We start from the raw sequence: 57275 nt of genomic DNA on the forward strand, positions 1-57275 counted from the left end.
CCGACGAACACGCCGCCAAAATCCTGCGCATGCGGGCCGATGCGGCCCGCTCGGCGTAACCGCTCACCGCTTTCGAACGAGAGAATCGCCATGCCTCCCCTGCCCCTGCTCGGCGCGCTGCTCGACACCGCCGGCATCGCACTCAAGGCCGTCCGCGGCGCGGGTTCGTCCGCCGGCGACGATGCCGCAAACAGCCCGGCCGCCGTGCCGTTCGCGCAGACGCTGAAGCGAAGCGTCGTCACGCGGCACGACACGGCGAACGCCGGCAAGCCGGACGCCACGACGAAACACGCGTCGTCGACGCCGGCCGCCGGCACGAAACCCGCCGACCGCGACGACGAGAAGTCGGCCGACGACGCGAACGCGACGTCCGGTCCCGACGCCGCCGCGCTCGCCGCGGCGGCGGCCGTGCAGGCACAGCTGCAGGCGCGCGAGAACGGCGCGGCGCCGGCCGATGCCACCGCCGCGCAAACGACCGCCGTGTCCGGCCAGCCTGACGCCACGGCGGCGCTGGCGAATCATGCAGGCAAGGATGCGGCCGCCGTGCCGGCATCGGGCCGCGACGCACTGCAGGGCGCGCTGGCGAGACTGACCGGCGGTGCGGGGGCGATCGCGATGCCCGGGACGGGCACGGCAGCGGCCGATGCACCGCTGACGCCGAAAGTCCCGACCTTCGACCACACGCTCGCCGACGCGAAAGGCACGCTCGCGACGCAGCAGACGCCCACGCAAGCCACCGCCCTGGCGCTGCAGGCCGGCGCGACCGGCCAGTCCGCGGCACACGCACTCGCGGCCGCCGGGGAAACCGCCAGCCCGGCCGCCGACGCATCGGTCGCGGCAGCCACAGCGGCGGCGGCGGCCGCCCAGGCGAACGTCGCGACGGCGCCCGCCGCAAGCTCGATCGCCGCGGCCAACGCGCACGTGCTGGCCCCGCATGTCGGCACGGCCGACTGGACCGATGCGCTGAGCCAGAAGGTCGTGTTCCTGTCCAATGCGCACCAGCAGAGCGCCGAGCTGACGCTGAACCCGCCGGACCTCGGCCCGCTGCAGGTCGTGCTGCGCGTGGCGGACAACCACGCGCATGCGCTGTTCGTGTCGCAGCACGCACAAGTGCGCGACGCGGTGGAAGCCGCGCTGCCGAAGCTGCGCGAAGCGATGGAGGCGGGTGGGCTCGGCCTGGGCAGCGCGACCGTCAGCGACGGCGGCTTCGCGTCGCAACAGAACCCGCAACAGAACTTCGCCGGCGGCCGGTCGTCGCCGCGCGCACGCGCCGGAACGTCAGCCGTCGACGCACCGCTCGACGCTGCGCAATCCGCAGCGGCCGGCGCGACCGTGAGCCGCGCGGGCCTCGTCGATACGTTCGCCTGAGCATCGCGTCGGCCGCGAGCCGGTGCGCGCCGCTCAGCGGCCGTGCGCCGCCGCGGCCGCCTCGCCGCGCGGCACGCCGCCCCGACGCGCCGAGACGATGAAGTCCGCCGCGCGTTCGCCGATCATCACGGACGGCGCATTCGTGTTGCCGCCGATCAGCGTCGGCATCACCGACGCATCCACCACCCGCAGCCCCTCGACGCCACGCACGCGCAGTTGCGGATCCACGACCGCCCGCGCATCCGAACCCATCCGGCAGGTGCCGACCGGGTGATAGATCGTGTCGGCATGCGCGACGATCGTCGCGCGCAGTTCCGCTTCGCTCTGGTCCGCGCGCGTGTACAACTCGCGCCCGCCCTGCGACGCGAGCGGCGCCTGCGACAGGATGCGGCGCATCGCCTGCGCGCCGCGCACGAGCAGATCGAGATCGCGCGTATCACTGAAGAAGCGGGGATCGATCAGCGGCGCGTCGCGCGCATCGCCACTCGCAAGCGCGACCGTGCCGCGGCTGAACGGCCGTAGCGCACATACGTGCAGCGAATACCCGAAGCCCCAGTGCATCTTGCGGTTGTGATCGTCGACGAGCGCCGTGCAGAAATGCAGCTGCAGGTCCGGACGATCGAGCGACGGATCGCTCTTGATGAAGCCGCCCGCCTCCGCGACGTTGCTCGTCATCATCCCGGTGCGGCTCGAGAAATAGCGCGCGAGCGCCGGCGTCATCTTCGCGATCCCGCGCAGGCAGACGCCGACCAGCTCCGACGAATTCACGCGCGTGTTGATGATGAAGTCGATATGGTCGATCAGGTTGGCGCCGACGTCCGGCGCGTCCTGCACGACCGCGATCCCGTGCCGACGCAGCTGTTCCGCCGGACCGATCCCCGAGCACATCAGCAGTTGCGGCGAATTGAACGCGCCGGCCGACAGGATCACCTCCGCGCGCGCGCCGAGCGTCTCGATGCGTCCGTCGCGCGACACCACGACGCCGACCGCGCGCTTGCCGTCGAAGCCCACGCGCAGCACCGTCGCGTCGGTGATCACGCGCAGGTTCGGCCGGTTGCGGCCGTAGATGTACGCACGCGCGACGCTGCAGCGCGAGCCGTCGCGATGCGTGACCTGATAGAAGCCGACGCCTTCCTGTGTCGCGCCGTTGAAATCGTCGTTGAGCGGATAGCCGGCCGCGTGCGCGGCCTGGATGAATCGTTCGGAGAACAGATTACGAAAGCGCAGATCGGAAACCGTCAACGGGCCGTCCGCGCCATGCCACATATCGGCGCCGCGCGCGTTGCCTTCCGCACGGCGGAAATACGGCAGCACGTCCTGCCAGCCCCAGCCCGTGGCGCCGAGTTGTGCCCACTCGTCGTAGTCGCCCGGGTGGCCGCGCGTGTAGATCATCGCGTTGATCGCGCTCGAGCCGCCCATCCCGCGCCCGCGCGGCTGGTAGCCGCGGCGGCCGCCGAGGCCCGGCTGCGGCACTGTCTCGTAACCGTAGTTCGTGCCCAGCTTGAACGGCACGAGCGCCGCGATCCCCACCGGCATGTTGACGAGCAGGTTGCGCTCCGTATGCGAACCGGCCTCGATCAGCGCGATCGTCGCGTCGGGGCATGCATCGGCGAGGCGGCTGGCAAGGCTCGACCCGCCCGACCCTCCGCCGACGATGATGTAGTCGTATTGCATGTCACGTCTCCTTCGTGTCATGAACGGCGCCCGGCGCGGACCGGCTCCCGCTTGTAATGTTCGGGCATTGTAGGAATGGCCGTCGCGCGCGCGGCGCGCCGATTCAAGAGCGATTCCTCTAAACGCCCGCGTGAACTAAATTTAAGATGTATCGATCGATGCGACGCGCTGCACCGGCCGCCAGAAGCCGCGCCGTCGCGAAACTGGGGAGACGACGATGCAGCGCGACGTTCTGCAGGCCGCGTGCCGACCGGGTGATCCGGACGCACCGCGCGCGGCCCGCATTTCATTTCAAACGGATGCCCGGTCGGTGACGTGCGACACCGTGCGCGTGCCCGGTCGAAATCGAACGACGCCACGTGTCGCCGACCGTTTGGATGGCACATCGCACGAGCGGCACGACGAGCCAGTGCGTATGTCGCCGCGCGCCGCGTGCCGCCCCGCTTCGGTGCGCCGGCAAGCGCTCTCAGCGCGCGATCGTGCCCCCATCGGAAATCACATCGGGCCGTCCACACGAGCCGTGCAATCCCGTTTTCGGACGCGAACACCGTCGCGCGGATGCGACGGTTGCCGCACGCTGCCCCCTGTATTCGCCCGTGCGTCGCATCCGGCCCCGCGCCGCGCGACGCACGCCAATCCCGCCCCGCCACGCTCGCCGAGCGGGTACGTGCGACCTGACTGCTGGCCGACGTGCCACGCTCAACTGGAGGAGACGACATGAAGAACGATCTGCCCGAACTGGCCCCGCAAGCGCTGCCGTCGGTCGATGTGCTGACGACGCTGCTGCACGACCAGCGCGCGGCCTACCTGCGCACGCCGTATCCGGAGTGGGACACCCGCGCGCAGCACCTGCGCGCGCTGCGCACGATGCTGATCGATCACGCGGATGCGCTTGCCGATGCGATCAGCGCCGACTTCGGGCATCGCGCGAAGCAGGAAGTGCTGCTGTCGGAAATCTGGATGGCGAAGGAAGAGATCGACGACGCGCTCAAGCACGGCAAGCGCTGGATGAAGCCGATCCGCAAGCCGATGAACAAGTGGCTGCGGCCGGCGCGCGCGAAGGTGCTGCCGCAACCGCTCGGCGTGATCGGCATCGTCGTGCCGTGGAACTATCCGATCCTGCTCGCGGCCGGGCCGCTGATTTGCGCGCTCGCGGCCGGCAACCGCGCGATCATCAAGATGTCCGAACTGACGCCGCGCACGTCGGCGCTGTTCGAGCAACTGATCGCGAAGACCTTCTCGCGCGATCACGTCGCGGTCGTGAACGGCGATGCCGAGATCGGCGCCGCATTCAGCGCGCTGCCGTTCGATCACCTGCTGTTCACCGGCTCGACACATGTCGGCCGCCACGTGATGCGCGCGGCCGCCGACAACCTCACGCCCGTCACGCTCGAGCTCGGCGGCAAGTCGCCGGCGATCGTCGGCCCGAATGCGCGCTTCGATGCGGCCGTCGACGCGATCATCGGCGGCAAGACGCTGAACGCGGGCCAGACCTGCATCGCGCCCGACTACGTGCTGCTGCCGCGCGGGATGGAAGGCGCGTTCATCGAGCGCGCGCGCGCACGCTTCGCGAAGCTGTATCCGGACCTGTCGACCAACGGCGACTACACGACGATCGTATCGCCGCGTCATTACGCGCGGCTGCAACAGCTTGCGACCGACGCGCAGGCGGCCGGCGCGCAACTGCATCCGCTGTCGGACGCGCAGTCCGATCCCGCGTCGCGCCGCTTCGTGCCGTGCGCGGTCACGCACGCGCCAGCCGCGTCACAGCTGATGCAGGAGGAAATCTTCGGGCCCCTGCTGCCGCTCGTGCCGTACGAGCGGCTCGACGAAGCAATCGCCTATGTGAACGCGCGTCCGCGGCCGCTCGCGCTATACCTGTTCGACGAGGATGGCGGCACGATCGACCGCGTGATGCGCGAAACGATCTCGGGCGGCGTGACGGTCAACGACGCGCTGATGCACATCGCGTGCGGCAGCTTGCCGTTCGGCGGTGTCGGCGCGAGCGGAATGGGTGCGTATCACGGCTACGACGGCTTCGTGACGTTCTCGAAGATGAAGCCCGTGCTCACGCAGGCGCGCCTAAACACCCGCGGGCTGATCGCGCCGCCTTACGGCAAACGCTTCGCCGCGGTGATCAGGATGATGCTGAAGTTCTGAGCGATGCGGGCCGCGCACAACGCGCGGCCGCCCACTTCGCAAATGCCGCGCGGCGACGCTGCCGCGCGCGCCGTCACACGTGCCAGAGCGGCCCTTCCTGCATCGCGCCGATCTGCTCGCGCAGCTCGAGTACGCGTGCTTCCCAGTAGCGGTGCGTGTTGAACCACGGGAACGCGGCCGGAAACGCCGGATCGTCCCAGCGGCGGGCAAGCCAGGCCGCGTAATGAATCAACCGCAGCGTGCGCAGTGCCTCGACCAGATGCAGCTCGCGCGGCTCGAATTCGCAGAAGTCCTCATAACCGGCGAGCAGGTCCGCGAGCGCGCGCGACGCGCCTTCACGATCGCCCGGCAGCAGCAGCCACAGGTCCTGCACCGCGGGCGCCATCCGGCTGTCGTCGAAGTCAACGAAATGCGGGCCCGCGTCGGTCCACAGCACGTTGCTCGGATGGCAGTCGCCGTGCGTGCGCAGCAGGCGGATGTCGCCTGCGCGCTCGAACGCAGCCTCGACGCCTTCCAGCGCGAGCGCGACCGCCGTCTCGTAGGCGGGCCGAACATCGTCGGGAAGAAAGTCGTGCGCGAGCAGGTAATCGCGCGGCTCGTAGCCGAAGGTGCCGATGTCGAGCACCGGACGCGCGACGTACGGCTGCGTCGCGCCGACCGCGTGGATTCGACCGATGAAACGGCCGAGCCATTCGAGCGTGTCGCTGCGGTCGAGATCGGGCGCGCGGCCGCCGCGCCGCTCGAAGATCGAGAAGCGGAAGCCGTCGAACGCGTGGAGCGTGCGGCCGTCGAACACGCGCGCGGGCACCGCCGGAATCTCGCGCGCGGCGAGTTCGGCGACGAACGCGTGTTCTTCCAGGATCGCGTCGTCCGTCCAGCGCGCGGGCCGGTAGAACTTCGCGACGACGGGCGGGCCGTCTTCGATGCCGACCTGGTAGACGCGGTTTTCGTAGCTGTTCAGGGCGAGCAGGCGCCCGTCGGTGCGTAACCCGGCCGGCATCAGCACGCTGTCGAGCGCGTCGAGCACGCACTCGGGCGTGAGGCCGGCGAACGGCGGGCCGGCGGGAGCAGCAGGGGCGGAAGTGACGTCTTTCATGCCCCGCATTGTGCCGTCAGCCGCGCCGAAACACGAGCGTCCGGTGCGGCACGCATGCTCAGTGGAGCGCGGCGCCGGCCGGCAGCACGGATTCGCCGGTGTCGATCAGGTCCTCGAGAAAGAACGGCTCGGTGTTGAGTTCCTTCGACTCGCCCGGCACGCCCGCGTACCAGGTCACCATGGCCATGTCGCCCAGAACGCGCTGGACGATGCCGCGCGCGCCCTTCGGCACCGCGATATGGGTAGTACAGACAATCGACCCGACATGCATGATGGTTCCCCACTCTTGAAACTTTGAAACCCGGCCCGCTGGCGAGCCGGCAAATGCACGATCCGCGCCGCCCTCGCCGGGGTGTTGCGCGTGATCCCATTGTTCACGGTTTATCGAAGCGCGAAAAGAAGAAGAAGCGGGTGAAGTGCCGCGAATTCGTCGAATGTCTCCAATCAACCACTGCGTCGCGCGTGCGCTTGCACGGGCGGACACCCCCATCATACCCTGTCGAATGTGACTGTCTCCCGAATCCGGCCGGCCATGCGATGCGCACGCGAATTGCGCATTGCGCGTATCGTCTGGCCTTTGCCCCGGCCGTCAGGAGATCTCGCGTGACCGCCTCCAACGGAACCACGCCCGCGGCCGCGCGCCGCGACGCCTCCCCGCCCTATCTCGAACGCGGCTCGCGCAGCTACTGGCGCGCGAGCGTCGCGCTGCTGTTCGCCGGTTACGCGACCTTCTCGCTGCTCTACTACGTGCAACCGCTGCTGCCGGAATTCTCGGGCACGTTCGGCGTCAGCCCCGCGCAGAGCAGCCTCGCGCTGTCGTTCTCGACGGCCGCACTCGCCGTCGCCGTGTTCGTCGCGGGCTTCGTCTCGGAAGGCGTGAGCCGCCACCGGCTGATGACGGTGTCGCTGCTGCTGTCGTCGCTGCTCACGCTCGTCGCCGCATTCGCGCCGCACTGGCACCAGATGCTCGTGCTGCGCATGCTCACCGGGCTGGCGCTCGGCGGCGTGCCCGCGGTCGGCATGGCGTATCTCGCCGAGGAAGTCCGCCCGGACGGCCTCGGGCTCGCGATGGGGCTCTATGTCGGCGGCAACGCGATCGGCGGAATGGCCGGACGCGTGATCGCGGGTGTGCTGGCCGACCTGTTCACGTGGCGCATCGCGATCGGTGCAATCGGTGTGCTCGGACTCGCGTCCACGCTCGCGTTTCGCGCGCTGCTGCCGCCGTCGCGCCATTTCGCACCACGCCGCGGGCTCGGCTTCGCGCAGCATCGCGCCGCGCTCGGCCGGCATCTCGCCGGCCGCCGCGAGCTGCCCGTGCTGTTCGCGCTGGCCTTCATCCTGATGGGCGGCTTCGTCACGCTGTACAACTACGTCGGCTACCGGCTGCTCGCGCCGCCGTATTCGATGAACCAGGCAACGATCGGTGCGATTTTCGTCGTCTATCTCGTCGGCGTCGTTGCGTCGCCGCTTTCAGGGCGCATGGCCGACTCGCTCGGCCGCGGCCGCGTGCTGATCGCCAGCGTCGTCATCATGCTGGCCGGCGTCGCGCTGACGCTGCTGCAGCCGGTCGCGGCGATCGCGTTCGGCATCGCATGCGTGACGTTCGGCTTCTTCGCCGGGCATTCGACCGCAAGCGGCTGGGTCGGCCGCCTCGCGACGCGGGGCAAGGGCCAGGCCGCCGCGCTGTACCTGCTGTCCTACTATCTCGGCTCGAGCATCGTCGGCTCGCTCGGCGGACGCTTCTGGAGCGCGTATGGCTGGCCGGGCGTCGCAGCACTGGTCGCCACGCTGCTCGCGAACGGGCTCGCCGCTGCCGCGTGGCTGCGCATGCGCGAACGCCGCGGCGCCGCGTGACCTTGTTCGGTCGTTCGCGCGACGGCGGTGGCGTCATGCCGCCAGTGCGGCAGTTGCGCTGGCAGTTGCGCTGAATGGCCGCCTTGCGGTACCGTTGACGCTCATTCGCGTTCAAGCGCCTTTCGACACGATGCATCCGCTCACGTCCGCTCTCGCAAAATCCCGGCCGCAGTTCGACTCGCGGCCGCAGGCGTGCGCGCATCCGTCGGTCCTTCCTCCTCCTGTCGCACCGCCGCTCGTCGGCGCCGCGCCGCCCCCGCCGGCGGCACGCGTCGGCTGACCAGCCGGCTTTCCTTTCCGTTTTCCATTCGCCCGTTTGCGGCCGTTCGTGCGTGATCACGCACGGCGCGTTGCCGCGCGCGACATGGAACGTTTCGATCCGTTCGACAGGTGGATTCACATGGTTTCGTTCAAACGCGCGCTCGCCGCGCATGGCGTGACGTCGCTCTTCGTGCTGCTGTGGAGCAGCGGCGCGATCTTCGCTGAACTCGGTCTGCGTCACGCATCCGCGTTCGTCTTTCTCACCGCACGTTTCGCGCTCGCGTCACTCGTGCTGCTCGTGCCGGCCGTCGTGCGCGGCCGCTGGCTGCCGCCACGCGGCGAGCGGCGCATGGCCGCGCTGACCGGCCTGCTGATGATGGGCGGCTATTCGATCTTCTATCTGCTCGCGCTCGAGCGCGGGATCGCGCCGGGCGTGCTCGCGACGATCCTCGGCGTGCAGCCGATCCTCACGCTCGCGATCGTCGAGCGGCGCTGGCAGCCGATGCGCATCGCCGGGCTCGGGCTGTCGTTGGGCGGCCTCGCGCTCGTCGTGTGCCGCGGCGTGGGCGGCGCCGGCCTGCCGATCATCGGCGTCGCGTGCGCGCTCACGGCACTCGTCGCGCTGACCGTCGGCTCGCTGCTGCAAAAACGCGCGCGGGCGGCGCCCGCCGACGTGCTGCCGCTCCAGAACGCGATCGGCCTCGCGCTGTGCGCGGCGGTCCTGCCGTTCCGGCCGATCTCGGTCGAAGTCGGCTGGGCGCTCGTCGTGCCGCTGCTGTGGCTCGGCATCGTGATCTCGGTGATCGCGCAGTTGCTGTTCTACCGATTGATGCAGCGCGGCGATCTCGTCAACGTGACGAGCCTGTTCTATCTCGTGCCCGTCGTCACCACGCTGATGGACGCGGTCTGGCTCGGCAACCGGCCTGAACCGCTCGCGCTCGCCGGCATGGGGGCGATCGTCGCGGGGCTCGCGCTCGTGTTCCGCACGCCGGCCGTTCGCGCGCAACCCGACCGCGCGTAAGCGGACGGAGCGCCGTACCCGCGGGTGCGGCGCTCCGGATCGAACACGTACGACGTATCTGCACAAAACGAAAGGAACGGGAAAGACTTGCGCAAGGCGTTCGTCTTGTTCGCGGGAAAAATGCGGAATTCCCCGGGTTTTCCGCATACTTTTAATGGTTCGGATAGCGAAAAACGCCGCGAGGTTGCCTATACTCGAACTGTCGCCCCGCTCGCAATCGGGTCGGCACAACATGAGAAATGCCCGGCATCGGGGCGGGAACAGGCGCGTGCCTGCGCCGGCCGACTATGGAGACACGCATGACGACCTATTTCACGATCGGCGACTTCATCCTGTTGATTCCGATGGCGCTGGCCGGAGCGCTATTTCTCGGCGCGGTGCCGTGCGCAACCGAATTCCGCCACAACCTGCTGCGCGTGCTCGGCGTCATCCTCGGCGTCGGCGTTGCGGTATTGCTCGTCGAAGGCCTGCCTGCGCTGATCTAGCGACGCATTTGCGCGCCGGTCACATCGCTGTATCGCAGCGACGCGAGGGCGTTCGTGTGCGTGTTGCGATACGGCATGCGATCGTTCGCATCCCGTATCGACTGTCGTTGCTGCCGGTCAGATCGCCTGATCGGTGGACGGCTTTTCCCACAGATTGATGCCGCCTTCGGTCGCGTAGCGATCGATCTCCGCAAGTTCGTCGGCCGAGAATTCGAGGTTCTTCAGCGCGCCGACGTTTTCACGCACCTGCTCCGCGCGGCTCGCGCCGATCAGCGCGGACGTCACGCGGCCATTGCGCAGCACCCACGCAAGCGCCATCTGCGCGAGACTTTGCCCGCGCCGCTCCGCGATGCCGTTGAGCTTGCGCACGTGCTCGAGGTTGTCCGCGCTCAGGTGATCCTGTTTCAGCGACCCGCCGCCCGGCTTGTTCACCCGCGCATCGACCGGCACGCCGTTCAGGTACTTCGACGTCAGCAGCCCCTGCGCGAGCGGCGTGAACGCGATGCTGCCCGTGCCGATCTCGTCGAGCGTGCCGAGCAGATCCTGCTCGATCCAGCGGTTCAGCATGTTGTACGACGGCTGATGGATCAGCAGCGGCACCTTGTATTGCGCGAGCAACTCGGCCATCTCGCGCGTCTTCGCGGCCGAGTAGGACGAGATGCCGATGTACAGCGCCTTGCCCTGCTGCACGGCCGATGCGAGCGCGCCGGCCGTTTCCTCGAGCGGCGTGTGCGCGTCGAAGCGATGCGAATAGAAGATGTCGACGTAGTCGAGGCCCATCCGCTGCAGGCTCTGGTCGAGGCTCGCGAGCACGTACTTGCGCGACCCGCCGCCGCTGCCGTACGGCCCCGGCCACATATCCCAGCCGGCCTTCGTCGAGATCAGCAGCTCGTCGCGGTACGGCCGGAAATCTTCCTTCAGCAGCCGGCCGAAGTTGGTTTCGGCACTGCCGTACGGCGGCCCGTAGTTGTTCGCGAGGTCAAAGTGATTGATGCCGAGGTCGAACGCGGTGCGCAGGATGTCGCGCTGCGTCGCGATCGGCGTCGAGTCGCCAAAGTTGTGCCACAGGCCGAGCGACAGGGCGGGCAGTTTGAGCCCGGATTTGCCGCAGGTGCGGTATTGCATGTCGGCATAACGTTCGGAAGCTGCTTCGTAGGCCATGGGTCGGTTCCGTCAGGACGTCGGGGAAGGGACGCGCGCCGCACGCGAACATCGCGCGCCGACGGCGAAGGAAACACACGACGGCTATGGTAGCGAACGCGGCGCGAGCACGCACGGCAATGGACGCGACCGCGCGCGTCGCCTACACTGCGGCGTCTCGAATCACCGTTACAGCGAGGTTGGTATGTCCCGGGTCATCTCGGTTGCACTGCTCGTCGGCGGCGTCGTGCTGCTGTATTTCGGCGGCCAGTCGTTCCATTCGATCAACGACAACATGTCGCGCTTCTTCACCGGCTCGCCCGCCACGAAAACGATCCTGCTGATCGCCGGCGGCGCTGTCGCCTCGCTGATCGGCCTGATCGGCCTCGCGATGCCGCCTAGCAAGCGCTGATCGCGCAGCGGTGCGGCTCATGACGGGCCCGCGTCGCGCGAACGCGCCACGCAAAATGCAACGGGCGGCCGAGGCCGCCCGTTTCTTCATCCGCCCGCACAGCGCCGCATCGGGCCATCGGCGCGGCTGCGTCGCCGCCCCGAAGCACTGCTAGAACTGCACTTCCGGCTTCGTCGCCGAACGCGTGCCCGGCACCGGCCGGTTGCTCACGCCGTGATACGTGTAGACGAGCGAGAACTTCACCTGGTCGGAGCGGTTCTGCCCCGCCGAATGCAGCGTGTTGCAGTGGAAGAACACGACGTCGCCCGTCTGGAGCGGCGGACAGGTTGCCGCGTCGATCATCTTGCGGTTCTCCGGCAGGTCGCTGCGGAAGAACTTCGCGTCGTCGAACGCTTCGGGCCCGAATTCGGCCGTGTGCGACCCCGGTACCAGCCAGAGCGCGCCGTTTTCGTTCGTTTCCGGTCCGAGCGCGAGCCACACCGACACCATGTCGGCACGTTCGAACGACCAGTAGCGGAAGTCGCGATGCCAGCCCGTCAGGCTTCCGTACGCGGGATGCTTCGTCATCATGCAGTTGTGATGCGCGCACGACAGCACCGGCTGCTCGCCGAAGTACTCACGCATCCACGCGCCGATTTCGGGCGCGATCGCGCGCTCGGCAAACGCCGGATCGCGCGTGTAGGCGTCCAGCAGCCGCCGCACCGTATGCCCGCCCGGCGCATGCTTCGACTCCGGCGCGCCCGGGTAGCGCAAATCCGCCTCGAACTCGATCGGCTCCGCCGCTTCCTGCAACTGGCGCTCCGCGATGCGCTTGAGCGCCGCGCACTGCGCTTCGCTGACGAGGCCGCGCGCAACGACGAAACCGCGTTCGAGCAATTCCGCGACTTGCGCGCGGATCGATTCCGACTGCAATGGAGACGACATGGGATGCCAGACGTTTATTGGTGTGAATGTGACGATTGTAAATCGGCGCCGGATTCCGCGAACAGCGCCATTGTCGTGCGCAGGGGCATGCCAATCGCCGATTTGATCTGGCGCAAGGGAACTGTGCGGCGCGGCGCGAGCCTCAGCGACAGGCGGTATGCGGCGACTCGCTTGCGGCACAAGGGTTTATCGCGACTTTTGCGCGTCATGAAACCCCTGTAGCCTGTCGCGGCCTGTCAATTCTGGCGGGCGCGGCGCGCGACGACTTTCGGTAAGATCCGTTGCGCCATCCGAGGCCGTTCATACCAGTGTGCTCTTCAAGGGCGCCATCCATACAAGCGAAGCATCGTTCACATGCCATTCCGTCTGACTTCCCGTCTCAGCCGCGCTGCGAAGCGCGTCGTGCCGTCCGCTCCCGCCCGCTCGCTGCGCCATCACCGCGCCCGCGCGCAGGCGCTCGCCGAGCACACGCACGCGCACAGCCGGCTGGACGGCATCCGCGCGTGGTTCCACGCGTTCTTCTCGATGATGAGCGCGCAGACGTTCGCACGCCGCGCCGGCCTGCGCTCGCTGCTGCAAAAGCCGTCGTCGCTGCGCGCGCTCGCGCTGCGCCGCACGCTCGGCCCGCAGCGCCGCATCAACCGCCCGCGCCGCCTCGCGGCCAGCAACGGGTGGTTCGGTTTCAGCGCACGCTGAACCTGAACCCCCGCGCCGGCGCGCCGTACCCGCCACGCGCGCCGCCATCTCGCCGGCGCGCGACACGCATAAAAAAAACCCCGGCATGCCGGGGTTTTTCGTTTCTGGCGGACGACGCTTACGCGACGCGTGCCGTCGGCTCCACGCCGGCCGCTTCGGCCAGCGCGAGTGCCTTGTCGGTTGCTTCCCACGAGAATTCCGGCTCTTCGCGGCCGAAGTGGCCGTAAGCTGCCGTCTTCTCGTAGATCGGGCGCAGCAGGTCGAGCATCTTGATGATGCCCTTCGGACGCAGGTCGAAATGCTCGCGCACGAGCTTCGTGATCACCGCATCCGACACGCGGCCCGTGCCGAACGTGTTGACCATCACCGAGGTCGGCTCGGCGACGCCGATCGCGTACGACACCTGGATCAGCGCGCGCGATGCGAGGCCTGCCGCGACGATGTTCTTCGCGACGTAGCGGCCGGCATACGCTGCCGAACGGTCGACCTTCGACGGATCCTTGCCCGAGAACGCGCCGCCGCCGTGCGGTGCGGCACCGCCGTAGGTATCGACGATGATCTTGCGGCCCGTCAGGCCGCAATCGCCCTGCGGGCCGCCGATCACGAACCGGCCGGTCGGGTTCACCAGGAACTTGATGTCGCCCTTGATCAGGTCGGCCGGCAGCGTCGGCTTGATGATTTCCTCGATCACGGCCTCGCGCAGTGCCGGCAGTTCGATGTCCGGTGCGTGCTGCGTCGACAGCACGACGGTGTCGATCGAATCCGGGCGGCCATCGACGTAGCGGACCGTCACCTGCGACTTCGCGTCCGGACGCAGCCATTGCAGGCGACCGTCGCGGCGCAGGCTGGCCTGGCGCTCGACCAGACGGTGCGACAAGTAGATCGGCAGCGGCATCAGTTCCGGCGTTTCGTCGCAGGCGTAACCGAACATCAGGCCCTGGTCGCCCGCGCCTTGATCGAGGTTGTCGTCATGTGCGCGGTCGACGCCTTGCGCGATGTCCGGCGACTGCTTGTCGTACGCGACGAGCACCGCGCAACCCTTGTAGTCGATGCCGTAGTCGGTGTTGTCGTAGCCGATGCGCTTGATCGTGTCGCGCGCGATCTGGATGTAATCGATGTTGGCCGTCGTGGTGATTTCACCAGCCAGAACGACTAGACCCGTGTTGCACAGCGTTTCGGCTGCAACGCGGGAGTATTTGTCCTGCTCGAGGATGGCGTCGAGAATCGCGTCCGAGATTTGGTCCGCGACCTTGTCCGGATGGCCTTCGGAGACGGATTCGGACGTGAAGAGATAATCGTTTGCCACTTTTTCAGGCTCCTGTGTGGTTACGGTTGGTTTCACGTAGCCAGCTTCGTTGGGCCTGAAGCGGCGACGCTTTAGCGGATTACCAGGACCGGGCAGCGCGCTTCGCGCCAGCCGGCTTCGCCCCGCAAGTTGTCAGTTAACTCGGCGAAGCCCGTATTATAGCGGCTTTCGTGAATTGTCACAGAGCGCCACCCGTGCTGCATCGTCCGCTGTCCTACCCCCCTGTTCGCAACGTGCCGGCCAGCCGGCCCCACGGAGATTCCGCATGCTAGGCCGCCTCGGCACGCACCTCGCCATCGGCTTGCTGAAGCTGCTCGCCCTGCTGCCGTATGGCTTGACCGCACGGTTCGGCGACGGCCTCGGCTGGCTGCTGTACCAGATTCCCAGCCGGCGAAAGCGCATCGTACATACCAATCTGAAACTCTGCTTCCCCGACTGGAGCGACGAACGGCGCGAGGAAGTGGCGGGCCTGCATTTCCGTCACGCGATCCGCAGCTACGTCGAGCGCAGCGTCCAGTGGTTCGGCTCCGAGAGGAAGCTCGCGAAGCTGATCCAGGTCGACAGTGCGGTCGATCTCACCGATCCCGATCTGCCCCCGACCTTGTTCCTGGGCCTGCATTTCGTCGGCATCGAAGCCGGCTCGATCTGGCTGAACCGCTCGCTGCAGCGTCGCTGCGGATCGCTGTACCAGCCGTTCTCGAATGCCGTGCTCGAGGAAGAGGCGAAGAAGGCGCGCGGGCGTTTCGATGCCGAGATGGTCGGCCGGGCGGACAGCGCGCGCGTCGTGCTGCGCTGGTTGCGCGACCGCAAGCCGGTGATGCTCGGCGCGGACATGGACTATGGTCTGCGCAATTCGACGTTCGTACCCTTCTTCGGCGTGCCCGCGTGCACGCTGACGGCCGTCGGCCGGCTCGCGAAGACGGGCCGCGCGCAGGTCGTGCCGTTCATCGGCGAGGTGCTGCCGAACTACAAGGGCTATCGGCTGAAGGTGTTCAAGCCGTGGGATCACTACCCGACCGGCGACGACGATCTCGACGCGCGGCGGATGAACGAATTCCTGGAGGAACAGATTCCGCTGATGCCCGAGCAGTATTACTGGGTCCACAAGCGCTTCAAGACGCGCCCGCCCGGCGAGCCGAGCCTTTATTGAGTCGAGCGGGGCCGCGAGCGCGCCGTCAAACGCGCGCCCGCGCCCTCGCCACCTTCGGCACGCCTTTCGCGCGTGCCTGCCACAGATCGTAGGCCGACTGCTGCGCGAGCCACAGATCGGCCTTCCCGCCGTTTTCCTCACCGAGCCACGCTTCGAGACGCAGTGCCATTTCAGGCGAAATGCCGGCGTGACCGTGCAGGATGCGCGACAGTGCCGCCCGCGTGACGCCGAGCTGCGCGGCGGCTTCGGTCACGGTCAGGCGGAGCGCCGGCAAAATGTCGTCACGCAGCGTTTCGCCCGGATGGGGCGGATTGAAGATGCGAGTCATGGCGTTGAATGACCTCAGTGATAGTCTTGATAGTTGACCAGGACGACATCGGGCCCCTCGAACCTGAACGTCAGGCGCCAGTTGACGCTCACGCTCACCGAGTAGTAACCCTCCATCCCGCCGGCGAGGCGGTGAAGGCGCCAGCCCGGCACGTTCATGTCGAGCGGCTGACTCGCCATGTCGAGACGAGCAAGCTGGCGCCGCAACCGCGAGGCATGATCCGGCCGGATGCCCGCCTTGCTCCCGTTCGTGAAAAACGCCTCCAGCCCCTTGTGCTGCCATGACTTGATCATGGGCCTCCCATACTTGCGTGCGATATCGATGGCATGGCCCACATGGCGTATAGCCTGACTATACGAATCGCCCGATTGAGTTGTCAATTCGACCGGTACGAAAACACGCACGCGGTTCGTCCCGTGCGTAGGCAAAGCCCGGACGCATGCCGCCGGATTCACTCGCCCTGGCAACGCCCGCCACACCGCACCGCCTCAATCTGCCGACTCGTCGCCCGCGCGACCAGTCGGCCGATCGGCCGACCTCTTCCGGCTCCGCCGCCCGAACGACACCCGCCGCGCCGCCCGAGCAGGACGCCCCTGTCGGCTGCATGTATCATTTGCGGTTGAGATCAGCACGACGAACGACGGCGCCCGACATGACGGCATGCCGCGTCCGTCGTGCCGACCGCCTTGTTCGCCATGGAATTCCGGACCCAGTGAAACTCTCGTTCACCAAGATGCACGGCGCGGGCAACGACTTCGTCGTGCTCGACGGCTATTCGCGCGCGTTGCCGCCGCTCACCGAAGCGCAGGTACGCGCACTCGCCAACCGACACTTCGGCATCGGCGCCGACCAGTTGCTGGTCGTCGAGAAACCGACCGCCGACAACGCGGATTTCAAGTACCGGATCTTCAATTGCGACGGCGGCGAGGTCGAACACTGCGGCAACGGCGCGCGCTGCTTCGTGAAGTTCGTCAGCGACCGCGGCCTGACCGACAAGCGCAGCGTGCGCGTGCAGGTGATGAAGGGCCTGATCACGCTGACGATGCAGGACAACGGTGAAGTCGTCGTCGACATGGGCGCGCCCGTGTTCGTGCCGGCGCAGGTACCGTTCGACGCAGCGGGGCTCGACGGCCGCACCGAGGGCCACGACACGCTGTGGCCGCTCGACGTCGGCGGCGCGACGCGCTGGATCTCGACGGTGTCGATGGGCAACCCGCACGCGGTGCGGATCGTCGACGATGCCGAAGCGTATCCGGTGCTCGAAGAAGGCCCGCTGATCGAGCGCCACGCCCGCTTCCCGCAGCGCGTGAACGCCGGCTTCATGCAGATCGTGTCGCGCAGCGAAGTGAAACTGCGCGTGTACGAACGCGGTGCGGGCGAGACGCTCGCGTGCGGCACCGGCGCATGCGCGGCGGTGGCGGCCGGCATCCGGCGCGGCCTGCTCGATTCGCCGGTGACCGTTCACACGCACGGCGGCACGCTGACGATCAGCTGGGACGGCGCGCGCGACGAAACCGCCGCGCTGATGATGGCCGGGCCCGCCGCAACCGTGTTCGAAGGCGAGATCGACCTGAACGTCTGACCCTGCAACGTCATTGATAACTGAACGCTCCAGCCACATGAACGATCGCGAAGTCGCCGACTACCTGCTCGCCAATCCCGAATTCTTCGCGCGGCACGCCGAGCTGCTCGCGACGATCCGCCTCGCGAACCCGCACGGCAAGGCCGCGATCTCGCTGCAGGAGCGGCAGATGGAGATGCTGCGCGACAAGAACAAGCATCTCGAGCGCCGGCTCGCCGAGCTCGTGCGCTACGGCCACGAGAACGACAGCCTGTCCGCGAAGTTCAGCCGCTGGACCGCGCGCGTGATCGCGGAACGCGACCCGTACGCGCTGCCGCGCACGATCGCCGAAGGCATCGCCGACGTGTTCGACGTGCCGCAAACGGCACTGCGCGTGTGGGATGTCGCCGACACCTATGCGCAGGCCGATTTCGCGCGCCAGGTCGGCGAGGAAGTGCGCCTGTTTACGAACGGGTTGTCGACGCCGTACTGCGGCGCGAACACCGGCTTCGAGGCCGCGCAGTGGCTCGCGCCCACGGTCGCCGCCTCGGCCGCGAATGCGACGGATGGCGTGGAAGCCGCGCCGCCGGCCGGTGACAGCGCGGCCACGTCGGTCGCACTGCTCGCGCTGCGCGCGCCGCTCGCCGGCATCGATGCGCCCGCGTTCGGCCTGCTCGTGCTCGGCTCGCCCGATCCGCGCCGCTTCCACGACGGGATGGCGACCGACTTCCTCGCGCAGATCGCGACGCTCGCGAGCGCCGCGCTCACGCGCCTGCTGCCGCACTGATCTCGCGCCCGCGATGACCGACGATCCGATCGCCGCCTACCTGTCGAACCTGAAGCACGTCAGGCAGCTGTCGGAACACACGCTGCGGGCGTACACGCACGAACTCGACGAACTGAAGAAGCTCGCCGCCGGCCGGCCGCTCGACGCGCTGACGGCCGCCGACATGCGCGGTGCGGTCGCGCGCGCGCATGCGGGCGGACTGTCCGCGCGCTCGATCTCGCACCGGCTGTCCGCATGGCGCGCGTTCTACCGCTGGCTCGCGCAACGCATCGAGATGCCCGCAAACCCGGTCGCCGCGGTGCGTGCGCCGAAGCGTCCGAAAACCCTGCCGAAGGCGCTGTCGGTCGACGATGCCTCGGCATTGATGGACGCGCCGCTCGCCGGCACGACCGAAGGCATCCGCGATCACGCGATCCTCGAACTGTTCTATTCGTCGGGGCTGCGCCTCGCCGAACTGGTCGGGCTCGACGTCATGTACACGCAGGCCGACGGCTACCGCTCGGCCGGCTGGCTCGATCTCGCCGAAGCCGAAGTCACCGTGCTCGGCAAGGGCAACAAGGAACGCAAGGTGCCGGTCGGCCGCAAGGCGATCGACGCGCTGAACGCGTGGCTCGCGGTGCGCAGCGAATTCGTGAAGCACGACCCGCATCCGCTGTTCGTGTCCGTGCGCGGCAACCGGATGGCGCCGGGCGTCGTGCGCGACCGCGTGAAACGCGCGGCGCTCGCCGCGGGCATTCCCGCCAACGTCCACCCGCACGTGCTGCGCCATTCGTTCGCGACGCACATGCTGCAGTCGAGCGGCGACCTGCGCGCGGTGCAGGAACTGCTCGGCCACGCGAGCGTCGCCGCGACGCAGGTCTATACGTCGCTCGACTTCCAGCATCTCGCGAAGATTTACGACAGCGCGCATCCGCGCGCGAAGAAGCGCGACTGACGCGCGTCCCGCGTTACCCGCCGCGCGCGGCGACCGGCAACGGCCGGCTTCGCGCACGGCCCATTTCGATCTCATCATGCAAACCGTCACACTCAAACCGTCCAAGGAAAAATCGCTGCTGCGCCGGCATCCGTGGATCTATGCCAATGCGATCGATCGCGTCGACGGCAAGCCCGCGCCGGGCGCGACCGTGGTCGTGCGCGCGCACGACGGCCGCTTCCTCGCACGCGGCGCGTACAGCCCGCAGTCGCAGATCCGCGTGCGCGTGTGGAGCTTCGACGAGAACGAGCCGATCGACCACGCATTCTTCAAGCGCCGCGTGCAGCGCGCGGTCGCGCACCGCACGACGATGGTGTCGGGCACGGGCGCCGTGCGGCTCGTGTTCGGCGAAGCCGACGGGCTGCCGGGGCTGATCGTCGACTACTACATCGCGGACACGGCCGAACAGGGCGCCACGCCGCGCGGCCAGCTCGTGTGCCAGTTCATGGCCGCGGGCGTCGAAGCCTGGAAGGACGCGATCGTCGCGGCGCTCAGCGGCGCGACTGGCTGCCCGAACGTGTACGAACGCTCCGACGTGTCGATCCGCGACAAGGAAGGGCTCGAGCAGACGACCGGCGTGCTCGCCGGCGACGCGCCGCCCGCCACGCTGATCGCGAACGAAAACGGCGTGCGGTATCACGTCGACGTGCCGAACGGCCACAAGACGGGCTTCTACGTCGACCAGCGCGACAACCGCGCGCTCGTCGCGCAATACGCGGACGGCCGCGACGTGCTCAACTGCTTCTGCTACACCGGCGGCTTCTCGCTCGCGGCGCTCAAGGGCGGCGCGAAACGCGTCGTGTCGATCGACTCGTCGGGCGATGCGCTCGCGCTCGCGCAGCAGAACGTCGTGGCGAACGGCTTCGATGCCGAACGCGCGACCTGGCTCGACGCGGACGCGTTCAAGACGCTGCGCCGCCTCGTCGACGAAGGCGAACGTTTCGACCTGATCGTGCTCGATCCGCCGAAGTTCGCCCCGACCCGCGACAGCGTCGAGCGCGCGTCACGCGCGTACAAGGACATCAACCTGAGCGGCTTCAAGCTGCTGCGCCCGGGCGGCCTGCTGTTCACATACTCGTGCTCGGGCGCGATCGACATGGACTTGTTCCAGAAGATCGTCGCGGGCGCGGCGGCCGACGCGAAGGTCGACGCACGGATCCTGAAGCGGCTCGGCGCGGGCGTCGACCATCCGCTGCTTGCCGCGTTCCCGGAAGGCGAATATCTGAAGGGCCTGCTGTTGCAAATCGTCTGATCGCCCCGATCTACGCGCGTAACCGTCCGCCGGCCGCACCCTCGCACCCGGCGGATTCGCACTCCCGCCTGTCGTCCGGACGACGGGCGAGGGCTTGACAGGTATGTTTCAATGGATGGTTGTGCGCCCCGGCTCGCGAGCCGAAGGCGCGACGCACACATCCTGGTTTTGACCCCGATTCACGAACCACAGGCGACCGACATGGCCACTCCCGTCACCATCCTTACCGGCTTCCTCGGCAGCGGCAAGACGACGCTGCTCAAGCGCATCCTGAACGAACAGCACGGCATGAAGATCGCCGTGATCGAGAACGAATTCGGCGAAGAGAACATCGATAACGAGATCCTCGTTCAGGACACGAAAGAGCAGATCATCCAGATGAGCAACGGCTGCATCTGCTGCACGATCCGCGGCGACCTCGCACGCGCGCTGGGCGACCTGGCCGCGAAGAAGCGCGACGGCAAGCTCGACTTCGACCGCATCGTGATCGAAACCACCGGCCTCGCGAATCCGGGCCCCGTCGCGCAGACCTTCTTCATCGACAGCGAGATCGCCGACGATTTCCTGCTCGACGCCGTCATCACGCTGGTCGACGCGAAGCATGCGAACGCGCAGCTCGACGAACATGAAGTGGTGCAGCGCCAGGTCGGCTTCGCCGATCGCCTGTTCATCACGAAGTCGGACCTCGTCGACGACCAGACGGTGGCGGGCCTCAAGCACCGTCTGATGCACATGAACCCGAAGGCGACGATCAAGGTCGTGAATTTCGGCGAAGCCGACATCAAGGAAATCTTCGACCTGCGCGGCTTCAACCTGAACGCGAAGCTCGAGATCGACCCCGACTTCCTCGCCGAAGACGATCACGCGCATCACCACCACGATCACGACCATGATCACGATCACGCCAATTGCGACCACGATCACGGTCAATGCGCGCACGATCACGATCATGGCCACCACCACGCGCACCATGACGACAAGATCAAGTCGTTCGTGTATCGCAACGACCGCCCGTTCGACCCGAACAAGCTGGAAGACTTCCTCGGCGGCATCCTGCAGATCTACGGCGAACGGATGCTGCGCTACAAGGGCGTGCTGTACATGAAGGGCGTCGATCGCAAGGTCGTGTTCCAGGGCGTGCACCAGATGATGGGCAGCGACCTCGCCGCGAAGTGGCTGCCGGCCGAGAAGAAGACCAACAAGATGGTGTTCATCGGCGTCGACCTGCCGCAGGACCTGATCACCGACGGCCTCGACGCCTGCCTCGCCTGACGCGCGCGGGCAACCGTTGCGCCCCCTTCCCGCACGGCCGTCTCGCAGGCGGCGGCTGCGGCCGCGGGGCGCCTTTTCCGGGCAGGGTTTCGCCGTCATCGCTTTTTCGCGATTTGCGCGTTATATTTTCTAGATATTGGCGCAGCCGACGGGGATCGACCCGATACGGCGCCCGCTTGCGATTCAGTTACAATACGTGCCCGCTGGAGTACGGCAATAACAGGCCCGGTTCTTGCTGAACCATTAATCCGGGCATCGCAACCGCGCCGGATCGCCCATCCGCCACCCGGCCGCGGCCGATGCGATCTGCCGCGCAGCACCGGTTCGCCGCGCGCGCAAATCCGCGCCAGGCCTATCCTGGTATTTGAGAACCGGTTTTCCAGAGGCTTTCGGCCCCGCGGCGGCAAATCGCAAATGATTGCAAGCGCAGTTGCGGGTAATCCCAAAGTGCAGGCAATATCTCTTGATTTGCCGCACATTGAAGAAGCAAGCAGATGACGAAGAAACTCTTGACCGAAGCCGAAATCCTGAAGATGAGCGACAAGGATTACATGAATGAGGATCAGCTCGCCTTCTTCAAAAATCGGCTCGAACAGTTGCAGGCGGACATCCTCAAGAACGCAGGCCAGACGACCGAGAACCTGCGCGAGACGGTGATCGTGCCCGATCCCGCCGATCGCGCGACGATCGAGGAAGAGCACGCGCTCGAGCTTCGCACGCGCGATCGCGAACGCAAGCTCCTCAAGAAGGTTCAGCAGTCGCTCGCCCGCATCGATTCCGGCGATTACGGCTGGTGCGAGGAAACCGGCGAACCGATCGGCATCCCGCGCCTGCTCGCGCGCCCGACGGCCACGCTGTCGCTCGAGGCGCAAGAGCGCCGCGAGCTGCGCCAGAAGCTGTTCGGCGACTGATCGAGCGGCGTTCCGCTCCGACACGCTGCTTCCCGAAAGCGCGCGGCCTGCCGCGCGCTTTTTGTTTTTCCGGCACCGGTTCCCGTCCGGGCCGATTTGCATCCCCCTCTTGATATCCCGGCGCCCGCCCTAAAATGAAACGGACGCGCGCCGGGCCGCTCCCCGGCGCACTGCGATTCATGCGGCGGCGCCCCGCGCCGCCCGACTCTTCCCCGTTTTTCTCAAGGAACGCAGATGGAGCAATTTCACGGCACGACCATCGTTTCGGTCCGACGCGGCGACAAGGTCGCGCTCGGCGGCGACGGCCAGGTAACCCTCGGCAACATCGTCATGAAGGGTGGCGCGCGGAAAGTGCGGCGGATCTACAACAACCAGGTACTGGTCGGATTCGCGGGCGGCACCGCCGATGCGTTCTCGCTGCTCGATCGCTTCGAGGCGAAGCTCGAGAAGCACCAGGGCAACCTGACCCGCGCGGCCGTCGAGCTCGCGAAGGACTGGCGCACCGACCGGATGCTGCGCCGCCTCGAGGCGATGCTGATCACGGCCGATGCGACCACCACGCTCGTGATCACCGGCAACGGCGACGTGCTCGACCCGGAAGGCGGCATCTGCGCGATCGGTTCGGGCGGCGCGTACGCGCAGGCCGCGGCTCGCGCGCTCGCGGAGAACACCGAGCTGTCCCCGCGCGAAATCGTCGAGAAATCGCTCGCGATCGCCGGCGACATGTGCATCTACACGAACCACAACCGCATCATCGAAACGATCGAGTAAGGACCGCACCATGAGCACCATGACCCCTGCCGAGATCGTCTCGGAACTCGACAAGCACATCATCGGCCAGGCCAAGGCGAAGAAGGCCGTCGCGGTCGCGCTGCGCAACCGCTGGCGCCGCCAGCAGGTCGCCGACCCGCTGCGCCAGGAAATCACGCCAAAGAACATCCTGATGATCGGGCCGACGGGCGTCGGCAAGACCGAAATCGCACGCCGCCTCGCGAAGCTCGCCGACGCGCCGTTCATCAAGATCGAAGCGACCAAGTTCACCGAAGTCGGCTACGTCGGCCGCGACGTCGACAGCATCGTGCGCGACCTGATCGAGATCTCGGTCAAGCAGACGCGTGAATCCGAGATGCGCAAGGTGCGCAGCAAAGCGACCGACCAGGCGGAAGACCGCATCCTCGACCTCCTGCTGCCGCAACCGCGCGCGGTGGGCTTCGGCGGCAACGCCGATCACGCGAACGACGACAACAACGCGACGCGCCAGACTTTCCGCAAGCGCCTGCGCGAAGGCCAGCTCGACGACAAGGAAGTCGAGCTCGACATCGAGCAGCCGTCGGCCGGCATGGACATCATGGCGCCGCCGGGGATGGAAGAGATGACCGAGCAGATCCGCTCGATGTTCTCGAACCTCGGCAGCGGCAAGAAGCAGCGCCGCAAGGTGAAAATCAAGGAAGCGCTGAAGCTGCTGACCGACGAGGAAGCGGCGAAGATGCTCAACGACGAGGAAGTGAAGACGAAGGCGGTGCAGAACGTCGAGCAGAACGGCATCGTGTTCCTCGACGAGATCGACAAGATCACGTCGCGCAACAACGAAGGCAGCGGCGGCGAAGTGTCGCGCCAGGGCGTGCAGCGCGATCTGCTGCCGCTCGTCGAAGGCACGACGGTCAACACGAAGTACGGGATGGTGAAGACCGATCACATCCTGTTCATCGCGAGCGGCGCATTCCACCTCGCAAAGCCGAGCGACCTGATTCCGGAACTGCAGGGGCGCTTCCCGATCCGCGTCGAGCTCGACTCGCTGTCGGTGAACGATTTCGAGGCGATCCTCGTCGCGACCGACGCGAGCCTCGTCAAGCAGTACCAGGCGCTGCTCGCAACGGAAGACGTGCAGCTCGAGTTCGGCGAGGACGGCATTCGCCGCCTCGCCGAGATCGCGTATGCGGTCAACGAGAAAACCGAGAACATCGGCGCGCGCCGCCTGTACACGGTGATCGAGAAGCTGCTCGAGGAAGTGTCGTTCGCGGCCGGCAACCACGCCGGCGAGCGCGTGACGATCGACGCGAAGTATGTCGACCGTGCGCTCGGCGAAGTGTCGCAGGACGAAGACCTGTCGCGCTACGTGCTGTAACGCGCGCGGCGTCGAATGCGCAACGGGCGGCCCGGCGGGCCGCCCGTTTTCGTTGGTGCGGCCGGCCGATGCCGCGGCGCCGCTTACTGCCGGACCGGCTTCTTCGCGAGCTTGCGCTGCAGCGTGCGGCGGTGCATGTTCAGCGCGCGCGCAGTCGCCGAGATGTTGTTGTTGTTTTCCGCGAGCACGCGCTGGATGTGCTCCCATTCGAGCCGGTCGACCGACAGCACGACCGGATTCTCAAGCGCCTCGTCGGCCTGCACTTCGCTCGCGTTGGTCTGCAGCGCGGCCAGGATCGACTCGATGTTCGCGGGCTTCGCGAGATAGTTGTCGGCGCCTTCCTTCACGGCCTGCACGGCGGTCGCGATGCTCGCGTAGCCCGTCAGCACGAGGATCCGCGCGTCGGGTTGCAGGTCGCACAGCGGCGCGATCAGGCTCAGGCCCGAATCCTCACCGAGATGCAGGTCGACGGTGATGAACTGGAACTTGCCGCCGGCCGCGAGCCGCAGCGCCCCCTCCTTGTCGTGCGCCTGCTGGACCGCGTAGCCGCGGCGCTCGAGGCCGCGCGCGAGCGTGCCCGCGAACACCTCGTTGTCGTCGATCACCAGGAAATTGTTCTCGCTCATGTGGTTTCTCCGTCTACGTGTTGGTTGAGGCGGCCGGCGCCGCGATGCGCGCCACCGGCAGGCGCAGCACCGCGCGCGTGCCGCGGCCGGAAGCGCCGGCCGGGCGGCTGTCCGGCGCGGCTGCCGCTCGTTCGGTCGTGCGCCGGCCCGACGCGGCAGCGGCGTGACCGTTCGCTCCGCCACCGGCGCGACCGTTGCCGATCGCCGCGCGCGGCGTGACATCGGACAGCTCGATCTCGCCGCCGAGGCGCACTGCCGCGCTGAACGCAAGGTACAGGCCGACCCCGTGCCCGCCCTGCGTGCTGTCGACCGGCATCGCGCCGAGCGATTCGCGCAACGCGGCCGGAATGCCCGGGCCGTCGTCGCATACTTCGAATTCGATCTGGTCGCCCGCCCGCTCGTTGTGCGCGAGCTTCGCGGCCAGCGTCACGCGGTGCGGGCTCGCCCGTGCGGCGTTGTCGAGCAGGATCGTCAGGATCTGGCCGGCCGCGACCGTATCGTCGAGCGCGACGCCCGACGGGCGCGCGCCGAGCAGCTCGAACTGCACGTGCGGATGCCGCAGGCGCCAGTGCTCGACGAACGTGTCGAGCCAGTCGTCCACCGGCTGGCGGCTCGCCGGCGCGCTCGCGCGGCTGCGCAGGCGCGCGAGCGCCGACGTGCAGAGCGTCATCTGTTCTTCCAGCACCTTCAGGTCGGCCTCGTAGCGCGCCAGCCCCGGATCGGCGCGTGCCGCGTCGCGCAACTCCTCCGCGAGCATCGCGATCGTCGACAGCGGCGTGCCCATCTCGTGCGCGACGGTAGCAGCCTGCACGCCGAGCGCGACCGCCCGCTCGTCGCGCAGCAGGTGCGCCTGCGCTTCGCCGAGCGCCGAGTCGCGCTGGCGCAGCGCGTTCGACATGCGCGCGACGAACCATGCGATCAGCCCGACGCTGACCATGAAGTTCGCCCACATCCCGGTGCGGTAGTAGTCGAACAGGTTCGCCGGGTTGTCCATGTTGAGCGGCACCGAATCGAAGCCGAGCGCCGCGTAGCACGCGACGGCGAACGCCGCGAGCCAGATCATCAGGTGCCACGGCAGCACGGCCGCCGCGATCGCGAGCGACGGCAGGTACAGCGACACGAACGGGTTGGTCGTGCCGCCCGACAGGAACAGCAGCGCCGACAGCGCGCCGAGGTCGACCCACAGCTGGCCGAGCAGCTCGAAATTGGTCTCGGGCCGCGCGCGCAGCACGCGCACCCAGGTCAGCGCGTTGAAAACGATTTCGAGCGCGATGACCATCAGCATCGCCGGCAACGGCAGATGCACGCCGAAATAGGTCTGCACGACGCCGATCGTCACGAGCTGGCCGATGATCGCGAGATTGCGCAGCCAGAACAGGTGGCTCAGGTTGACGCGCCCGGTGGTGGTGATTCGTTGCATCCGAGCAGTTTACCCGTTTAGCAGCCGGCGCCTCTACGGGGCCGGATCGGATACTCGCCCGACAGCCGGGCAAGCCGGCGTCTCGTCGGGTTGCACGGGCTCGCGCCGTCAGCCGGCCGCACCGGCCATGCGCTGCGCGATCTCGTCGGCGAGGCACCCGGGGCAGCGGCAGCGCGCGCCGGCCGCTGGCGGCGCGTCGCCAGGCAGGGCCGGCATCGACGTGCACCAGCAGTCGAACGGCTGCGTACGGGCGCCGCAGTCGAAGCTGCGCCCGCAGTGCGGGCAGCGCGCGCGGCGCGGGGTCGAACGGGCGTCGGCGGCGGAATCGGTCATGGGGCAAGCGCGGAAGCGGGCATGAACGTCACCCTACGCGACAAGCATAGCGCGGCGGACGGATTTTGCACGTCGGCCGTCCGGCCAAGGCGTGCCGCCGGCACCGCCGGATGCGCCGCTCGCCGCCCCGCCCGGACCACTGCCGTAGGGCCCCGCGCCATAGCCGGCGGGCCGCCCGCCCCGCACGATCTGCCGTCCGGCCAGCCCAAAAACCCGATGCTGCGCTGCGCCACTCCTGTACAATTCGCCCTGTTTCAACCGTTCCCAGCCAGAGCCGCCGCCATGTCCGAGCCCATCGACCTCTCGCAGATCGCCCCCACGCTGAAGGCAGAAATCCTCGCCGAGGCGCTACCGTACATCCGCCGATACCACGGCAAGACCGTGGTGATCAAATACGGCGGCAACGCGATGACGGAAGAGCGGCTCAAGCAGGGCTTCGCGCGCGACGTGATCCTGCTGAAACTGGTCGGCATCAATCCGGTGATCGTCCACGGCGGCGGTCCGCAGATCGATCACGCGCTGAAGAAGATCGGCAAGGCCGGCACCTTCATCCAGGGCATGCGCGTGACCGACGAAGAGACGATGGAAGTCGTCGAATGGGTGCTCGGCGGCGAAGTGCAGCAGGACATCGTGATGCTGATCAACCACTTCGGCGGCCATGCGGTGGGCCTGACGGGCAAGGACGGCGGCCTGATCCACGCGCGCAAGCTGCTGATGCCGGACCGCGACAACCCGGGCCAGTACATCGACATCGGCCAGGTCGGCGAAGTCGAAGCGATCAACCCGGCGGTCGTGAAGGCGCTGCAGGACGACGCGTTCATCCCGGTGATCTCGCCGATCGGCTTCGGCGCGGATGGCCTGTCGTACAACATCAACGCGGACCTCGTCGCGGGCAAGCTCGCCACGGTGCTGAACGCCGAAAAGCTGCTGATGATGACCAACATCCCCGGCGTGATGGACAAGGACGGCAACCTGCTGACCGACCTGTCCGCACGCGAGATCGACGCGCTGTTCGAAGACGGCACGATCTCGGGCGGCATGCTGCCGAAGATCTCGTCGGCGCTCGACGCCGCGAAGAGCGGCGTGAAGTCGGTGCACATCGTCGACGGCCGGATCGAGCACTCGGTGCTGCTGGAAATCCTGACCGAGCAGCCGTTCGGCACGATGATCCGCTCGCATTGAGCGCGCGCCGCCCGCCCACTCGCCCCGACTTGCCGGCGTCGCTGCGACGCCGGCGCATCTCCCGCAGCCGGCCGCGTGCCGGCGCGCCCGTCTGGCTGTTCGATCTCGACAACACGCTGCACCACGCATCGCACGCGATCTTTCCGGAGATCAACCGCGCGATGACGCAGTACATCATCGACGCGCTCCACGTCGAGCGTGCCGAGGCCGACCGGCTGCGCACCGGCTACACGCAGCGTTACGGCGCCGCGCTCCTCGGCCTCGCGCGCCATCATCCGATCGATCCGAACGACTTCCTGCGGGTCGTCCACACGTTTTCCGATTTGCCGGCGATGCTGCGCGCCGAGCGCGGCCTCGCGCGCATCGTCGCCGCGCTGCCGGGGCGCAAGTTCGTGCTGACCAACGCGCCGGAGAATTACGCGCGTGCGGTCCTGCGCGAGCTGCGCATCGAGCGGCTGTTCGAGCGCGTGATCGCGATCGAGCACATGCGCGACCGGCGCACATGGCGCGCGAAGCCCGACCACACGATGCTGCGCCGGACGCTGCGCGCCGCGCACGCGCGGCTGGCCGACGCGATCCTCGTCGAAGATACCCGCAGCCACCTGAAGCGCTACAAGCGCCTCGGCATCGGCACCGTATGGATCACCGGCCACCTGCCGGGTCATTTGCCGAACATCGGCCGTCCGCATTATGTCGACCAGCGCATTCGTTCGTTAAAATCGCTGCGACTGGGCACACGATCGGGGCGACAGAAATGCAGCCGACTTACCCGCAGGACCAAGCCGTAACGGAAGACCAGGCCACACCGTCCCGCCCGCGCCCGAAACCGGGCGAGCGGCGCGTGATGATCCTGCAGACACTCGCCGCGATGCTCGAGGCGCCCAAGCCCGAGAAAATCACGACCGCCGCGCTCGCGGCCCGGCTCGACGTGTCGGAAGCAGCGCTCTACCGGCATTTCGCCAGCAAGGCGAAGATGTACGAAGGGCTGATCGAGTTCATCGAGCAGGCGCTGTTCGGACTCGTCAACCAGATCGTCGCGAAGGAGCCGAACGGCGTACTGCAGGCGCGCACGATCGCGTTGACGATGCTCAATTTCGCCGCGAAGAACCCCGGGATGACGCGCGTGCTGACCGGCGAGGCACTGGTCGGCGAGGACGAGCGGCTCACCGAACGCGTGAACCAGCTGCTCGACCGGATCGAGGCGACCGTCAAGCAATGCCTGCGGGTCGCGCGCACGGAAGCCAGCGCGCCGCAGGACGGCGCCGCACCGTTCTCGCTACCGGCCGACTACGATCCCGCCGCCCGCGCGAGCCTGCTCGTCAGCTACGTGATCGGCCGGTGGCACCGTTTCGCGAAGGGCGGGTTCCAGAAGCCGCCCGGCGAGCAGGCCGATGCGCATTTGCGGTTGATCCTGCAGTAACGCTCGAGACGCCGACGTGCGCGCCATCGAGCGTCGCACACGCTTGGTCACACGCGTCGACGCCCAGGCGCCGAATCCGCGCTAGCCGTGGCACATGGCATGGCCTCGCCTGTCCACGCTCGCGGTACTGACAGCCGGAATCGGCGCGGGGCTCATATCCCGAGCACGCCGTCATTAATTCGCCATCCTTAATACATTCCTACCTGAACCGGCGCCGAAGCGCGCTGCATCCACCAGACAGCCTCTCGATCCTTGCAGCGCCCCCGCAACGTCGACGTCTCGGCACGTGTGTGCGGCATGCGAGTCACGTCCCCTGACGATTCTTAAAAGAAATTTAGTACTCGACCTACGTGAAAGCCAGTCGACTTAGAGATTGTCCCATTCTTTCGAATGGCTTACTCGGGAACAATATCACCTGTTTCCCGCAGCTGCTGCCGCCCCGTAGCAGCGATGCGCGACAGCGCGATGGAAACGTCCGTGCGTCGTCTTTCGACGCGAGGCCCTTACTAATAGGTACGTAAATGTCCAAAAAAGCACTTTCCATTCTGATGGCGACAGCAGGTCTCCTCGCCGCTGCCTCGTCGGCTCAGGCAGCTGACGGCACGATCACGATCACCGGCGAAATCACCGCCCAAACCTGCAACATCTCGGGCGACGGCGGCGGCAAGGATTTCACCGTCACGCTGCCCACCGTGTCGACGTCGGCGCTCTCCGTGCCGGGCTCAACGGCCGGCCGCAAACCGTTCCGTATCGCACTGTCCAACTGCTCGCCGAACTCGGGCAATGCGTCGGTGTACTTCGAACCAGGCACGACGGTCAACGCGCAAACCGGCCAGCTGTTCAACTCGACGGGTAACGCGAAGAACGTCGAGGTCGGCCTGCTGAACAAGGACGGCTCGAACATCAAGCTCGGCGCAGCCCAGGCACAGCAGAACTCGCAAACCGTGCCGATCTCGGGCGGCGCGGCAACCCTCGACTACTACGCGCAATACGTCGCGACCGGCGGCGCCTCCACCGCAGGCACGGTCGGTACGTCGGTCATGTACTCAGTCTCGTACCAGTAACCCGGTCCCCCGACCGGCGGCCCGTGCACCGCAAAGCTGCAGCGGTGAGCGGGCCGCACCGGACCAACTGTAAATATGATCATCTGTAAGGAGAACTCGGCGATGGGTATGCCAATGAACTGGCGCTTGAGCGTGGGCGCCGCAGCGCTGGTCGCGTCGCTTTCCGGCATGGGTACGGCGGACGCAAGCGTCGTGATCGGCGGAACGCGCGTGGTCTATCCGGAAAAGGAGCGCGAGGTAACGGTCAAGCTGACCAACGAAGGCGATCGTCCGTCGCTCGTGCAGGCCTGGATCGACGACGGCAACGCGAACGCGCTGCCCGACGAATCGAAAGTGCCGTTCATGCTGACACCGCCGTTGTTCCGCCTGGATCCGAAGAAAGGCCAGAGCCTGCGACTGATCTACACGCAGGAACCGCTCGCACAGGACAAGGAAACGCTGTATTGGCTCAACGTGCTCGACGTCCCGCCGCAGGCCGCGGACGACGCCAATACGCCGAACCTGCTGCAACTCGCGTTCCGCTCGCGCATCAAGCTGTTCTTCCGCCCGGCCGCGCTGCAAGGCATCGCCGACGAGTCCGCGGAAAAGGTGACCTGGAATTTCGCACCGAAAGCCGGTGGTGGCTATGCGCTGCAGGCGAAGAACCCCACGCCTTACCACGTGACGTTCACCAAGCTCACCGTCAAGTCCGGCGGCACGACCTGGACCGACGACAAAGGCGGCATGGTCAAGCCTGGCGCGACCGAGCAGTTCGACGTCGGCAACGTGCAATCGATGCCGGGCGCACCGATCGAGGTCGATTACACGTTCCTCAACGACTACGGCGCGGGCATCGAAGGCAGCTACGCACCGAAGAAAGCGCACTGACGCCACCCAGGCATTCCTGACTCAATCCGTCGCTGATCGACGGCGCTCAATCGCGCCGGCGCTAGCAGACTGTCGCTCGCAATATGACGATGCGGCATTAATTTATCGAATTCATGCGAGCGAATCATCAAAATCAACCGCTGGAAGCCACCGCACGTTTTGCGCTCAAGCCGAGCTATCTGCTCGTCATGGCGACGCTCGGCGGCTGGGCGGCCGGTGCGCAGGCTGCCGACACGACGGCCGCCTCGGCGGGCCGTTTCGACGTCGCGCAGGTTCAGTTCAACGATACGTTGATGATGAAACCGCGCGGCCAGCGGCTCGACCTCGATCGCTTCGCGAAAGGCAATCCGGTGCCTGCCGGCGACTACCTGGTCGACCTCTACGTCAACGAAACGTGGACCGGCCGCTCGACGGTGCGCTTCGACGCAACGGCAGGCGCGACCGACGCGACGCCGTGCTTCGATCGCACGCTCGTGAGCCGCCTCAACCTCGACGACCAGGCGCTGACCGACGTCGCGCGTGCCGAGCTGGCGCGCGTGCAGGCCGGCGAATGCACAACTGTCGACAAACTGGTGGGCGGCGCGACGGTCGAATTCGACATGTCCGAGCTGCGGCTGAACGTGAGCATTCCGCAGGCCGCGTTGCTGCGCAATCCGCGCGGCTACGTGAGTCCGGAACTGTGGGACAGCGGCGTGACGAGCGCGACGCTCAAGTACAACGCCAACGTGTTCCGCAACACGTCGTCGGGATACGAAAGCACGCAGGGATACGTCGGGTTGAATGCCGGCGTCAACGTCGCGAACTGGCATTTCCGGCACAACGGCACCTACACCGCACAAACGCAGGGCGACAACCGCTACCAAAGCCTCAACACGTACGTTCAACGCGACCTGCCGGCTTGGCGCAGCCAGTTGAAGATCGGCGAGACCTACACCGACGGCACGCTGTTCGACAGCGTGGGCATGCGCGGCGTCACGCTCGAGACGGACGACCGGATGCTGCCCGATTCGATGCGCGGTTACGCACCCGTGGTCCGCGGCATCGCAACGAGCAACGCGCACGTCTCGGTTTCGCAGAACGGCGCGGTGCTGTACGAAACCAACGTCGCGCCGGGGCCGTTCGAGATCAACGACCTGTACGCAACCGGCTACGGCGGCAACCTGCTCGTCACGGTCACCGAGGCCGACGGCAAGACGCACAGCTTCACGGTGCCGTATGCGGCCGTCGTGCAATCGCTGCGTCCGGGCATCTCGCGGTTCGGCGTCGCGCTCGGGCAGTTGCGCGAGCCGCAGCTCGAACGCCATCCGAATTTCGCGCAGGCCACTTATCAGCGCGGCATCAACAACCTGATAACGGGCTACGTCGGCGCGATCGTCGCGGAGAACTACCTGGCCGGGCTGGTCGGTGCGGCACTCAATACGTCGTTCGGCGCGTTCGCCACCGACGTCACGCATGCGAGCGCGCGTATTCCGGGCGCCTCCGCAACGACCGGGCAAAGCGTTCGCGTCAGCTACAGCAAGTCCGTCGAGGCGACCGGCACGAACGTCGCGGTCGCCGCGTATCGTTACTCGTCGCGCGGCTACTGGACCATGCGCGACGCGATGTATGCCCGCGAGCTCGCGGCCAAGGGCAACGATACAAACAGCGTCTACCGGCAACGCAACCAGGTCCAGCTGACGCTCAATCAGACGCTCGGCGAAAAGCGCGGCAGCCTGTTCGCGGTGGGCTCGACGGTCAACTACTGGAATCACCCCGGCACGACGACGCAGTTCCAGCTTGGCTACAACAACAGCCTGCGCGTCGCCGGCCTCAACCTGAGCTACAACCTGTCGGTCTCGCGGCAACGCGACGGCTCCACCGGCCAACTGAGCAACCAGGTGTACGCGAACGTAACGGTTCCGCTCGGCCGACGCTCGTATGCACCGACGCTGAGCGCGAGCGTCGCACGCAACAGCCAGGGCGGCACGACCGCCCAGACGTCGCTGACCGGCACCGTCGGAAAGTCCAATGCGTTCTCGTACGGCGTCAACGTCAATTCCGGCGGCGGCGCGACGTCCGGCGGCGGCAATGCGCAGTATCGCAGCCCGTTCGCAACGTTCTCCGGCAGCGCGACCGGCGGCAGCGGCTACTCGAGCGTGTCCGCCGGCGTATCGGGCGCATTCGTCGGTCACGCGGGCGGCATCACGCTCACCAACGATCTCGGCGACACCGCCGCGATCGTCGAGGCGAAAGACGCCGTCGGCGCGCAAGTCACGAACGGCACGGACGTGCGGATTGACGGGCGCGGCTACGCGGTGCTCCCGTATCTGACGCCGTACAAGATGAACACCGTCGAACTGGATCCGAAGGGCATCCCGACCGACGTCGAAATGCTGACGACCAGCCAGCAGGTCGCGCCACGTGCGAATTCGGTCGTGAAGCTCAAGTTCGGGACGGTCAGCGGTCGCGCGGTCCTGCTGACGATGCGCCAGCCTGATGGCTCGCCGGTACCGTTCGGCAGCGCCGTCATCGACGCAGGCGGCAAGACCATCGGGATGGCGGGACAGGGCGGCAAGTTGTTCGCCCGCGGCCTGAGCGACACCGGCACCCTGACGGCGAAATGGGGCAATCGCAAGACCGAAGTCTGCTCCTTCAGTTACCAACTGCCTGTCAAGCACAGCAAGAGCGACGTGTACACGCGTGTCGAATCGACATGCGACAACGCTGCAGCGTCGCATAACGCCGCCGCAACCGATGCACGGGAAGAGACTGATGATTCAATCGATACCGTTGGCGCGAAGCTTCCTCCCGGCAACGGTTCGCACTAGGAAACTCGGCATTCCCCGAATGCCTGTCCAGGCGGAATGTCACCCAATGCAAAACGGAAAGACCATGCTCAAGTATCTGCTGATTACCACGCTCTGTATCGCTGGCTCGATGTATTCAGTCGCCAGTCAAGCGCAAATTCCAAGATGCTATAACGACGAAACGGGTGCCGATTATCAGCGCAGCTTCTCTTTCGGCACTGTCCTTGTCCCGAGCGACGTACCTGACGGCACGGTTTTGGCGACAACGACCCTGACGATGCCATATCGATGCGACGCGAATACTACTTCGCCCTATGGATATTCGTTTTACTTCATGAACAATCAGCGGCCCACCGGCATTCCCGGCGTTTCGTATGTTCTGACCAGCTTGCCCGCGCCGGAATCCCTGGGGCTGCGCTTCACCAATCTCGAGACCGGAGAGGTCATGATGGTCTATAACGGCGCAACGCAGGATTGGGCACCGCCTCATACAACAACGAAACCGATTGAAGGCCGATACCGAATCAAGATCGAACTGATCAAGGCCAGCGATCGCATATACAACGCGGTCATCCCCAACGGCACCGTCGGCATATGGCAGATAGGCGCACAGAACCGGGCTCGTCCCACGTACGGATACAAGTATCAGATCTATTGGAATGAAGCCGGCAAAGGAAAGCTGGTCATCATGCCGAAGACCTGCACCGTCACCACGCCGGATATCAGGTTTCCATTGCCGCCGGTGGCCGCGAGCAAGCTCGGTACAGTGGGCATGACCGCGGGCGATACCGGATTCAACATCGGATTGAATTGCAAGTCCGGATCGAACGTCTACGTGACGCTGACTGATTTGACGAACCAGGGCAATACGGGAAATCAACTGACGCTCACGCCGGATTCGTCGGCGCAAGGCGTGAAGCTGCGCATTTTGAGAAATGGACAGCCCGTCGGCTACGGTCCGGATTCGGCCGCCATCGGCAACACGAATCAATGGTATGTCGGCCCGTCCGCAACGCTTAGCAACATTCCGCTGACCGCGCAATATATCGCGACCGGCAAGGTGTCCAGTGGAACGGTGAAGGGGGTCGCTACATTCACGATGAGTTACCAGTAGTCGCAGCACGCCGAACGGCACAGTAATTCGGTAGTACCGGTCGCCGGGTAGCGCGGAGCGACCGATACTCACTGACGGCCATCGCCCGATCGATGGTCGAACGACCTTCCATTTTGCAGTCCTTATAGATGCATCGGAAGGTTGGCTTTCGGACCAAGTCGGATGTTGTTCGTACGACCTGTCATGGCAGGTGAGCGACCTGATGACGAAGTCCATTTTTTTCTCAACCAGTACCAGAGGATTTGATATGAAGCTCGCACTCTCCAGCATCGCAGCACTCGCCGTCGTTGCCGCAGCAACCCTGCCCACCGTGGCACACGCCACCGACGGCACGATCACCATCAACGGCCAGATCGGTACGCAGACCTGCACGATCAACGGCAACGGCACGGGCGGCAAGGACTTCACCGTCGCACTGCCGAAGGTGTCGACGTCGTCGCTCGCCAGCGGCGGCTCGACGGCCGGCCGCACGCCGTTCAAGATCGGCCTGACGAACTGCTCGCCGGCAACCGGCAACGTCTACACGCACTTCGAACCGGGCACCACGGTCAACTCGACCACCGGCCAGTTGTTCAACGCAACGGGCACCGCGAAGAATGTCGAAGTCGGCCTGCTCAACGGCGACACGAGCAACATCGGCGTAGGCAAGGCCGATGAAAATTCGAAGACGGTCGCACTGTCGAACGGCGCTGCAGAGCTGCCGTATTACGCTCAGTACGTCGCGACGGGCGGCCCGGCAGGCCAAGGCACGGTGAACACCTCGGTGATGTACTCGATCATGTATCAGTAAAGTCCGAGAGCCGGCGCGCGTCCCGTGCGCCGGATCGTCACAGGGGCGCGGGGGCGCGCGCCCCTTCCCCGGCATCTTCGGCGAACCAACGCGCCATCGATCCGCATGCCGACGGCATTGTCGTTTGACCAGTCGGCACTGCACCTCGCCTCTTTCAGGATCCCCTTACCAACCAGGCCGGAAACGCTCACGCCGAGTGACTCGCAATGGGTCAAAGACACACCCCAACGCCCGCAATCATTCAGACAGTCGGTTCCGAAGCACTATCGCGCCTCACGTGTCCTCCATGCCGCCCGTCGGTCTCTTCCGAAAATTCGAACTCGTCCAATATCCAAAATCACTCAATAAAACTACTTTTCACCTATTCAAGACAAAAAAGGTGATCCGGTGAACCGCAGTTATTTCCTCTCGTCCCGAGCGCGCGTCCGACTATATGTCGCACATTCGGCCCTGCTCGCCGGCGCGGCGATGTCGTCGCCGTCAACCGCACAAGTCACGGGCGGCGGCCCGCAACGAGCCGACGGCATCGAACTCGAAGTTGCGCCGGGTGAATATTCGACGCACAAGTCCGGCGAAGCCGTGCTGTCCGCAATCAACGGCGGCATCCTGACGACCAACAGCCGGACCCGCGTCTTTTCGACCGGCAACGGCGCGGCGGGTGCCGCCGCGTGGGGCAGCCAGTCGCGCGTCGTCCTCCGCGATACCGAAATCCGGACCCGCGGCAGCTCCAGCGCCGGCATCGACCTTCGTAACGGCGGTAACGCATCCGCGGAGCGCGTGTCCATCGATACCGACGGCGACTATTCGCATGGCGCGTCCGTCGACGGCGACAATGCGCGCCTCACGCTGTCCGACAGCGTGATCGTGACGCGCGGCAAGGAAGCGCATGGCATCACGGCGATCCTGGCGCCGGGCGGCACCATCGACGTGTCCGACACGCTGATCCGTACCAGCGGCCTGTTCGGCGTCGGCCTGTCCATCAGTTACGGCGGCGTCCGGGCGACACTGACCCGCACCGATATCCGTACGGATGGCGACTATGCGTCGGTGCTGTATCTACCGAGCGCTTCCACAGTTGCATTCAGCGACTCGCACCTGGAAACCGCCGGCGACTACGCGCTCGGCGTGGACACGCGCGAGGGCAGCGTCGAGCTCGCGCGCACGCGCGTCATCACGCACGGCAACAGCGCGCACGGGCTTTATGCATCGAAGGAGTACACCGATACGCCGGCCGTCGATGCAACCGATACGTTCGTGACCACCACCGGCACGCGCGCGATCGGCGCGATCGCCCGCCTCGGCGGCAAGATCTCGATGACGCGCGGCGGCATCACGACGAGCGGCGAACGCGCGCGCGGCGTGATGTCGGCCGGTACGGACTCCGTCGCATCGCTCGTCGATACAAGCGTCGAAACCCACGGCAAGGAAGCCGTCGCGCTTTATTCGAGCGTCGGCGGCACGATCGACCTCGTGCGGACCAGCGCGCGCGCAACCGGCGACGGCGCCCATGCAGCGGCCGTCTACGGCGGCACGCTGACGATCGATGACGGCTCGCTGGTCAGCGAACGCCACGGCGCGATCGACGCATCCGACGCGATCATCTCACTGAAGAACGGCACCCGCGCCATCGGCGGCAACGGCACGCTGCTATCCGTCCATGCGGCGTCAGGCGCACCCGTGCGCCTGACGCTCGACACCGGTTCCCGTGCCGACGGCGACATCGTCAACCAGCCGACCGACGACGGCAGCCCGACGGATGCCGTGACGAACGTCGCGCTCGCCAATGCGTCCGCGTGGACCGGCGCGACCGACGTGGTCCGCTCGCTGTCGCTGGACACGAACAGCCGCTGGACCGTCACCGCCGATTCGACGGTCGGCTCCGTCGCGCTGAACGATTCGACGATCGCGTTCGCCGCACCCGCGGCCCGCGGCACGCCGACACCGCGCACACTCGTCGTGACGGGCGACTATGCGGCCCGCAACGGCCGGCTGGTTCTCCATACGACGCTGCAGGACGACGCGTCGCCCACCGACCGCCTCGTGATCGACGGCGGCCACGCGTCGGGCGACACCGGCATCGTCGTCAAGCGTTCGGGTGGCGACGGCGCGCCAACGACCGTCGGCATCCCGATCGTCGAAACGCGCAATGGCGGCACGACCGACGCGTCGGCCTTCACGCTCGATGCAGCATCGGACGGCTACCGGCAAGGCTTCGGCACATTGTCTGCCGGCGGCTACGACTACATGCTCAAGCGCGGCGGCCAGGGCGGCCGCGAGGACAACTGGTATCTCGTCTCCGCGGCAAAACCCGTTCCGCCGGAACCGCCGCAGCCACCCGGCCCCGTCGATCCCGATCCGCCGATCAGCCCGGAAATCAATCCGCCCCCTCGCACTGCCGCCCCGGAGCCGGATGCGTATCTCGCGAACGCCGATGCGGCGTCGACGATGGCAATCCACACGCTGCATCAGCGCGACGATCGCTCGCTGCGCACCGAAGCAGCCGGCCCGCTCGACGGCGCGGTCTGGCTGCGCGCCGAGGGCCAGATGACGTCGATGTCGGGCAGCAACCGCAGCGTGTCGGGCAACGGCCGCCTGATTCATGCGGGCGCCGACCTGCTCCGCTTCGACGACGGTCGCGGCGGCAGTATCCGCGCCGGCGCGATGGGCATGTACGGCAGTCAGACGAACTGGTCGACGCGCCCCCTGTGGAACGCGATCGAGCACCGCGTGATGAACGCCACCGCTCGCGGCAGCGTCTCCGGCTACAACGTCGGGCTGTATGGCACGTGGTACGGCAACCGCGACATCCTGACCGGCCCCTATGTCGACGCATGGTTCATGTACGGTGCCTATGCGAACAGCGTCGGCGGCAGCCTCGCAGCCGATTCGTACCGGTCACGCACCGTCACGGGCTCGCTGGAAACCGGCTATTCGTTCGGGTTCTATGAACGCGGCGACACACGATTCTTCGTCGAGCCCGAAGCGCAGCTCGTCGTATCCGACTATCGCGCGGATGCACACGGCACGGCCGGCGGCCGTGTCGACGGCCAGGGCTCCACCGACGTGCTCACCCGCCTGGGCGTGCGTGTGCATGGCATAACCGCGATGCCACATGGACGCGAACTTCGGCCGTTCATCGAAGCAAACTGGTGGCACGGCCCCGGCTCGCGCTCGCTGATGCTCGATCGCAATGCGTTCTCGTTCAGCGTGCCGCGCGACCGGGTTGCCGTCCGGATCGGCGCGACCGGGCAGTTGAGCCGGCAATTCTCGATTTCGGCGAGCCTCGGCGTGGAAGGCAATCTGTCCGACTATTCGGTCGTCCGGGGGCAACTCTCGGCAAAATATCGCTGGTAAGCCGCACCGACCGCCAGCGGGGCGTGAAATCCGCACCCTGCGGAATTCCGCTATACTCCTCCGATTGCCGCCTCCTTGGCGGCAGGTCGGAAGCGCGCCGATTTGCTGACTCGATTGCGGGCGCGCGAACCGGCCGGGGCCTTGAGATGTCTTTGTCCCGGCGGGTTCACTACAAATGCGGCTAAAGAGGTCGTCAGCCGCGCATCTCCGACTCCGCGCATCGCCGACACCATTTAGCTGCCCAGTCATAAGGCGGAACGAATGGAATCGATCGGCATCGTCGCTCCACAGACCATGCACTTCGCCGAACCGCTGCGCTTGCAAAGCGGCAGCGTGATCGGCAACTATCAGCTCGTCGTCGAGACGTACGGCGAGCTCAACGCCGCGCGCTCGAACGCGGTGCTCGTCTGCCACGCGCTCAACGCATCGCACCACGTCGCCGGCATCTACGCGGACGATCCGCGCAGCACCGGCTGGTGGGACAACATGGTCGGCCCCGGCAAACCGCTCGACACCAACCGCTTCTTCGTGATCGGCGTGAACAACCTCGGCTCGTGCTTCGGCTCGACCGGCCCGATGAGCGCCGACCCGTCAACGGGCAAGCCGTACGGCGCGCGTTTTCCGGTCGTCACCGTCGAGGACTGGGTGCACGCGCAGGCGCGTGTCGCCGACGCGTTCGGCATCGAGCGTTTCGCCGCGGTGATGGGCGGCAGCCTCGGCGGAATGCAGGCGCTCGCGTGGAGCCTGATGTATCCGGAACGCGTCGCGCACTGCATCGACATCGCGTCCACACCGAAGCTGTCCGCGCAGAACATCGCGTTCAACGAGGTCGCGCGCTCGGCGATCCTGTCCGATCCCGATTTTCACGGCGGCGACTACTACGCGCACGGCGTGAAACCGAAGCGCGGCCTGCGCGTCGCGCGGATGATCGGCCACATCACGTACCTGTCCGACGACGACATGGCCGAGAAATTCGGCCGTGCGCTGCGCCGCGCGGACGGCGCGCTCGACGCGTACAACTTCAGCTTCGACGTCGAGTTCGAGGTCGAGTCATACCTGCGCTACCAGGGCGACAAGTTCGCCGACTACTTCGACGCGAACACGTACCTGCTGATTACGCGTGCGCTCGACTACTTCGATCCGGCCAAGGCGTTCGACGGCAACCTGAGCGCCGCACTCGCGCGCACGCAGGCGAAATACCTGATCGCGAGCTTCTCGACCGACTGGCGTTTCGCGCCGGCGCGTTCCCGCGAGATCGTGAAGGCACTGCTCGACAACAAGCGCACGGTCAGCTACGCGGAGATCGACGCGCCGCACGGCCACGACGCGTTCCTGCTCGACGACGCGCGCTATCACAACCTGCTCCGCGCGTATTACGAACGAATCGCCATCGAGGTGGGTGCATGAACCAGCAAGCGCTGAATTCCCTGTCCGCACGCGCGGACTTTCGCGCGATCGCCCGCTGGGTCGAACCGCGCGCAACCGTGCTCGACCTCGGCTGCGGCGACGGCTCGCTGCTGTCGCTGCTGTCGGAAGAGCTGGACGTGTCCGGCTACGGGATCGAACTGAACGACGCAGGCGTGCTCGCGAGCACGAAGAACGGGATCAACGTGATCCAGCAGAACCTCGAGGACGGCCTGCGCCTGTTCGAAGACCACAGCTTCGATTTCGCGATCCTGTCGCAAACGCTGCAGACGATCCACCAGACGGCCGCGATCCTGCGCGAAACCGCGCGGGTCGGGCGCGAGTGCATCGTGTCGTTCCCGAACTTCGGCTACTGGGCGCACCGGCTGTCGGTGCTGCGCGGCCGGATGCCGGTGTCGAAGTCGCTGCCTTACCAGTGGCACAACACGCCGAACGTGCGGGTGCTGACGATCAAGGATTTCGAGGCGCTCGCGCCGGAAGTCGGCGTCACGATCCTCGACCGCATCGTGCTGCACGAAGGCCAGCCGATTCGATGGGGAGCGAACTGGCGTGGTAGTCTTGCTGTCTACCGCGTCAAGCGCAGCTGAGCCGGGGAGCCGTTGACGGACGCCGACGGTCTGCACGCACGTGCGGCTGCGCCCCTGCGCTACCCGCGCCGCCTGCGCTGCCGCCGCAATCAGTCAACGCTACCCAGTTCCAGTCCATGTCCAAAACGCCACACGAGGCGCCCGCGCTCACCGCTCACGAGGATCACCCCGGCTGGCGAGCCTATCTGAACACGCACATGCTGATCTGCGTGTTCCTGGGGTTCACGTCGGGTCTGCCCCTGTTCACGCTCGTCTACCTCGTGCAGGCATGGCTGCGCTCCGAGGGCGTGAACCTGAAGGAAATCGGCCTGTTCGCGCTGATCCAGTTCCCGTATACGTGGAAGTTCCTGTGGGCGCCGCTGATGGACCGCTACATCCCGCGCCTGCCCGGCTGGCGGCCGGGCCGCCGGCGCGGCTGGCTGCTGCTCACGCAGATACTGGTCGCGGGCGCGATCGCCGCGCTCGGCTTCGTGTCGCCGCGCGACTCGATCTGGACGGTCGCCGCGCTCACGACGCTCGTCGCGTTCTTCGGCGCGAGCGCCGACATCGTGATCGACGCGTACCGCCGCGAGCTGCTGCGCGACACCGAGCAGGGCCTCGGCAACGCGGTGCACGTGAACGCGTACAAGCTCGCCGCGCTGATCCCCGGCTCGCTGGCGCTGATCCTGTCCGACCACATGCCGTGGGACGCCGTGTTCGCGCTCACCGGCGCGTTCATGCTGCCGGGCATCCTGATGACGCTCGTCGTGCGCGAGCCCGAAGTGGTCGGCGCGCCGCCGCGCAACCTGCGCGACGCGATCGTGCTGCCGTTCCGCGAATTCATCCAGCGCGACGGCTGGGCCGGCGCGCTGCTCGTCATCGCGTTCATCTTCCTGTTCAAGATCGGCGACACGATGGCCACCACGCTGTCGACGTCGTTCTTCCTCGACATCGGCTTCACGCGTACCGAGATCGGCATCGTCGCGAAAACCACCGCGCTCGTCGCGAGCGTCGCCGGCGGCATCATCGGTGGCGTCTGGCTCGTGAAGATCGGGATCGGCCGCGGGCTGTGGATCTTCGGCGCGCTGCAAATGGTGTCGACGCTCGGCTTCGCGTGGCTCGCGCAGCTCGGCCCCGGCTCGCCCGTGCTTGCCGTGCTGTACGACTTCACGGTATCGACAAGCCATGCGATCGCGTCGGCGCTGTCGGTGTTCGGCATCGCCGTCACGCCGCAGTTCAGCCCGATGACGGTCGCGCTCGCGATCGTCTACGGCACCGAAACCTTCACCACCGGCCTGACGATGGCCGCGTTCGTCGCGTACATCGCAAGCACGACCGACCCGCGCTACACGGCCACGCAGTTCGCGCTGTTCACGAGCCTCGCGTCCGTGCCGCGCACGCTCGCGTCGGCGGCGAGCGGCTTCATCGTCGCGAAGATCGGCTGGTTCGACTACTTCATCGTGTGCACCGCGCTCGCGATTCCCGGCATGCTGCTGCTGTTCAAGATCGCGCCGTGGAACGGTGTCGCGCGCAACGGCGAGGCCAGCCGTGCGCAATGATCGATTGCATCGCGTCGCACGCGTTGCCGCCGCGCTGAGCGTCGGCATCGCGACGCTCGGCGCGGCGGGAAGCGCGCATGCCGCCGACGCCAGTGCGACCGCGGCCGGCTCCGCACCCGCCACCGTGCCGGCTGCGCCGTCCACGCCGGCGGCCCCGGTTCCGCCGTCCGCCGCCGAAGCCGCGCAGCCGACCGGCGCGGCAGTACCCGCGAAAGCCTATACACCGACCCCGCAGCAGGTCCGCTACGGCAACGCGATCGCGTTCCGCACGCTGATCCCGTCGCCGCTGCTCGAACAGCTCACCGCGAGCGAATACGCGCAGATCGTGCAGGCCGCCGCCGACAGCGACCGCCTGCTGCCCGCGAACCAGCCGCGCGTGAAACGCCTGCGCGCGATCGTGATGAAGCTCGCGCCGTATTCGGTGAAGTGGAACGATCGCGTGAAGAACTGGGCGTGGGACGTCAACGCGATCCGCTCGCGCGACATCCGCGTCACCTGCCTGCCGGGAGGCAAGGTGCTCGTGTACGGCGGCCTGCTCGATCGCGTCCGCCTGAACGATGACGAGTTCGGCGTGCTGCTCGCGCATGGCATCGCGCATGCGCTGCGCGAACACGCGCGCAGCAATTTCAGCGCGACGTCGCAAACGTCGCTGCGCGCGGCCGCGCTGCCGCCGCTGTTCGGCGTCGGCGATCCGCTGCCGCAGGCGCTGAACCTCGGCGCACGCCTGCAGACGCTGCGCTACGACCCGACCGACGAAACCGAAGCCGACGTGATCGGCGGCGACATCGCCGCCCGCGCGGGCTTCGATCCGCGCGCGGCGATCACGCTGTGGGACAAGCTCGCGGCCGCGACGCGCGCGAACAAGACGTCGGGCTTCATCTACATGCACCCGTACGGCGCGACGCGGCGGCAGGATCTGCTGAACCGCCTGCCGGACCTGATGCCGCTGTATGCGAAGGCGATTGGCAAACGGGTCGACACGCTCCCGGACTACGCCGGCATCAGCGCGCAGCGGCGCAAGGTCGTGCGGCGCTGAGCACCGCAGCCCGCGGCTTTCTCATCGGACCTGGCCGGAGCGTGATGCGGCGCTACGCGCCGACGTCCGATTCGACCGGTCGGCTGCCGCTCTCGCGCATCCAGCGCACTTCGTCACCAGGGCTGCGGCCGAATAGCCGCTTGAACTCGCGGCTGAACTGCGACGCGCTCGCATAGCCGACTCGCGCGGCGGCAGCACCCGCGCCGACGCCGTCCTGCACCATCATCAATCGTGCCTGGTGCAGCCGCGCGGTCTTGACATACTGCATCGGCGACGTCGCCGTCACGTGCTTGAACTGGGCGTGGAACACCGCGAGGCTCATCCCGGCTTCGCGCGCGAGCGTTTCGACATCGAGATCGGCCTTCAGGTCCGCATGGATGCGCCGCAGCGCCTTCGCGACGCGGCCGAAATGATGCTGCTGGACGAGCGCCGCGCGAATTGCGTCGCCCTGCGCGCCCGTCAGTACGCGGTACGCGATCTCGCGCATGATCGCCGGCCCGAGCACGCACGTGTCGTGCCGCGACGCGAGCGCTTCGAGCAGCCGCACCACCGCGTCGGCGAGCGGCGCATCGAGCGACGTCGAATAGACGCCGTGCGGCTCACTGACCGCCGCGCCGAGTGTCTCGTCGAGCAGGATCGCGAGTTCGGCGATCACCGCGAGATCGACGCGGATCGAGATCGCGAGAAACGGCTCGTCCATGCTCGCGAAGGTCTCGCATTCGAACGGCAGCGGCACCGACAGCACGAGATATTGCTGCGCGTCGTAGACGAACGAGCGGTCGCCGAGATAGCCGAGCTTGCGGCCCTGGCATACGACGATGATGCTCGGCTCGTACAGCACCGGCATGCGCGGCACGGGACGGCTCACGCGGATGAAACGCACGCCGTCGAGCGCCGCCAGCGTATCGCCGTCGTTCGGTGCGAGGCGCGAATGCAGCTCGATCATGCGGCGCCGCACACGCTCGCCCGAGTCGTCGAAAAGGGGCTGGAAACTCATCGGCGTCCTGTCCGGCAAGAGAATCTGGCTCGCAATGTAGCACCTTGAAAGCGTTTTGACGGCCGTTCGCGCGAAATTCGAGAGGAATAGGCAAATCTTCGAGACCTTCGTGTATTTCGCCGACGCGGCGCGCTCCTTACGATGGGCACCTGTCTCGCCGCGTCGCCACATGGTGCGGCGGCAGTCTGATTCGCCGGATGTTTTTCCCGGACAAGGAGCCCCTGCATGAGCACAACTTACGCTTACGCGGCGACCGACGCGCACTCGCCGCTCGCCCCGTTCGAATTCCAGCGCCGCGCGCTGCGCGACCTCGACGTCCAGATCGAGGTGCTCTACTGCGGCGTCTGCCACTCGGACCTGCACCAGGCCCGCAACGAATGGCGCAACACGATCTACCCGGTCGTGCCGGGCCATGAAATCGTCGGCCGCGTGACCGCAATCGGCCCGCAGGTATCGCGCTTCAAGGTCGGCGAGCTGGTCGGCGTCGGCTGTCTCGTCGATTCGTGCCGCACCTGCCCGAGCTGCGCGGAAGGCCTCGAGCAGTATTGCGAGAACGGCTTCGTCGGCACCTACAACGGCCAGGATCGCGTGACGGGCGAGCTCACGTACGGCGGCTATTCGACGCAACTCGTCGTCGACGAGGCGTTCGTGCTGCGCGTGCCGGACACGCTCGACCCGGCCGGCGCCGCGCCGCTGCTGTGCGCGGGGATCACGACCTACTCGCCGCTGCGGCAGTGGAACGTCGGTCCCGGCAAGAAGGTCGGCATCGTCGGTCTCGGCGGCCTCGGCCACATGGGCGTGAAGCTGGCGCGCGCGATGGGTGCGCACGTCGTGCTGTTCACGACGTCGCCGTCGAAGATCGAGGACGGCAAGCGGCTCGGCGCGCACGAAGTGGTGATCTCGAAGGACGAAGCGCAGATGAACGCGCACCTGAACAGCTTCGACTTCATCCTGAACACGGTCGCCGCGCAGCACGACCTGAACCCGTTTCTGAACCTGCTGAAGCGCGACGGCACGATGACGCTCGTCGGCGCGCCGGAGCACGACCATCCGTCGCCGCAGGTGTTCAACCTGATCTTCAAGCGCCGCCGCCTCGCGGGCTCGCTGATCGGCGGGATCGCGGAGACGCAGGAAATGCTCGACTTCTGCGCGGAGCACGGCATCACGTCGGATATCGAAACGATTCCGATGCAGCAGATCAATGCCGCTTACGAGCGCATGCTGAAGAGCGACGTGAAGTACCGGTTCGTGGTGGACATGGCGTCGCTCAAGCACTGAGCAACGATTCGGCGTTTCAGTCAGCCGGTCGGATGATGTCGTGAAATGGCGGCACGGACGCGAATCGCGTCACGTGCCGCCGCATGCGATCACGCCAGCCAGTGAAATAACGGGCCTGTAGCGGTTGTTACAAACGTGGGCGCGCGGCAAGTAGTCTGTCCCATCTTGAAGGTGGCAGCGTTATTTCATCGTCGCCATCATCCGAATCTCCCCTCAAGAAGTAAGCAGAACGACCGTTTATGGACCACTCAATCTCCGGGCTCGATGTAGTGAACGTACGTTGGGCGAGCAACTTTCTACTCTTTGCGTCGAACAACCGTCCTACGTACTTGGAACTCCCCCCAGGCACCCATTTCAGCAAGCATCGCTCTGCAATGTAAAGGCCATCCAAAGATGGCTGAACTCTGGCACCCGGTTCCATCCGGCGTGCTGTTGAAGAGACTCGCGTAACACATGTAGATGGCGGCCAATATCACGGCCGCCTTGCCGATCTTCGTCGCTCTAGCACGTGACGCCTCTTGCCACGTGCGCCACTTGATTGCCGTGAAGGCGATAGTCATCAATGCGGCAGATGCGCCGAACAGCGCCGCGAGCGGCTCACCGAAATCAATTATCACGGCGACACCTCAAAGTGCATACGCGGACGCCCAGCCAAGACCCTGTCCCACATCGAAAGTGGAAACGTGATGAATGTGGACTCGTCACCTCCGCGGGAGAACGACATACTGTTGTCGAACCACGAGATTTCAGGAGTCGGCGTGCTAAAGGTGCGCTGTACCGCCAGTTTCCCGCTGCCCGCGTCAAATATCCTCCCGACGTACGTCGAACTCCCGCCAGGAACCCATTTCAGCAGGCACAGCTCCGCCATATAGCGGCCGTCTGACGATGCTGAACTCCGGCATCCGGTTCCATTCGGCGTGCTGTTGAAGAAGCCGACATAGCACATGTAGATAGCAACCGATATCGCGGCCACCTTGCCGATCTTCGTCGCTCTCGCACGTGACACCTCTTGCCACGTGCGCCACTTGATTGCCACGACGGTGATGGCAATCAATGCGACAGATGCGCCGAACAGCGCCGCGAGCGGCTCACCGAAATCAACCATCATGACGACACCTCGATCGGCGTGCGAGTGGGACAACCAATGGTGTCATCCGCCGTTCAATTGATTTTCGCCGCTTCTCCATGTTGCAAGGATGTTCTTCCGCTGTATCAGACTTCGGCAGCGTGATGGTCTTGGCTGATCGAATCATAGATAGATCTTGATACTCGGATTGACAGGAACATAACGACAATCAGAGTAGATGATGAAATCCCCACCTCGTTGATGCTTGATCGCCCACTGTCGAAAATCGGCGTTGTGCACCGGATAGTAGACGTTTCCCTTCGTCGCAGGATTTCCAAGCATGACGGCGGATTTGACATACGGGATCTGGGCCGCGAACGTATCGAGCGGCACGACGATGACGCCGTTACTGCTCCAGTGGCCCAAGTATTGCGAACGGTCGCCGGGTTTGTCGGTGAATGTGTAGTTATCTTTCACGTATACCCAAATGCCGGTTACCTCGACCACGGTCCGGCGCCATTCGACATCCCAGGAGAACTGTGCACGACCAAGGGCGGCGTAGATGACGAACGAACCGAGTGCACCGGTGAGATCGTCAGGAGCACCACTACGCTCCCACTCCGCTGTCAGCAATAGATTTATCTTCTGCCCGAACGTCCCATCGACTGCGACATACTGAAATTGAAAATTGCGATGCAAGGTCACGGGATTGCTTTTGCAAATGTCTCCGGTGAAGAGATCAATCACCTGGTCCTTGTGCGTCGCGAGCATCTTGGTGAGCTCACCGATTCCCTGAGGTGATCGAATGGCTTCGCGGATCAGATAGTCATATTTCTCCTTGGCACGAGGAAAGCGGAACACCCAATCCAGCTTTATCGTCGTCGTATCGTACATATCAGGCGGATAGGGCTTGCCGTCCTGATTGATCTCCGCCCCTTCGTCGGCGTCGACCTGCGAATAGTTGAGCCGTCCGGCAAACCATCGCTCCATCAACTCGGCCGAGTTCGGCAAAAAGATCTTGCGCATCGCCCGCGGAATTTCCTGAATATCGAACGGCGGGACAGTCGACTCCTTTTCCTGTTTCTTGACCGGTGCAGGCTTGTGTTCCTTCGGCGGATCAGGTGTGTTCAGCCATTTCTTGAAGCGCGAAATTCCCTCGGCCGCGGCCAACAGCCCATCGAAGGTATTGTTCACGCGATCCTTGTGAGTCAACCGCCGGGGGCGCGGCTTCGGGGGCTCGGGCTTCTTCGGCGGCTCTGGCAATGGTGGTGGCGCCTTGCCCATTGACAACGTCGCATCACGAACAATTTCGCAACCATCCTTGCCTTCGCATCGCGTCCATATCCAGAAGATCTTGTTGATCTCTGTAATACGACAGCTTCATCATCGCGCTCCCATTCCGTCCCCGTCGTTCGACATGAAGCGCGGGCTCGCACAATCACGCCCGCCCACATGACTGGTCATTGGTGATTCGCACCTTCAGCCCGCACACGCCATTTCGACAGACAGTCTTCCGAAAACGCGCACACGCGAAAATAGGAGGAGTACGAAAATTTGATGAAATGTACGCCAAGCGCCTGAAGTAACTTCGTGGTGCATGGGAGAAATGCCCGCCGAACGGCCGCATGTGATGAAGCACCCGTGTCCGGCGAACCGAGACGACTGCAACTGGGCAAGATGCCGCCCGCGAGTCAATATGAAGTTTCCCCCGATACACCGGGGCAAGCTGCGATCGGACACATACCGCGCCGCCGCGCACGATGCACGGCGGAAAACATCACTTCTTGTAGTCGTAATCGACCGTCAGCGGCGCGTGATCGCTGAACTTGATGTCCTTGAAGATCGACGTGCTTTTCGCGGTGCCGGCCACGCCCGGCGTCGCGATCTGGTAATCGATCCGCCACCCGACGTTCTTCGCGTACGCCTGGCCGCGATTGCTCCACCACGTGTACTGCTCGGCGCGCGGGTCGAGCGTGCGGAACACGTCGACGTAGCCGACGTCGTCGAACAGCTGCGTGAGCCACGCGCGCTCTTCCGGCAGGCAGCCCGAATTCTTCTGGTTGCTCTTCCAGTTCTTGATGTCGATTTCCTTGTGGACGATGTTCACGTCGCCGCACAGGATCACTTCGCGCTTCTTCTTCAGCTCGGCGAGGTGCGGCATGAACTCGTCCATGAAGCGGTACTTCGCCTGCTGGCGCTCCTCGCCGCTCGAGCCGGACGGCACGTACACCGACACGACCGACAGCTTGCCGTAGCGCGCCTCGACGTAGCGCCCCTCGGCATCGAATTCGCTGCTGCCGAAGCCGATGATCACGTCATCGGGCTCGTGGCGGCTGTACACGCCCGCGCCGCTGTAGCCCTTCTTCTCGGCGTGGTGGAAATAGCTCCTGAAGCCGTGCGGCTCGACGAATTCGGCCGGCAGGTCGTCGGCCGACACCTTGATTTCCTGCACGCACACGCAATCGGCGTTCTGTTCGCCGAGCCATTCGAAGAAGCCCTTCTTCGCGGCAGAGCGGATGCCGTTCAGGTTGGCGGTAATCACTCGCATCATGTCGGGTTCCGTTGTTCAGTTCAGTTCGATGTTTTTGCAGGATCGCGGCCTAGCGGATCTTCACGCCTTCGAGCTCCGGCTTCGGCGGCGGGAATTCGAGCTTCATGTCGGTCATCGTGCGCAGCAGCAGCTCGGCGATCATCACGTTGCGATGGGTTTTCGAGTTCGCCGGGATCACGTACCACGGTGCATGCTCGGCCGACGTCGCGGCGAGCGCGTCGCGGTACGCCGACTGGTACGCATCCCAGTGCTTGCGCGCGTCGAGATCGGAGATGTCGAACTTCCAGTGCTTGGTCGGATCGTCGATGCGCGCCTGCAGCCGCTCGCGCTGCTCGTCCTTCGAGATGTGCAGGAAGCACTTGACGATCGTCGTGCCGTTCTCCGCGAGCATCGTCTCGAAATCGCGGATCTGCCGGTAGCGGCGCTCGCATTCCTTGCTGTCGATTGCATCGAGCACGCGCGGCACGAGCACGTCCTCGTAATGGCTACGATTGAAGATCGCGAGCTCCCCCGCTGCCGGAACCTGCGCATGCACGCGCCACAGAAAGTCGTGCGCGGCCTCGATCGGCGTCGGCGCCTTGAACGGCACGATGCGCAGGCCGAGCGGATCGACGTCGCGAAACACCGCGCGCACGGTACCGTCCTTGCCGCTGGTGTCCATCCCCTGCAGCACGAGCAGCACGCGCTTCTTCTGCTGCGTGTGCAGGCGCTCCTGCTGCACGTCGAGCTCGGTCGACACGGCGGTGAGCCGTTCGCGGTCGGCGTCCTTCGACCCCGACGAGAACGGCTTCGCGGCCGGGTCGAACGCATCGAGCTTGAATGCGGCAGCTTCCTTCTCGCGCGTGCTGTACGGCACGCGGAAATCGTCGAGCGACGGTTGTTTCGCCATTCGTTCCTCCATTGGACGCTGTGGTGCATACGATAACGCATCCACCAAACGCAACGGGCCGCCCCGAACTGGTTCGGAGCGGCCCGTCGTCAAGCGCGGATCAGGCGCGCGCTCATGCTCAGCCGAGCTTCTTCTTCAGCAGTTCGTTGACCTGCTGCGGGTTGGCCTTGCCCTTGGTCGCCTTCATCGCCTGGCCGATCAGCGCGTTGAACGCCTTTTCCTTGCCCGCGCGGAATTCCTCGACCGACTTCGCGTTGGCCGCGAGCACTTCGTCGATGATCGCTTCCAGCGCGCCGGTGTCGGAGATCTGCTTCAGGCCCTTCGCGTCGATGATGCGGTCGGCCGCGGCTTCGTCGGTCGCCTTCTCGTCCCAGATCGTCGCGAAGATTTCCTTCGCGATCTTGTTCGAGATCGTGCCGTCGGCGATGCGCTGCAGCACCAGCGCGAGCTGTGCGGCCGACACCGGAATCGCGTCGATCTCGATGCCGTCGCGGTTCAGTTGCGACGACACGTCGCCCATCAGCCAGTTCGCGGCGATCTTCGCGTTCGCGGCACCCGCCTTCGCAACCACCGATTCGAAGTACGCGGCCATCGCCTTGCTCGACGTCAGCACGCCGGCGTCGTACGCGGACACGCCATATTGCTCGACGAAGCGCTGCTGCATCGCGGCCGGCAGCTCGGGCATCCCGGCCTGCACGCGTTCGACCCAGTCCTGGCCGATCACGAGCGGCATCAGGTCGGGGTCGGGGAAATAGCGGTAATCGTGCGCGTCTTCCTTGCTGCGCATCGAACGCGTCTCGCGCTTGTCCGGATCGTAGAGGCGCGTTTCCTGCACGACTTCGCCGCCGTCCTCGATCAGTTCGATCTGGCGGTGCACTTCGTAGTTGATCGCTTCCTCGAGGAACCGGAACGAGTTCAGGTTCTTGATTTCCGCACGCGTACCGAACTTCTCCTGGCCGACCGGGCGCACCGACACGTTCGCATCGCAGCGGAACGAGCCTTCCTGCATGTTGCCGTCGCAGATGCCGAGCCACACGACGAGCCCGTGCAGCGCCTTCGCGTAGGCGACGGCCTCGGCCGCGCTGCGCATTTCCGGCTCGGTGACGATCTCGAGCAGCGGCGTGCCCGCGCGGTTCAGGTCGATCCCCGTCATCCCGGCGAAGTCTTCGTGCAGCGACTTGCCGGCGTCCTCTTCGAGGTGCGCGCGGGTCAGGTTGACCGTCTTCTCGTACGCTTCCTTGCCGGCCTTTTCATTGGCGGGCACCTGGATCGTGATCTGGCCGCCCTGCACGACCGGAATCTCGTACTGGCTGATCTGATAGCCCTTCGGCAGATCGGGGTAGAAATAATTCTTGCGCGCGAAGATGCTGCGCGGCGCGATGGTCGAGCCGATCGCGAGGCCGAAGCGGATCGCGCGTTCGACCGCGCCGCGGTTCAGCACCGGCAGCACGCCCGGCAGCGCCAGGTCGACCGGGCAGGCCTGCGTGTTCGGCTCGGCGCCGAACTGCGTCGACGCGCCGGAGAAAATCTTCGAGACGGTCGACAGTTGCGCGTGCGTCTCGAGACCGATGACGACTTCCCATTGAGTAGCCATATTCATGCCTCCCGCCGAGCCGCCTCAAGGGAGGCATGCGCCCCCTCGGGGGGCAGCGAACAAAGTGAGCGTGGGGGCTCATTCCCCACCCCTGCCGGAACTTGCTTGTGCCAGTCGGTCGCGCGCTGGAACGCGTCCGCGACCTGCAGCATCCGGGCTTCGTTGAAATAGTTGCCGATGATCTGCAGGCCGACCGGGCGCTTCGCGTTCGCACCGGCACCGAAGCCGCACGGCACGCTCATGCCGGGCAGGCCGGCGAGGCTCACCGACAGCGTGTAGATATCCGCGAGATACATCTGCACCGGATCGTCGCCCTTCGCGCCGAGATCCCATGCGACCGTCGGCGACGCCGGGCCCATGATCACGTCGCAGGACTTGAACGCTTCCTGGAAATCGTTCGCGATGATGCGGCGGATCTTCTGCGCCTGCAGGTAGTACGCGTCGTAGTAGCCGTGCGACAGCACGTACGTGCCGACCAGAATCCGGCGCTTCACTTCGGGGCCGAAGCCTTCCGCGCGCGACTTCTTGTACATGTCGAGCAGGTCGCCGTACTGCGCGGCGCGGTGGCCGAAGCGCACGCCGTCGAAACGCGACAGGTTCGACGAGGCTTCAGCCGGCGCGATCACGTAGTACACGGGGATCGACAGCTCCGTCTTCGGCAGCGATACGGGCACGAGGGTCGCGCCGAGCGCTTCATACTGCTTCAGCGCCGCGTCGATCGCCGCACGCACGTCGTCGGCGAGACCGTCGCCGAAATACTCGTTCGGCAGGCCGATGCGCAGGCCCGCGAGCGGCTTGGCCGCATCGTTGCCGGCCGTCCAGGCCTGGCCGATATGGCGCGTGAAATCTTCATCGTCGTGCTCGAGGCTCGTCGAGTCGCGCTCGTCGAAGCCGGCCATCGCGTTCAGCAGCAGCGCGCAGTCGGACGCGCTCTGCGCCATCGGGCCGCCCTGGTCGAGCGACGACGCAAACGCGATCATCCCGTAGCGCGACACGCGGCCGTAGGTCGGCTTGATGCCCGTCACGCCCGCGAACGACGCGGGCTGGCGGATCGAGCCACCGGTGTCGGTGCCGGTCGCGGCCGGTGCGAGGCGCGCGGCGACGGCGGCCGAGCTGCCGCCCGAGCTGCCGCCCGGCACCGCGTTCGTGTCCCACGGGTTCTTCACCGCGCCGAACGCCGAATTCTCGTTCGACGAGCCCATCGCGAACTCGTCCATGTTGGTCTTGCCGAGCGTGACCATGCCGGCCGCCTGCAGGCGGGCGACGACGGTCGCGTCGTACGGGCTCTCGTAGTTCGCGAGCATCTTCGAGCCGGCAGTCGAGCGCCAGCCACGCGTGACGAAGACATCCTTGTGCGCGATCGGCAGGCCCGTGAGCGCGCCGCCCGCGCCGCGCGCGAGCTCCGCGTCGGCGGCTTTCGCCTGCGCGAGGGTCAGGTCGGCGTCGACTTGGACGAACGCGTTCAGGTCGCGCGCGGCATCGATCCGTTTCAGGTAGAGCTGCGCGAGCTCGACGGCCGAGCATTCCTTGGCGGCGAGCGCGACGCGCAGTTCGGTCAGGCTTTTTGCGTGCATTGAGTGGTTTTCCTGGGAATTCTGGGTGGCGCGCTGCGCGAAGGCGGCGGCGCGCTTGTCATCGAATGCTTACTCGATCACCTTCGGCACGAGATAGAGGCCGTCCTGGACGGCCGGCGCCGGACGCTGGTTGTCGTCGCGATTGACGACTTCCGTCACGGCGTCGTCGCGCAGGCGCTGCGCGACTTCCTGGATCTGTTCGATCGGGTGGGCGAGCGGCGCGATGCCGGCGGTGTCGACCGCCTGCATCTGTTCGACGAGGCCGAAGAATTCATTGAGCTGGCCGAGCATGTGCTCGGCGTCGGCGTCGGCCATTTCGAGTCGCGCCAGGTGCGCGATGCGTTTCACATCGGTCAGGGTCAGGGCCATGCGATCACCGGAAAAACAAGGCTGCGCAGCGCATCAAAAGCGGCACTGCGGCGGGGGGTTGGAGGGTGCGATCCCACCCTCAAAAATCGGGGCCGAAGCGGCAAAAATACCGCCCGTTTCGATTCAAATACCGCGAAATTATAAGGTATCATTACGCGTTCGACCCAAACCCGGCAGCCTTTTCCCGCACCGTTTCGCCCCGCTTCGGCAACCCGTGCGTGCTTCGTGCGATTCCCGGTAGACATCACTCGCAGCTTCGTGCGCCGCGGCGGCCGCATCCGCCACGCTTCCCGAGGCTGTTATTTTTTCCGCTGCCGCCCTCAGCGCTCGCTATGCAGGGCCGGCCCAGAGCGAAACAGGATTCTGAATGTTCGGTTTTTTGCGCAGCTATTTCTCCAACGATCTGGCGATCGACCTCGGCACCGCAAACACCCTGATCTACATGCGCGGCAAAGGCATCGTGCTCGATGAGCCGTCCGTCGTGTCGATCCGCCAGGAAGGCGGCCCCAACGGCAAGAAGACGATCCAGGCGGTCGGCAAGGAAGCCAAGCAGATGCTCGGCAAGGTGCCGGGCAACATCGAGGCGATCCGCCCGATGAAGGACGGCGTGATCGCCGACTTCACCGTCACCGAGCAGATGATCAAGCAGTTCATCAAGACGGCGCACGAGTCGCGCATGTTCTCGCCGTCGCCGCGCATCATCATCTGCGTGCCGTGCGGCTCGACCCAGGTCGAGCGCCGCGCGATCAAGGAAGCGGCGCACGGCGCCGGCGCATCGCAGGTCTACCTGATCGAAGAGCCGATGGCGGCTGCGATCGGCGCGGGCCTGCCGGTGTCGGAAGCCACCGGCTCGATGGTCGTCGACATCGGCGGCGGCACGACGGAAGTCGGCGTGATCTCGCTCGGCGGCATTGTGTACAAGGGTTCGGTGCGCGTCGGCGGCGACAAGTTCGACGAAGCGATCGTCAACTACATCCGCCGCAACTACGGGATGCTGATCGGCGAGCAGACCGCCGAGGCGATCAAGAAGGAAATCGGCTCCGCGTTCCCGGGCTCCGAAGTCAAGGAAATGGAAGTGAAGGGCCGCAACCTGTCGGAAGGCATTCCGCGCAGCTTCACGATCTCGAGCAACGAAATCCTCGAAGCGCTGACCGATCCGCTGAACCAGATCGTGTCGTCGGTGAAGATCGCCCTCGAGCAGACGCCGCCGGAACTCGGCGCCGACATCGCCGAGCGCGGGATGATGCTGACGGGCGGCGGCGCGCTGCTGCGCGACCTCGATCGCCTGCTCGCGGAAGAAACCGGCCTGCCGGTGCTCGTCGCCGAAGACCCGCTTACCTGCGTCGTGCGCGGCTCGGGCATGGCGCTCGAGCGCATGGACAAGCTGGGCAGCATCTTCTCGTACGAGTGATCGCCTAAGCAGTCCCGTTTGATATGACGCACCCGCGGCGTGGCCGGATCGCTCGTTCAGAACGAACCGCCACGCCGTTTGCGCGTCTGAGCATTATTTAACCGATCGCCACGCGCCCGGCGCCGACCATGGAATACAGTCCGCCGCCCCTCTTCAAGCAAGGTCCGCCCGCACTCGCGCGGCTCATCTTCTTCGTCGCCCTCGCCATCGCGCTCCTCGTGTCGGACGCGCGCTTCAGCACGCTCGAAATCGTCCGCGGCGTGCTCGGCACCGTGCTGTACCCGCTGCAGCGGGCGGCGCTCGTGCCGCGCGACCTGTTCATGGGCGCGGCCGACATCGCCGTCACGGGCGCATCGCTGCGCCACGAGAACGACGCGCTGCGCAAGCGCAACCTGCAGTTGTCCACGCAGGCCAACCAGGCCGCCGTGCTCGCGCAGGAAAACACGCATCTGCGCGCGGTGCTCGAGCTGCGCCAGCACATCGCGACGCAATCGACGCCGGTCGAGATCCAGTACGACACGAGCGACCCGTTCACACAGAAGATCGTGATCGGGCAGGGGTCGCAGCAAGGCATCCAGAATGGCGCGCCGGTCGTCAGCGAGGACGGCGTGATCGGCCAGGTCACGCGCGTGTTCCCGCTGCAGGCCGAAGTCACGCTGATCACCGACCGCGATCTCGCGATTCCCGTGCAGGTGCTGCGCACCGGCCTGCGCAGCGTGATCTATGGCACGCCGAAGGGCGATTCGCTCGACCTGCGCTTCGTGCCAACGAGCTCGGACCTCGTCGCGGGCGACGAGCTCGTCACGAGCGGCCTCGACGGCGTCTATCCGCCGGGCCTGCCGGTCGCGAAGGTCGTGCGCGTCGACAAGCTCGCCGATACCGCGTTCGCGCGCGTGACCTGCGCGCCGGTCGCAGCTGTGCGCGGCGCACGCCAGATGCTCGTGCTGCATTACCAGAACGACGTTCCGCCGCGGCCGGCCGAACCCGAGCCGGCCGCCGACAAGAACGCGAAGGGCAAGAAGGGCGCCAAGGCCGCCGCGAAGGGCGAGAAAGCCGAGAAGGCCGACGCGAACGCGAAGCCGGCCGCGGCGGCCGCACCCGGAGCGAAACCCGCGCAGGCGGCGCCTGCCGCTCCGGCCAAGCCCGCCGCCGCACCCGCGAAGCCCGCGGCCGGGCAACCAGGAGCCCAGCGATGAACCGCCCGCAATACATCCTGCAGCCGGTCAACCCGTACTTCATCGTCTTCAG

General features: G+C 66.2%; 53 protein-coding genes (2 of these 53 running past the window's edge). 34 read left to right on the forward strand and 19 right to left on the reverse strand.

The genetic code is table 11. From position 1 onward, the window contains the following. Positions 1-59: the end of a flagellar export protein FliJ gene (gene fliJ, locus AC1Z3W_RS35695; protein WP_483509452.1), read on the forward strand. It extends 400 nt beyond the left edge of the window; 59 of the gene's 459 nt are visible here — the last part of the coding sequence; the start codon falls outside the window, past its left edge; the stop codon is at positions 57-59. A 31-nt stretch (positions 60-90) separates the two neighbouring features. Beyond that, positions 91-1368, forward strand: coding sequence for a flagellar hook-length control protein FliK (locus AC1Z3W_RS35700; protein ID WP_057924586.1), 1278 nt, complete (start codon positions 91-93; stop codon positions 1366-1368). Positions 1369-1401: 33 nt separating this feature from the next. Here the strand turns inward: AC1Z3W_RS35700 and AC1Z3W_RS35705 are convergent, their stop codons facing one another. Then, positions 1402-3042: a GMC family oxidoreductase gene (locus AC1Z3W_RS35705; protein ID WP_483509453.1), complete on the reverse strand. Its 1641-nt coding sequence runs from the start codon at positions 3040-3042 to the stop codon at positions 1402-1404. A 717-nt stretch (positions 3043-3759) separates the two neighbouring features. Between AC1Z3W_RS35705 and AC1Z3W_RS35710 the strand changes: the two genes are divergently transcribed. Continuing rightward, positions 3760-5202, forward strand: a complete 1443-nt coding sequence (locus AC1Z3W_RS35710) for a coniferyl aldehyde dehydrogenase (protein WP_483509454.1) — start codon at positions 3760-3762, stop codon at positions 5200-5202. Positions 5203-5275: 73 nt separating this feature from the next. On the opposite strand, the gene AC1Z3W_RS35715 is transcribed toward AC1Z3W_RS35710, so the two are convergent. Further along, complete coding sequence (locus AC1Z3W_RS35715; RefSeq protein ID WP_409364301.1) at positions 5276-6298, reverse strand: serine/threonine protein kinase; 1023 nt, start codon at positions 6296-6298, stop codon at positions 5276-5278. Positions 6299-6356: 58 nt separating this feature from the next. Next, entirely contained in the window at positions 6357-6569 is a 213-nt protein-coding gene (locus AC1Z3W_RS35720) for a hypothetical protein (RefSeq protein ID WP_011353523.1), read from the reverse strand. Between the two features lie 332 nt (positions 6570-6901). Here AC1Z3W_RS35720 and AC1Z3W_RS35725 point away from each other — a divergent pair, with 332 nt between their 5' ends. The 3 genes from AC1Z3W_RS35725 to AC1Z3W_RS35735 all read left to right on the forward strand — a co-directional run bounded on the left by AC1Z3W_RS35725 (position 6902) and on the right by AC1Z3W_RS35735 (position 9919). Further along, positions 6902-8152: an MFS transporter gene (locus AC1Z3W_RS35725; protein WP_057924590.1), complete on the forward strand. Its 1251-nt coding sequence runs from the start codon at positions 6902-6904 to the stop codon at positions 8150-8152. Between the two features lie 400 nt (positions 8153-8552). After that, a complete protein-coding gene (locus AC1Z3W_RS35730) occupies positions 8553-9434 on the forward strand; it encodes a DMT family transporter (RefSeq protein WP_124833770.1) in 882 nt (293 codons plus the stop codon). A gap of 299 nt (positions 9435-9733) precedes the next feature. After that, complete coding sequence (locus AC1Z3W_RS35735; protein WP_011353526.1) at positions 9734-9919, forward strand: hypothetical protein; 186 nt, start codon at positions 9734-9736, stop codon at positions 9917-9919. Positions 9920-10036: 117 nt separating this feature from the next. Here AC1Z3W_RS35735 and mgrA read toward each other — a convergent pair whose 3' ends face one another. Beyond that, positions 10037-11080: an L-glyceraldehyde 3-phosphate reductase gene (gene mgrA / locus AC1Z3W_RS35740; RefSeq protein ID WP_483509455.1), complete on the reverse strand. Its 1044-nt coding sequence runs from the start codon at positions 11078-11080 to the stop codon at positions 10037-10039. A 184-nt stretch (positions 11081-11264) separates the two neighbouring features. Here mgrA and AC1Z3W_RS35745 point away from each other — a divergent pair, with 184 nt between their 5' ends. Then, positions 11265-11471, forward strand: coding sequence for a DUF3185 family protein (locus tag AC1Z3W_RS35745; protein ID WP_057924822.1), 207 nt, complete (start codon positions 11265-11267; stop codon positions 11469-11471). Positions 11472-11621: 150 nt separating this feature from the next. Here AC1Z3W_RS35745 and AC1Z3W_RS35750 read toward each other — a convergent pair whose 3' ends face one another. Beyond that, complete coding sequence (locus tag AC1Z3W_RS35750) at positions 11622-12395, reverse strand: phytanoyl-CoA dioxygenase family protein (protein ID WP_124833768.1); 774 nt, start codon at positions 12393-12395, stop codon at positions 11622-11624. A gap of 354 nt (positions 12396-12749) precedes the next feature. On the opposite strand from AC1Z3W_RS35750, the gene AC1Z3W_RS35755 reads away from it, so the two are divergent. Beyond that, the gene (locus AC1Z3W_RS35755; RefSeq protein WP_124833767.1) at positions 12750-13091 is read left to right on the forward strand and encodes a hypothetical protein; all 342 of its coding nucleotides are present in this window, start codon (positions 12750-12752) and stop codon (positions 13089-13091) included. Positions 13092-13209: 118 nt separating this feature from the next. Here the strand turns inward: AC1Z3W_RS35755 and metK are convergent, their stop codons facing one another. Next, positions 13210-14397, reverse strand: coding sequence for a methionine adenosyltransferase (gene metK / locus AC1Z3W_RS35760; protein ID WP_040128500.1), 1188 nt, complete (start codon positions 14395-14397; stop codon positions 13210-13212). Between the two features lie 265 nt (positions 14398-14662). On the opposite strand from metK, the gene lpxL reads away from it, so the two are divergent. After that, entirely contained in the window at positions 14663-15547 is an 885-nt protein-coding gene (gene lpxL, locus AC1Z3W_RS35765) for a lauroyl acyltransferase LpxL (RefSeq protein ID WP_057924595.1), read from the forward strand. Positions 15548-15572: 25 nt separating this feature from the next. On the opposite strand, the gene AC1Z3W_RS35770 is transcribed toward lpxL, so the two are convergent. Then, a complete protein-coding gene (locus AC1Z3W_RS35770; protein WP_057924596.1) occupies positions 15573-15875 on the reverse strand; it encodes a HigA family addiction module antitoxin in 303 nt (100 codons plus the stop codon). A gap of 14 nt (positions 15876-15889) precedes the next feature. Then, positions 15890-16168: a type II toxin-antitoxin system RelE/ParE family toxin gene (locus AC1Z3W_RS35775; protein ID WP_057924597.1), complete on the reverse strand. Its 279-nt coding sequence runs from the start codon at positions 16166-16168 to the stop codon at positions 15890-15892. A 419-nt stretch (positions 16169-16587) separates the two neighbouring features. Between AC1Z3W_RS35775 and dapF the strand changes: the two genes are divergently transcribed. The 8 genes from dapF to hslU all read left to right on the forward strand — a co-directional run bounded on the left by dapF (position 16588) and on the right by hslU (position 24756). Then, positions 16588-17457 (forward strand): diaminopimelate epimerase, encoded by an 870-nt coding sequence (gene dapF, locus AC1Z3W_RS35780; protein WP_483509456.1) that lies wholly within the window; start codon positions 16588-16590, stop codon positions 17455-17457. 37 nt (positions 17458-17494) lie between these two features. Continuing rightward, positions 17495-18223 (forward strand): DUF484 family protein, encoded by a 729-nt coding sequence (locus AC1Z3W_RS35785; RefSeq protein WP_175825870.1) that lies wholly within the window; start codon positions 17495-17497, stop codon positions 18221-18223. A 13-nt stretch (positions 18224-18236) separates the two neighbouring features. Further along, the gene (xerC, locus tag AC1Z3W_RS35790; RefSeq protein ID WP_124833764.1) at positions 18237-19157 is read left to right on the forward strand and encodes a tyrosine recombinase XerC; all 921 of its coding nucleotides are present in this window, start codon (positions 18237-18239) and stop codon (positions 19155-19157) included. A gap of 76 nt (positions 19158-19233) precedes the next feature. Further along, positions 19234-20448, forward strand: coding sequence for a class I SAM-dependent rRNA methyltransferase (locus AC1Z3W_RS35795; protein ID WP_483509457.1), 1215 nt, complete (start codon positions 19234-19236; stop codon positions 20446-20448). A 201-nt stretch (positions 20449-20649) separates the two neighbouring features. Further along, a complete protein-coding gene (locus tag AC1Z3W_RS35800) occupies positions 20650-21720 on the forward strand; it encodes a CobW family GTP-binding protein (RefSeq protein ID WP_124833763.1) in 1071 nt (356 codons plus the stop codon). A 494-nt stretch (positions 21721-22214) separates the two neighbouring features. Further along, positions 22215-22631 (forward strand): RNA polymerase-binding protein DksA, encoded by a 417-nt coding sequence (gene dksA, locus AC1Z3W_RS35805; protein ID WP_006477498.1) that lies wholly within the window; start codon positions 22215-22217, stop codon positions 22629-22631. Positions 22632-22865: 234 nt separating this feature from the next. Next, a complete protein-coding gene (gene hslV / locus AC1Z3W_RS35810) occupies positions 22866-23402 on the forward strand; it encodes an ATP-dependent protease subunit HslV (RefSeq protein ID WP_057924603.1) in 537 nt (178 codons plus the stop codon). Between the two features lie 10 nt (positions 23403-23412). Continuing rightward, entirely contained in the window at positions 23413-24756 is a 1344-nt protein-coding gene (gene hslU, locus AC1Z3W_RS35815) for an ATP-dependent protease ATPase subunit HslU (RefSeq protein WP_483509458.1), read from the forward strand. Between the two features lie 83 nt (positions 24757-24839). On the opposite strand, the gene AC1Z3W_RS35820 is transcribed toward hslU, so the two are convergent. The 3 genes from AC1Z3W_RS35820 to AC1Z3W_RS35830 all read right to left on the reverse strand — a co-directional run bounded on the left by AC1Z3W_RS35820 (position 24840) and on the right by AC1Z3W_RS35830 (position 27135). Continuing rightward, positions 24840-25382: a response regulator transcription factor gene (locus tag AC1Z3W_RS35820; protein ID WP_057924605.1), complete on the reverse strand. Its 543-nt coding sequence runs from the start codon at positions 25380-25382 to the stop codon at positions 24840-24842. A 13-nt stretch (positions 25383-25395) separates the two neighbouring features. After that, positions 25396-26802 (reverse strand): ATP-binding protein, encoded by a 1407-nt coding sequence (locus AC1Z3W_RS35825; protein ID WP_057924606.1) that lies wholly within the window; start codon positions 26800-26802, stop codon positions 25396-25398. A 108-nt stretch (positions 26803-26910) separates the two neighbouring features. Beyond that, entirely contained in the window at positions 26911-27135 is a 225-nt protein-coding gene (locus tag AC1Z3W_RS35830) for a cysteine-rich CWC family protein (protein ID WP_483509459.1), read from the reverse strand. A 282-nt stretch (positions 27136-27417) separates the two neighbouring features. Between AC1Z3W_RS35830 and argB the strand changes: the two genes are divergently transcribed. From argB to AC1Z3W_RS35895, 13 genes are all read left to right on the forward strand, one after another. After that, entirely contained in the window at positions 27418-28317 is a 900-nt protein-coding gene (gene argB / locus AC1Z3W_RS35835; RefSeq protein WP_057924608.1) for an acetylglutamate kinase, read from the forward strand. Beyond that, positions 28314-29105, forward strand: coding sequence for a pyrimidine 5'-nucleotidase (locus tag AC1Z3W_RS35840; protein WP_057924609.1), 792 nt, complete (start codon positions 28314-28316; stop codon positions 29103-29105). Before argB ends, AC1Z3W_RS35840 begins: the two co-directional genes overlap by 4 nt. Beyond that, a complete protein-coding gene (gene slmA, locus AC1Z3W_RS35845; RefSeq protein WP_057924610.1) occupies positions 29072-29737 on the forward strand; it encodes a nucleoid occlusion factor SlmA in 666 nt (221 codons plus the stop codon). Before AC1Z3W_RS35840 ends, slmA begins: the two co-directional genes overlap by 34 nt. A 521-nt stretch (positions 29738-30258) precedes the next feature. Continuing rightward, on the forward strand, positions 30259-30801 hold the full coding sequence (locus tag AC1Z3W_RS35850; RefSeq protein ID WP_057924611.1) for a fimbrial protein: 543 nt from the start codon (positions 30259-30261) through the stop codon (positions 30799-30801). Positions 30802-30903: 102 nt separating this feature from the next. Then, positions 30904-31668, forward strand: a complete 765-nt coding sequence (locus tag AC1Z3W_RS35855) for a fimbrial biogenesis chaperone (RefSeq protein ID WP_082664573.1) — start codon at positions 30904-30906, stop codon at positions 31666-31668. 113 nt (positions 31669-31781) lie between these two features. Further along, complete coding sequence (locus AC1Z3W_RS35860) at positions 31782-34475, forward strand: fimbria/pilus outer membrane usher protein (protein WP_175825867.1); 2694 nt, start codon at positions 31782-31784, stop codon at positions 34473-34475. 64 nt (positions 34476-34539) lie between these two features. Continuing rightward, positions 34540-35568, forward strand: coding sequence for a fimbrial protein (locus AC1Z3W_RS35865; protein WP_175825866.1), 1029 nt, complete (start codon positions 34540-34542; stop codon positions 35566-35568). A 247-nt stretch (positions 35569-35815) separates the two neighbouring features. Continuing rightward, entirely contained in the window at positions 35816-36358 is a 543-nt protein-coding gene (locus tag AC1Z3W_RS35870; RefSeq protein ID WP_057924614.1) for a fimbrial protein, read from the forward strand. Between the two features lie 468 nt (positions 36359-36826). Next, a complete protein-coding gene (locus tag AC1Z3W_RS35875; RefSeq protein WP_483509460.1) occupies positions 36827-39712 on the forward strand; it encodes an autotransporter family protein in 2886 nt (961 codons plus the stop codon). A 261-nt stretch (positions 39713-39973) separates the two neighbouring features. Next, the gene (gene metX, locus AC1Z3W_RS35880; RefSeq protein WP_057924616.1) at positions 39974-41119 is read left to right on the forward strand and encodes a homoserine O-succinyltransferase MetX; all 1146 of its coding nucleotides are present in this window, start codon (positions 39974-39976) and stop codon (positions 41117-41119) included. After that, complete coding sequence (metW, locus tag AC1Z3W_RS35885) at positions 41116-41724, forward strand: methionine biosynthesis protein MetW (protein ID WP_057924617.1); 609 nt, start codon at positions 41116-41118, stop codon at positions 41722-41724. The genes metX and metW overlap by 4 nt, the downstream gene beginning before the upstream one ends. Before the next feature lie 116 nt (positions 41725-41840). Continuing rightward, positions 41841-43262, forward strand: a complete 1422-nt coding sequence (locus AC1Z3W_RS35890; RefSeq protein WP_057924618.1) for an AmpG family muropeptide MFS transporter — start codon at positions 41841-41843, stop codon at positions 43260-43262. Further along, on the forward strand, positions 43252-44298 hold the full coding sequence (locus AC1Z3W_RS35895; protein WP_057924823.1) for a M48 family metallopeptidase: 1047 nt from the start codon (positions 43252-43254) through the stop codon (positions 44296-44298). Before AC1Z3W_RS35890 ends, AC1Z3W_RS35895 begins: the two co-directional genes overlap by 11 nt. A gap of 52 nt (positions 44299-44350) precedes the next feature. Here AC1Z3W_RS35895 and AC1Z3W_RS35900 read toward each other — a convergent pair whose 3' ends face one another. Next, positions 44351-45295 carry an AraC family transcriptional regulator gene (locus AC1Z3W_RS35900; RefSeq protein ID WP_175825864.1) on the reverse strand — a complete coding sequence of 315 codons (945 nt, stop codon included), beginning with the start codon at positions 45293-45295 and terminating at the stop codon, positions 44351-44353. Between the two features lie 225 nt (positions 45296-45520). Between AC1Z3W_RS35900 and AC1Z3W_RS35905 the strand changes: the two genes are divergently transcribed. Further along, positions 45521-46573, forward strand: a complete 1053-nt coding sequence (locus AC1Z3W_RS35905) for an NAD(P)-dependent alcohol dehydrogenase (protein WP_483509461.1) — start codon at positions 45521-45523, stop codon at positions 46571-46573. A gap of 613 nt (positions 46574-47186) precedes the next feature. Here the strand turns inward: AC1Z3W_RS35905 and AC1Z3W_RS35910 are convergent. The 7 genes from AC1Z3W_RS35910 to gatC all read right to left on the reverse strand — a co-directional run bounded on the left by AC1Z3W_RS35910 (position 47187) and on the right by gatC (position 54616). After that, positions 47187-47681: a hypothetical protein gene (locus AC1Z3W_RS35910; RefSeq protein ID WP_124833757.1), complete on the reverse strand. Its 495-nt coding sequence runs from the start codon at positions 47679-47681 to the stop codon at positions 47187-47189. Positions 47682-47822: 141 nt separating this feature from the next. Then, on the reverse strand, positions 47823-48833 hold the full coding sequence (locus tag AC1Z3W_RS35915; protein ID WP_244104870.1) for a DUF6402 family protein: 1011 nt from the start codon (positions 48831-48833) through the stop codon (positions 47823-47825). 583 nt (positions 48834-49416) lie between these two features. Continuing rightward, positions 49417-50190 (reverse strand): exodeoxyribonuclease III, encoded by a 774-nt coding sequence (locus tag AC1Z3W_RS35920; RefSeq protein ID WP_057924622.1) that lies wholly within the window; start codon positions 50188-50190, stop codon positions 49417-49419. Between the two features lie 49 nt (positions 50191-50239). Continuing rightward, positions 50240-51079 (reverse strand): polyphosphate kinase 2 family protein, encoded by an 840-nt coding sequence (locus AC1Z3W_RS35925; RefSeq protein WP_057924623.1) that lies wholly within the window; start codon positions 51077-51079, stop codon positions 50240-50242. A gap of 118 nt (positions 51080-51197) precedes the next feature. Then, positions 51198-52673 carry an Asp-tRNA(Asn)/Glu-tRNA(Gln) amidotransferase subunit GatB gene (gene gatB / locus AC1Z3W_RS35930; RefSeq protein ID WP_124833810.1) on the reverse strand — a complete coding sequence of 492 codons (1476 nt, stop codon included), beginning with the start codon at positions 52671-52673 and terminating at the stop codon, positions 51198-51200. Positions 52674-52675: 2 nt separating this feature from the next. Then, complete coding sequence (gene gatA, locus AC1Z3W_RS35935; protein WP_124833755.1) at positions 52676-54247, reverse strand: Asp-tRNA(Asn)/Glu-tRNA(Gln) amidotransferase subunit GatA; 1572 nt, start codon at positions 54245-54247, stop codon at positions 52676-52678. 69 nt (positions 54248-54316) lie between these two features. Continuing rightward, positions 54317-54616 (reverse strand): Asp-tRNA(Asn)/Glu-tRNA(Gln) amidotransferase subunit GatC, encoded by a 300-nt coding sequence (gene gatC, locus AC1Z3W_RS35940; RefSeq protein ID WP_006477478.1) that lies wholly within the window; start codon positions 54614-54616, stop codon positions 54317-54319. A gap of 367 nt (positions 54617-54983) precedes the next feature. Between gatC and AC1Z3W_RS35945 the strand changes: the two genes are divergently transcribed. The 3 genes from AC1Z3W_RS35945 to mreD all read left to right on the forward strand — a co-directional run. Next, complete coding sequence (locus AC1Z3W_RS35945; RefSeq protein WP_004189550.1) at positions 54984-56027, forward strand: rod shape-determining protein; 1044 nt, start codon at positions 54984-54986, stop codon at positions 56025-56027. Positions 56028-56155: 128 nt separating this feature from the next. Further along, positions 56156-57223, forward strand: coding sequence for a rod shape-determining protein MreC (gene mreC / locus AC1Z3W_RS35950; protein WP_124833754.1), 1068 nt, complete (start codon positions 56156-56158; stop codon positions 57221-57223). Then, on the forward strand, positions 57220-57275 hold the 5' end (the start) of the coding sequence (gene mreD / locus AC1Z3W_RS35955; protein WP_009687274.1) for a rod shape-determining protein MreD. The gene runs 457 nt beyond the window's last position; only the first 56 of its 513 coding nucleotides appear in the window; it begins with the start codon at positions 57220-57222; its stop codon lies beyond the right edge, outside the window. Before mreC ends, mreD begins: the two co-directional genes overlap by 4 nt.

The organism is Burkholderia sp. 10_S31 (assembly GCF_056930375.1).

Coding starts and splice junctions, on each gene's coding strand:
- AC1Z3W_RS35700 (WP_057924586.1), top strand. CDS start 91: ATGCCTCCCCTGCCCCTGCTCGGCGCGCTGCTCGACACCGCCGGCATC.
- AC1Z3W_RS35705 (WP_483509453.1), bottom strand. CDS start 3,042: ATGCAATACGACTACATCATCGTCGGCGGAGGGTCGGGCGGGTCGAGC.
- AC1Z3W_RS35710 (WP_483509454.1), top strand. CDS start 3,760: ATGAAGAACGATCTGCCCGAACTGGCCCCGCAAGCGCTGCCGTCGGTC.
- AC1Z3W_RS35715 (WP_409364301.1), bottom strand. CDS start 6,298: ATGAAAGACGTCACTTCCGCCCCTGCTGCTCCCGCCGGCCCGCCGTTC.
- AC1Z3W_RS35720 (WP_011353523.1), bottom strand. CDS start 6,569: ATGCATGTCGGGTCGATTGTCTGTACTACCCATATCGCGGTGCCGAAG.
- AC1Z3W_RS35730 (WP_124833770.1), top strand. CDS start 8,553: ATGGTTTCGTTCAAACGCGCGCTCGCCGCGCATGGCGTGACGTCGCTC.
- AC1Z3W_RS35735 (WP_011353526.1), top strand. CDS start 9,734: ATGACGACCTATTTCACGATCGGCGACTTCATCCTGTTGATTCCGATG.
- mgrA (WP_483509455.1), bottom strand. CDS start 11,080: ATGGCCTACGAAGCAGCTTCCGAACGTTATGCCGACATGCAATACCGC.
- AC1Z3W_RS35745 (WP_057924822.1), top strand. CDS start 11,265: ATGTCCCGGGTCATCTCGGTTGCACTGCTCGTCGGCGGCGTCGTGCTG.
- AC1Z3W_RS35750 (WP_124833768.1), bottom strand. CDS start 12,395: ATGTCGTCTCCATTGCAGTCGGAATCGATCCGCGCGCAAGTCGCGGAA.
- AC1Z3W_RS35755 (WP_124833767.1), top strand. CDS start 12,750: ATGCCATTCCGTCTGACTTCCCGTCTCAGCCGCGCTGCGAAGCGCGTC.
- lpxL (WP_057924595.1), top strand. CDS start 14,663: ATGCTAGGCCGCCTCGGCACGCACCTCGCCATCGGCTTGCTGAAGCTG.
- AC1Z3W_RS35770 (WP_057924596.1), bottom strand. CDS start 15,875: ATGACTCGCATCTTCAATCCGCCCCATCCGGGCGAAACGCTGCGTGAC.
- AC1Z3W_RS35775 (WP_057924597.1), bottom strand. CDS start 16,168: ATGATCAAGTCATGGCAGCACAAGGGGCTGGAGGCGTTTTTCACGAAC.
- AC1Z3W_RS35785 (WP_175825870.1), top strand. CDS start 17,495: ATGAACGATCGCGAAGTCGCCGACTACCTGCTCGCCAATCCCGAATTC.
- xerC (WP_124833764.1), top strand. CDS start 18,237: ATGACCGACGATCCGATCGCCGCCTACCTGTCGAACCTGAAGCACGTC.
- AC1Z3W_RS35795 (WP_483509457.1), top strand. CDS start 19,234: ATGCAAACCGTCACACTCAAACCGTCCAAGGAAAAATCGCTGCTGCGC.
- AC1Z3W_RS35800 (WP_124833763.1), top strand. CDS start 20,650: ATGGCCACTCCCGTCACCATCCTTACCGGCTTCCTCGGCAGCGGCAAG.
- dksA (WP_006477498.1), top strand. CDS start 22,215: ATGACGAAGAAACTCTTGACCGAAGCCGAAATCCTGAAGATGAGCGAC.
- hslV (WP_057924603.1), top strand. CDS start 22,866: ATGGAGCAATTTCACGGCACGACCATCGTTTCGGTCCGACGCGGCGAC.
- hslU (WP_483509458.1), top strand. CDS start 23,413: ATGAGCACCATGACCCCTGCCGAGATCGTCTCGGAACTCGACAAGCAC.
- AC1Z3W_RS35820 (WP_057924605.1), bottom strand. CDS start 25,382: ATGAGCGAGAACAATTTCCTGGTGATCGACGACAACGAGGTGTTCGCG.
- AC1Z3W_RS35825 (WP_057924606.1), bottom strand. CDS start 26,802: ATGCAACGAATCACCACCACCGGGCGCGTCAACCTGAGCCACCTGTTC.
- AC1Z3W_RS35830 (WP_483509459.1), bottom strand. CDS start 27,135: ATGACCGATTCCGCCGCCGACGCCCGTTCGACCCCGCGCCGCGCGCGC.
- argB (WP_057924608.1), top strand. CDS start 27,418: ATGTCCGAGCCCATCGACCTCTCGCAGATCGCCCCCACGCTGAAGGCA.
- slmA (WP_057924610.1), top strand. CDS start 29,072: ATGCAGCCGACTTACCCGCAGGACCAAGCCGTAACGGAAGACCAGGCC.
- AC1Z3W_RS35850 (WP_057924611.1), top strand. CDS start 30,259: ATGTCCAAAAAAGCACTTTCCATTCTGATGGCGACAGCAGGTCTCCTC.
- AC1Z3W_RS35855 (WP_082664573.1), top strand. CDS start 30,904: ATGGGTATGCCAATGAACTGGCGCTTGAGCGTGGGCGCCGCAGCGCTG.
- AC1Z3W_RS35860 (WP_175825867.1), top strand. CDS start 31,782: ATGCGAGCGAATCATCAAAATCAACCGCTGGAAGCCACCGCACGTTTT.
- AC1Z3W_RS35865 (WP_175825866.1), top strand. CDS start 34,540: ATGCTCAAGTATCTGCTGATTACCACGCTCTGTATCGCTGGCTCGATG.
- AC1Z3W_RS35870 (WP_057924614.1), top strand. CDS start 35,816: ATGAAGCTCGCACTCTCCAGCATCGCAGCACTCGCCGTCGTTGCCGCA.
- AC1Z3W_RS35875 (WP_483509460.1), top strand. CDS start 36,827: ATGTCGTCGCCGTCAACCGCACAAGTCACGGGCGGCGGCCCGCAACGA.
- metX (WP_057924616.1), top strand. CDS start 39,974: ATGGAATCGATCGGCATCGTCGCTCCACAGACCATGCACTTCGCCGAA.
- metW (WP_057924617.1), top strand. CDS start 41,116: ATGAACCAGCAAGCGCTGAATTCCCTGTCCGCACGCGCGGACTTTCGC.
- AC1Z3W_RS35890 (WP_057924618.1), top strand. CDS start 41,841: ATGTCCAAAACGCCACACGAGGCGCCCGCGCTCACCGCTCACGAGGAT.
- AC1Z3W_RS35900 (WP_175825864.1), bottom strand. CDS start 45,295: ATGAGTTTCCAGCCCCTTTTCGACGACTCGGGCGAGCGTGTGCGGCGC.
- AC1Z3W_RS35905 (WP_483509461.1), top strand. CDS start 45,521: ATGAGCACAACTTACGCTTACGCGGCGACCGACGCGCACTCGCCGCTC.
- AC1Z3W_RS35910 (WP_124833757.1), bottom strand. CDS start 47,681: ATGATGGTTGATTTCGGTGAGCCGCTCGCGGCGCTGTTCGGCGCATCT.
- AC1Z3W_RS35920 (WP_057924622.1), bottom strand. CDS start 50,190: ATGATGCGAGTGATTACCGCCAACCTGAACGGCATCCGCTCTGCCGCG.
- AC1Z3W_RS35925 (WP_057924623.1), bottom strand. CDS start 51,079: ATGGCGAAACAACCGTCGCTCGACGATTTCCGCGTGCCGTACAGCACG.
- gatB (WP_124833810.1), bottom strand. CDS start 52,673: ATGGCTACTCAATGGGAAGTCGTCATCGGTCTCGAGACGCACGCGCAA.
- gatA (WP_124833755.1), bottom strand. CDS start 54,247: ATGCACGCAAAAAGCCTGACCGAACTGCGCGTCGCGCTCGCCGCCAAG.
- gatC (WP_006477478.1), bottom strand. CDS start 54,616: ATGGCCCTGACCCTGACCGATGTGAAACGCATCGCGCACCTGGCGCGA.
- AC1Z3W_RS35945 (WP_004189550.1), top strand. CDS start 54,984: ATGTTCGGTTTTTTGCGCAGCTATTTCTCCAACGATCTGGCGATCGAC.
- mreC (WP_124833754.1), top strand. CDS start 56,156: ATGGAATACAGTCCGCCGCCCCTCTTCAAGCAAGGTCCGCCCGCACTC.